General features: G+C 52.6%; 39 protein-coding genes and 2 pseudogenes (1 of these 41 running past the window's edge). 11 read left to right on the forward strand and 30 right to left on the reverse strand.

The window, feature by feature from the left end:
• Window positions 1-343 (forward strand): annotated as a pseudogene (locus BLO51_RS01740) (hypothetical protein); the annotation flags it as partial.
• Between the two features lie 575 nt (window positions 344-918).
• On the opposite strand, the gene BLO51_RS01745 reads toward BLO51_RS01740, so the two are convergent.
• From BLO51_RS01745 to BLO51_RS01835, 19 genes are all read right to left on the reverse strand, one after another.
• On the reverse strand, window positions 919-1,929 hold the full coding sequence (locus BLO51_RS01745) for a hypothetical protein (protein ID WP_090666203.1): 1,011 nt from the start codon (window positions 1,927-1,929) through the stop codon (window positions 919-921).
• Window positions 1,930-1,985: 56 nt separating this feature from the next.
• Window positions 1,986-3,275 carry a phage tail tip lysozyme gene (locus tag BLO51_RS29645; protein WP_090666205.1) on the reverse strand — a complete coding sequence of 430 codons (1,290 nt, stop codon included), beginning with the start codon at window positions 3,273-3,275 and terminating at the stop codon, window positions 1,986-1,988.
• A 42-nt stretch (window positions 3,276-3,317) separates the two neighbouring features.
• Complete coding sequence (locus BLO51_RS01755) at window positions 3,318-4,415, reverse strand: hypothetical protein (RefSeq protein ID WP_143006802.1); 1,098 nt, start codon at window positions 4,413-4,415, stop codon at window positions 3,318-3,320.
• 22 nt (window positions 4,416-4,437) lie between these two features.
• Window positions 4,438-6,369, reverse strand: coding sequence for a PAAR-like protein (locus BLO51_RS01760; protein WP_143006803.1), 1,932 nt, complete (start codon window positions 6,367-6,369; stop codon window positions 4,438-4,440).
• Between the two features lie 15 nt (window positions 6,370-6,384).
• Window positions 6,385-7,923: a hypothetical protein gene (locus tag BLO51_RS01765; protein WP_090666209.1), complete on the reverse strand. Its 1,539-nt coding sequence runs from the start codon at window positions 7,921-7,923 to the stop codon at window positions 6,385-6,387.
• A 62-nt stretch (window positions 7,924-7,985) separates the two neighbouring features.
• On the reverse strand, window positions 7,986-10,841 hold the full coding sequence (locus BLO51_RS01770) for an NlpC/P60 family protein (protein ID WP_090666211.1): 2,856 nt from the start codon (window positions 10,839-10,841) through the stop codon (window positions 7,986-7,988).
• Between the two features lie 20 nt (window positions 10,842-10,861).
• Complete coding sequence (locus tag BLO51_RS01775) at window positions 10,862-11,386, reverse strand: hypothetical protein (protein WP_090666213.1); 525 nt, start codon at window positions 11,384-11,386, stop codon at window positions 10,862-10,864.
• Window positions 11,387-11,412: 26 nt separating this feature from the next.
• Entirely contained in the window at window positions 11,413-12,045 is a 633-nt protein-coding gene (locus tag BLO51_RS01780; protein WP_090666215.1) for a hypothetical protein, read from the reverse strand.
• A 31-nt stretch (window positions 12,046-12,076) separates the two neighbouring features.
• A complete protein-coding gene (locus BLO51_RS01785) occupies window positions 12,077-12,850 on the reverse strand; it encodes a DNA and RNA helicase (protein WP_090666217.1) in 774 nt (257 codons plus the stop codon).
• 10 nt (window positions 12,851-12,860) lie between these two features.
• Window positions 12,861-15,509 carry an acetate and sugar kinases/Hsc70/actin family protein gene (locus BLO51_RS01790; RefSeq protein WP_090666220.1) on the reverse strand — a complete coding sequence of 883 codons (2,649 nt, stop codon included), beginning with the start codon at window positions 15,507-15,509 and terminating at the stop codon, window positions 12,861-12,863.
• Between the two features lie 25 nt (window positions 15,510-15,534).
• Window positions 15,535-16,233: an iron-dependent peroxidase gene (locus BLO51_RS01795; protein WP_090666222.1), complete on the reverse strand. Its 699-nt coding sequence runs from the start codon at window positions 16,231-16,233 to the stop codon at window positions 15,535-15,537.
• Window positions 16,224-17,501 carry a normocyte-binding protein gene (locus BLO51_RS01800; protein WP_090666224.1) on the reverse strand — a complete coding sequence of 426 codons (1,278 nt, stop codon included), beginning with the start codon at window positions 17,499-17,501 and terminating at the stop codon, window positions 16,224-16,226. Before BLO51_RS01800 ends, BLO51_RS01795 begins: the two co-directional genes overlap by 10 nt.
• Before the next feature lie 6 nt (window positions 17,502-17,507).
• Window positions 17,508-19,223, reverse strand: a complete 1,716-nt coding sequence (locus BLO51_RS01805) for a serine/threonine protein phosphatase (RefSeq protein ID WP_090666226.1) — start codon at window positions 19,221-19,223, stop codon at window positions 17,508-17,510.
• Window positions 19,224-19,229: 6 nt separating this feature from the next.
• Window positions 19,230-20,081 (reverse strand): PP2C family protein-serine/threonine phosphatase, encoded by an 852-nt coding sequence (locus BLO51_RS01810; RefSeq protein WP_090666227.1) that lies wholly within the window; start codon window positions 20,079-20,081, stop codon window positions 19,230-19,232.
• Window positions 20,081-20,611 (reverse strand): FHA domain-containing protein, encoded by a 531-nt coding sequence (locus BLO51_RS01815; RefSeq protein ID WP_090666230.1) that lies wholly within the window; start codon window positions 20,609-20,611, stop codon window positions 20,081-20,083. Before BLO51_RS01815 ends, BLO51_RS01810 begins: the two co-directional genes overlap by 1 nt.
• A gap of 51 nt (window positions 20,612-20,662) precedes the next feature.
• On the reverse strand, window positions 20,663-21,214 hold the full coding sequence (locus BLO51_RS01820; RefSeq protein ID WP_090666232.1) for an FHA domain-containing protein: 552 nt from the start codon (window positions 21,212-21,214) through the stop codon (window positions 20,663-20,665).
• A 27-nt stretch (window positions 21,215-21,241) separates the two neighbouring features.
• Window positions 21,242-21,685, reverse strand: a complete 444-nt coding sequence (locus tag BLO51_RS01825) for a DnaJ domain-containing protein (RefSeq protein ID WP_090666234.1) — start codon at window positions 21,683-21,685, stop codon at window positions 21,242-21,244.
• A gap of 89 nt (window positions 21,686-21,774) precedes the next feature.
• Window positions 21,775-22,200 (reverse strand): membrane-associated protease 1, encoded by a 426-nt coding sequence (locus BLO51_RS01830; protein ID WP_090666236.1) that lies wholly within the window; start codon window positions 22,198-22,200, stop codon window positions 21,775-21,777.
• Between the two features lie 122 nt (window positions 22,201-22,322).
• On the reverse strand, window positions 22,323-24,494 hold the full coding sequence (locus tag BLO51_RS01835) for a zinc-binding metallopeptidase family protein (RefSeq protein ID WP_090666238.1): 2,172 nt from the start codon (window positions 24,492-24,494) through the stop codon (window positions 22,323-22,325).
• 415 nt (window positions 24,495-24,909) lie between these two features.
• On the opposite strand from BLO51_RS01835, the gene BLO51_RS01840 reads away from it, so the two are divergent.
• Window positions 24,910-26,931: a VWA domain-containing protein gene (locus BLO51_RS01840; RefSeq protein WP_090666240.1), complete on the forward strand. Its 2,022-nt coding sequence runs from the start codon at window positions 24,910-24,912 to the stop codon at window positions 26,929-26,931.
• Between the two features lie 93 nt (window positions 26,932-27,024).
• Here BLO51_RS01840 and BLO51_RS01845 read toward each other — a convergent pair whose 3' ends face one another.
• Window positions 27,025-27,969 (reverse strand): serine/threonine protein kinase, encoded by a 945-nt coding sequence (locus BLO51_RS01845; RefSeq protein WP_167670077.1) that lies wholly within the window; start codon window positions 27,967-27,969, stop codon window positions 27,025-27,027.
• A gap of 162 nt (window positions 27,970-28,131) precedes the next feature.
• Entirely contained in the window at window positions 28,132-28,317 is a 186-nt protein-coding gene (locus BLO51_RS01850) for a hypothetical protein (RefSeq protein WP_090666244.1), read from the reverse strand.
• Between the two features lie 184 nt (window positions 28,318-28,501).
• Here BLO51_RS01850 and BLO51_RS01855 point away from each other — a divergent pair, with 184 nt between their 5' ends.
• Both BLO51_RS01855 and pdxK read left to right on the forward strand, forming a co-directional pair.
• Window positions 28,502-29,638 (forward strand): glycerate kinase, encoded by a 1,137-nt coding sequence (locus BLO51_RS01855; RefSeq protein ID WP_090666246.1) that lies wholly within the window; start codon window positions 28,502-28,504, stop codon window positions 29,636-29,638.
• A gap of 111 nt (window positions 29,639-29,749) precedes the next feature.
• Window positions 29,750-30,559, forward strand: coding sequence for a pyridoxine/pyridoxal/pyridoxamine kinase (gene pdxK / locus BLO51_RS01860; RefSeq protein ID WP_090666248.1), 810 nt, complete (start codon window positions 29,750-29,752; stop codon window positions 30,557-30,559).
• A 77-nt stretch (window positions 30,560-30,636) separates the two neighbouring features.
• On the opposite strand, the gene BLO51_RS01865 is transcribed toward pdxK, so the two are convergent.
• Window positions 30,637-31,230: a TetR/AcrR family transcriptional regulator gene (locus tag BLO51_RS01865; RefSeq protein ID WP_090666250.1), complete on the reverse strand. Its 594-nt coding sequence runs from the start codon at window positions 31,228-31,230 to the stop codon at window positions 30,637-30,639.
• A gap of 100 nt (window positions 31,231-31,330) precedes the next feature.
• Here BLO51_RS01865 and BLO51_RS01870 point away from each other — a divergent pair, with 100 nt between their 5' ends.
• The 3 genes from BLO51_RS01870 to BLO51_RS01880 all read left to right on the forward strand — a co-directional run bounded on the left by BLO51_RS01870 (window position 31,331) and on the right by BLO51_RS01880 (window position 33,401).
• Window positions 31,331-31,864 (forward strand): hypothetical protein, encoded by a 534-nt coding sequence (locus tag BLO51_RS01870; RefSeq protein ID WP_090666252.1) that lies wholly within the window; start codon window positions 31,331-31,333, stop codon window positions 31,862-31,864.
• Between the two features lie 184 nt (window positions 31,865-32,048).
• A complete protein-coding gene (locus tag BLO51_RS01875) occupies window positions 32,049-32,813 on the forward strand; it encodes an ANT(4')-I family aminoglycoside nucleotidyltransferase (RefSeq protein WP_090666255.1) in 765 nt (254 codons plus the stop codon).
• Between the two features lie 126 nt (window positions 32,814-32,939).
• Window positions 32,940-33,401, forward strand: a complete 462-nt coding sequence (locus BLO51_RS01880) for a GNAT family N-acetyltransferase (RefSeq protein WP_217266672.1) — start codon at window positions 32,940-32,942, stop codon at window positions 33,399-33,401.
• A gap of 147 nt (window positions 33,402-33,548) precedes the next feature.
• Here the strand turns inward: BLO51_RS01880 and BLO51_RS01885 are convergent, their stop codons facing one another.
• The 7 genes from BLO51_RS01885 to fabI form a co-directional block, all read right to left on the reverse strand.
• Window positions 33,549-48,236, reverse strand: a complete 14,688-nt coding sequence (locus BLO51_RS01885) for a non-ribosomal peptide synthetase (protein WP_090666259.1) — start codon at window positions 48,234-48,236, stop codon at window positions 33,549-33,551.
• Between the two features lie 73 nt (window positions 48,237-48,309).
• Window positions 48,310-48,720 (reverse strand): 3-hydroxyacyl-ACP dehydratase FabZ family protein, encoded by a 411-nt coding sequence (locus BLO51_RS01890; protein WP_090666261.1) that lies wholly within the window; start codon window positions 48,718-48,720, stop codon window positions 48,310-48,312.
• Window positions 48,717-49,970, reverse strand: coding sequence for a beta-ketoacyl-ACP synthase II (gene fabF / locus BLO51_RS01895; protein ID WP_090666262.1), 1,254 nt, complete (start codon window positions 49,968-49,970; stop codon window positions 48,717-48,719). Before fabF ends, BLO51_RS01890 begins: the two co-directional genes overlap by 4 nt.
• 17 nt (window positions 49,971-49,987) lie before the next feature.
• On the reverse strand, window positions 49,988-51,673 hold the full coding sequence (locus tag BLO51_RS01900; protein ID WP_090666264.1) for a thiamine pyrophosphate-binding protein: 1,686 nt from the start codon (window positions 51,671-51,673) through the stop codon (window positions 49,988-49,990).
• A complete protein-coding gene (locus BLO51_RS01905; RefSeq protein WP_245719499.1) occupies window positions 51,670-52,887 on the reverse strand; it encodes an aldehyde dehydrogenase family protein in 1,218 nt (405 codons plus the stop codon). Before BLO51_RS01905 ends, BLO51_RS01900 begins: the two co-directional genes overlap by 4 nt.
• A 76-nt stretch (window positions 52,888-52,963) precedes the next feature.
• Window positions 52,964-54,400 (reverse strand): class I adenylate-forming enzyme family protein, encoded by a 1,437-nt coding sequence (locus tag BLO51_RS01910; protein ID WP_090666268.1) that lies wholly within the window; start codon window positions 54,398-54,400, stop codon window positions 52,964-52,966.
• 15 nt (window positions 54,401-54,415) lie between these two features.
• Window positions 54,416-55,186: an enoyl-ACP reductase FabI gene (fabI, locus tag BLO51_RS01915; RefSeq protein WP_090666271.1), complete on the reverse strand. Its 771-nt coding sequence runs from the start codon at window positions 55,184-55,186 to the stop codon at window positions 54,416-54,418.
• Between the two features lie 356 nt (window positions 55,187-55,542).
• On the opposite strand from fabI, the gene BLO51_RS30950 reads away from it, so the two are divergent.
• From BLO51_RS30950 to BLO51_RS01925, 3 genes and pseudogenes are all read left to right on the forward strand, one after another.
• Entirely contained in the window at window positions 55,543-55,695 is a 153-nt protein-coding gene (locus tag BLO51_RS30950; protein ID WP_342672322.1) for an alpha/beta fold hydrolase, read from the forward strand.
• A 30-nt stretch (window positions 55,696-55,725) separates the two neighbouring features.
• Window positions 55,726-56,295 (forward strand): annotated as a pseudogene (locus tag BLO51_RS01920) (alpha/beta fold hydrolase); the annotation flags it as partial.
• Window positions 56,296-56,299: 4 nt separating this feature from the next.
• Window positions 56,300-56,911, forward strand: coding sequence for a TetR/AcrR family transcriptional regulator (locus tag BLO51_RS01925; RefSeq protein WP_090666273.1), 612 nt, complete (start codon window positions 56,300-56,302; stop codon window positions 56,909-56,911).
• A gap of 69 nt (window positions 56,912-56,980) precedes the next feature.
• Here the strand turns inward: BLO51_RS01925 and BLO51_RS01930 are convergent, their stop codons facing one another.
• Window positions 56,981-57,451, reverse strand: coding sequence for a DUF6884 domain-containing protein (locus BLO51_RS01930; protein WP_090666275.1), 471 nt, complete (start codon window positions 57,449-57,451; stop codon window positions 56,981-56,983).
• Window positions 57,452-57,633: 182 nt separating this feature from the next.
• Here BLO51_RS01930 and BLO51_RS01935 point away from each other — a divergent pair, with 182 nt between their 5' ends.
• On the forward strand, window positions 57,634-57,671 hold the 5' end (the start) of the coding sequence (locus BLO51_RS01935) for a GNAT family N-acetyltransferase (protein ID WP_090666277.1). 3,100 nt of this gene lie beyond the right edge of the window; 38 of the gene's 3,138 nt are visible here — the first part of the coding sequence; it begins with the start codon at window positions 57,634-57,636; its stop codon lies beyond the right edge, outside the window.

Genomic DNA, 57,671 nt, shown 5'->3' on the forward strand with positions numbered 1-57,671 from the left:
CCGAAAGGGGGAGCCTCATCCCTTGGAGCAAGTGACGGACGAAACAGATAGACAACGGATTCGATTGACTCTTCAGGCCATCGAAGGATTTGTGATGTGCAGTTGTATTGCGATGGGACTGGTGCAACTGATCGCCTTGCGTTTTTCCGAGCGGGTTCCCGGCCTCTTCTTTCGCTATTTGAGAACCCCGTCCAAGACCATCGTTTCGGAAGCGACCGTGACGGTATATTTACGCAAGTCGATTTTTCGCCTGTTTGCCCAAAATCCGCATTTATCCATAACGAAAATAATCCGTTCCAAGCAGGACACCTCTATTGTTGACGCCGATTTGTTGGCTTCTTAAGCGTGAGAACTTTTCACTGTCCAGTATGTAACCGGGCAAATTATATTTCATTGTATATATTGTATCTTGTCCGACATTGATGTAGCCTTTGTAAACAAATTCAGCACCACCAAAGATCGCTCTTTGGGGAGAATCCCACGGGGCCCAATCACCAATAATAAAAACAGGTCAATCATGGTGGTATCTGACCATAATCGACCTGATCAATGTAACTCTATAGCGTTATTTAAGGGATAAGATTCAAGCATTGATGTGCGTACAAATGAAATGGTGAAATCTTCATACGGGTATTACATGGGTTATATGTGTTATTAGTTGAATGATGGGTTCATTCGGCACTGGTAGCCCCACCACCAAAAAGAAACCTTGAAAGGCATGAAACCAATCAAGGTGAACTTTTCAAAAAGACACTTATTGCGGAAGGTATTTTCCATTTACAAACTTTCTTACAAATCCCTGTGCCGGAAATTCAGGATGATTAAACTCCCTTAATCACCCACAGCAATTGCATTCATACAACTTTGTCTCATGCTCACTCAAAATTGTGTATGCCTTCATTTCTTATACATAATCGTCTAGAATTTCTTTGAAAGATAGTCCAATACAGTTTTTATATCTTTATTGTTACCGGAATCATTTATTTCTTGGGTCATATCACCGTCGACATCGAACACCCCATCAGTATTTTGAGTGAAAATTTTTGCTGTTGATGAAGAAATATCATCGTCCACACCATAAATAATAATAATATCTTTAAGTCCGTCCTTGTTTACATCTTGAAGTGAAACAGCATAAAAATCCACATTGTTTGGTATGGCCCAAGTAAAATCATAAAGAATATCATCTTCTTTATTGGTTAAATATGCTACTGTAGGTATATGACTACCTCCCATTATCTTTCCTGATGCAAACTTGACATTTCCCCAAGAATTTAAATCTACTGAAAAACATTGATCTTTAAAAGGATTAAAACCGTCTATATCTTTAAGGTTATATGGTCTAAAAAGAAATGTTCCATCTAAAGATTTTTCTTTGCTATTTTGTGATTTTTCCGTATAATTAATGGTCGCTTCAATCTCATCGTTTGATTTAAAAACCAATTTAATATTTCCCTTATCCCCATTCTTATCATTAAACTTGCCTTCTGCAATGCCATTATTAATTGTTCCAGTTAAACTCCCTAAATAACCTAGATGATCTGGTAAGTAATAGTAATAATCTGGAACAGATATAACAAGTGTTGAGAACTTTCCTTCTATTTTTCCATTTTCAATTTTTGAAATGCTAAAGGAAGAATTATTAGCTTCATTAGTCCAATTTTTTATGACCCATACCTTTTTGATATATTGACTGTAATCAATTGCATCAATGCTATTCACTGATGGAGAACTACTTGTTTGTGTTGGCATCACAGTCGCAGGTGCAGTTGAAGAATTTGGAATACTAGTTCCATTAGTCTTGCTCATTGTAGTAGGATGATTTTCAGAAATATCAGATTTATCTTTAATACTTGCGCAGCCTGTTAAGCCAACATTAAAAGCTATAATACATATTATTGATATGGTGGTCAAGAGTGTTTTTTTCATGTATTATCTCACCTTTCTTACTAATTATATCACTAACCAATGAATGATTTGTTCTATCATTTTCTAAAGAAATCGTACCATTTATTAGCATATTCAACTCTTTTTGTCAACGCCTTAGAACCTGGAGCATCACCAGATCTTTCAAATGACCCATGGAACACCATTGCCAATTCACCTACGTCGTTATGAGAATTAGTAAACTCTGAAACAGTCATTTTATATGGTGAACTATATTTTGTAGTTGGTATCCATTCTCCACCATAATTTTTTCTCTCTTCTTTACTGCCTGTTAAATTTAAATTAATTAGCAAAAACTCCAGTTGTTTATCCATGAGTTGTTTAGGGTCATTTTGGGCCATTTTGTTAGCACCTTCTGCGTCAAGACCCGCCCAATTTAGGATTTTATTCCCAGCAGGTGTCCATTGGACTAGACCATACCCACAACCCTTTCCTGTTTGATTCCAATACTGCCATGCACCGGGATTAATACTTCCACTTTCCCATTGCATATTCCCAAGCAATGCACTAATAGCCTCTTTAGACCAACCTGAAAAATACTTATAAATATATCGCGCGTTCGCTTCCATTTGTTCTTGAGTCAAACCACCTCTGTGTTCACCCGAAGTAGTGGCGGCAACAGCATATACTTTTCCATCACTATTACCCGTCCCCTGAGCCGGTTCATTAGCGACTTTATTAGGTTCTTTATTAGCTTCTTTATTAGCTTCTTTCTTCTCCTCCTGTTTCGGCTTCTCCTGTTTCGGCTTCTCCAGCTTCGCTATAATCTCTTGAGCCTGCTTCGTATATTCAGCTTTTGCGGATTCCGGACTCGCATACTTTTCCCTATCCTCGTATGGGATGAATTCGTTATCATCCACATAATACCACTTTGCCGTCAAATCATTCAAAGCTTTCGCATCATCCGGCCACTTTTCCTTCATATTTTCAATCATTTTCAGCTTATCTATAATTCCTTGTTCCGTTTCACTGGCAAATCGCATGACTCTTACGTTGCCGACTTCGTTCGCTTCCATCCATCGCAGGGTCTGCTTTTGCATTTGTTGCTGCGCCCATTCAGGGAGTGTGGTCATTTGCCGCAGCTTATCTCTGAGGGCGTCCGCCAGTTTCTTTGCTTTTTGCATAGCGATTATATCACCGCTTGCTTCCGCAATGTACCAAGCTTCCTTATATTTTTTGACCCATTCCTTCGCCCAATCCGGATACGTTAGATTCTGTTCCTTCTGTTCTTCTTCATAATCGTATTCGTCGGCCTTTCTGCGGGCATTTGCCGCGGCCAACACTTTGATCACCGAAGTATCGCCAAATGTCGGTTCTTTCCACTGCATGTTTGTTCACCCCTATTTCTTTGAATATCCGCTTCATATAGTCTAGCGATTCACATACTTCACTTGTTCCCCGTTAATCGTCGCTTGTACGGTTGAAGGATATTCACTTATGAACGGAGGCAAATGGGTACGCATTCCGTAAAAAAACGCGTCCGCGAATACCTTTTCATCAAAATCGACTTTCTCCGATATGTACATGTGCCAATCGCTACCTAGCCACTTTTGCCAGTCGCTATTCTTTTCAGCCTCCGTAAATTTTAACTCGACATTATTTTGTACCATGACTACGTTCTCCACTTTGCATCCAGGGCAGTAAAAGAGAATAGGGATTCGTATTTTCTTTTCATCAACATAACGCTTAATGGACTGTTCCAAGCCTGCCCCTACCCCCTCAGCACCGGCGACAAAATCAATTTCTTTCGAAAACGGATAGACGTAATCGCTATAATTAAAAAATGGCGGGGCTGTTTTCGTAGGCGGCAAGATTAATGAATCCTTACATGGTTCCATATATTTGGCCAATTCGTTTTCCCAAGTCTTACGATTCACTTCAACAGCCCTATTTCTTGGACTTACTTCTGTAAAAGGTATTTGGATGTTACCGCGTTTTATGTCACCTACCATGGATTTGTAAAATTTCGTCACTTTATTATCAGGAAAATCAGTAACCCCATGCAAAACACCGGTCCGCTTTGAATGGATAATTGTGAATAATAAAGAATTCCCATATTTCTTATTACTTGTCACAAATATTGGATTATCTTTCATATAAACAGTCTGTTCTGGTTCATTAGCTTCAATCGATTTCTTCGTCATAATAAAATGAAGCAGAGGAAATATTCTGGGTCCCGATTTATAATCGACGTTACCCTCATACTCCGAAAATTGCCCCCGCTCTTCCAATTCCTTTTGACACGCTAGCATTTTATTATTTGTGGAGCTAACATTATCGGGTGAAATTGATTGGTTTGCTTTACTATCTTTTTCTTTAGCATCGGTTTTCAGGCCGGTCGTATTTGTAATAACCGTTTTTGTGCCGGCTTCATTACCTTGTGGGGGTTGTGGATCGATTTTCCCCTCACAAGCGGTAATAATTGAAAGAATGAATACAACAAGCATCCATTTCGCAGAATTCTTCAAAGTACTCTGCCGCCCCTTTCTTTTAAGGAAATTCATAGTATCGACTCACCGACTTATATTGAGGTTTCCCGCTTACTTCGCGGTTTTTATTTACTTCGTCAAAAGTGCCTACACTTCCATCCGCAGTATCATAAATAATGACTTCTCCTTCTTTCTTATATCCTATGACCACAATCCAGTGTGAAGCTCCATTAACACCAATAAGCACAGGATTCCCTCGATCAACTGCCCCTTTAGCCTCGGATTCAAAATCTGTATTGTTATATTTGTAACTACAATGCCCAGGTTGAGCCAAACCAATAGAGTCCCACTTTAGTAGCCCTCCTGATGTGAATTTTGCTTTATTTTTATAACGACCGGGGTGTGGTTCTACTCCATTCGGCCATTGCCCGTTGGTTTTCCAGGCATTAATGGCTGCAACTCCCGTTATCGTACATCCAGACTTTTTCATCGTATCACTTCCGATTTTCTCATCAGCGTACCTTTGGTCTGATTGACTATACAACGGGAAATTTTGCAGGTTCGGAATATAACAAGCTTCTTTGTTCAATAGCGGGTCCCGATTAATAGCATCATGGGCAGATATGATACCATTCTCAAACTTACCGCCCTGAGTATTTGCCTGTGAATTACTGGATTTTTTTGCTCCACTACTACTACTACTACTACTACTAACCTGCTTCTCCGTATTTACATTATTTATCTTGTTATAGGCTGCGTTCGCTTCGGAACGAGTACCGTATAAAATGCTCTCTGCAAGAAGCAGTCGTTCACTTGCCCACTGATTACCTCCCGGCTTCAGGGTTAGATTGTACAAATATTGCGCCTCATTCTCCCATGCCTCGCGATCGTAAAACCCGTTCCATGCCCTGCCCTGATGATTATTGTATGTCGAAGAAACCCGGTTCCGTTCATCGGTCAAGATTCTCCCGGCTTCTTCAAGACTGTGATCGTCCGTAATCGTTCCGCCAAGCTTGCGGGCAGCTTGTCCCAATTGCACGGCCTGAATTTTCTTATCCCTATCCCCTGCCTGATGGGCCTCCTGCCACTTTCGTTTGGCCATATAGATATACTCGTTCGCAACCATGCGCTGCGCGGTTTCCACATCATCGTCCAGCAAAATCGTTCCGCCCATTTCACGGCCAATTCGGGCCAGCTCCTTAGCGTCCTCTGCCTTGCCTTCCGCATACAGCTTCTTCGCGGCCAAAATTTTATCGTTGCCGACCAAACGGCTTACCTCTTTCGAATCGTCCTCGCGCGTAACGGTTCCGCCGATTTGTCTGCGAATAAAGTCCGCCGTACCCGCTTCTGTCCCACCGGGCTTCCAGTCCTTCTTGAGCTTTAACAACATTTCGTTAGCCGCCATATTCAGCAGCAAGACTGCTTCCGCTTCCTTCCGATCCTGCCCGGCCCCCGCGTCAACCGTCTGCCCTTGTCCGTCATCGGTAATACGGATCTGTCCATTGTACATGCAGCTTACCATACAGTAGCTTAATAAGGCTTGATCCTGCCCGACAATGACATTGGGTTTGCCCAGCGCCATCCACGGCGTTCCGATCATGGGCGAACACGGCATCGGTCTCAGTTGCCCATTGATGGCTTTGGTTGCCTCGGCTACGGCGGGATTATTCAGACTCGAACAGTATCCAAAAGCATCCACGTTCACATACGGCTTCGAATCGGTCACATTCAACTGGACTTTATCATTGATATAGACTTGGCGATTCGCAGGAGCCTTCAGCCGGCTTTCCTTGCTTCCGCACGAGCAGGCTACTGTGGCTCCCTCCACTACAAAACTTCGTTCGACTCCACCGCTCCCTGCCTTTCCCAGCTCCTCCATTGCCATAAGCAGCGGTGCTTTTCCGGCGCTTAAATCCCGTTTGATATCGGCGATACGTTCGGCTATGGTCTGCTTGCGTTCCTTGACTTGAGCGCCCGTCGTAGCCTTGGTCATGGTGCTCCCTCCCGCCTAATTCATTTTCACCTTGGTTCCACGTATCTTGGTTTCCCCGTCCATCTCGATCAAGCTCGTTTTGGCCTTCATCCCGATCGCTTCTTGCGCTGTGATTTGCACCGAATTTCCCGCCTTCAGAATCAGATCGCCGGCAGCCTTGACCCGGATATCCTTGCTGCTGCGAATTTCAATGCCCTTCTCATCGATCAGACGAATCAGCATTTCATTGTCGTTACCGGTAATGATAATTTCGTTTTTCTCGAAAATAATCGCCTTCCGGTGCTTAGTCATGAAAATTTTGACTGCCGGGTCGGCTATCATGTCCCCGCCGCTAGTTCTCATTCGAACGGAGTGCGTAACGATACCGTCTCCTTCCTCTTCCGTAGGAAAATAAATATGGACGTAGTCCTTGATTTCCGGCATACAGTACCACCCCGTATTACCTTCCGAGGTATACATCGAGGCATGAGGAAATAATATCGCTTGTTTCGGTGAAAGTTCGTTGGTGCTTTCAATCTCTTCAAAATCCACCTTCACCTTGTCTTCTATCACTTCAATCACGCGCCCTTTTAGAGACGCCCCTTGAATCTGCTTGTTAGTCACAGGCTTCCGAAGCAAGCCGGCTTTAGACGTGAGAACGCAGTCGTGATTCCAAGCGGTATCAAAAGTCGTGACCGCGCGATACACGTATAAATCCAACTCCTTCTCCGTATTGCTCGCGATGTCGGCCGAACGGCCAAACTTGCTATCATACCCATTCAACTGAGAGATAGTCGGTTTCTCATCGGAGGGCGGGAAAAGCAGCCTTAGCTTTATCTTTTTTCCCGGTGTATAAAACGTCTCTATATCGGTCGTACGAACGGTGTAATAAAGTAAATTTTGTTCGCCGTCTTTCCCGAAGGAACCCAGCTTCCGGGTGACGGTGTAGCGATACGTTTCCAGCTTCCCGTCAATCACATCCTCCTCCGGCAAACCGAAATGCACATAAGGCTGATCCCTGGTGATTCCAGCAATAAGTCCCCATTCCAGCCGGGAAGCCATTCGTTTCAAAAAGGCCCAGTCCGTCTCGTGATATTGCAAGACGAACTTCTCCAGCTTTTGGCCTTGCAAATTGCTGCTCCATTGAACATCGGGATAGTTGATATGCTCCGTATATTTTTTGTAATGATCCAGCACGTCCTGAATCAACTCGTCGTAAGTCATCTGTACATTCTGGAATGACCGGCTGCGCGGCTTAATATCCAATTGATAAGTCAAAGACACGGCGGATATGGTCAAGAGATTTTGCTCCGATTGTACGCTCATCTTGCTAATCGTTCCTGTAAACAGGGGCGTGAAGATTGTCTTATGGTTCACAACACTATCATAGCCGATTTCCAGCAGACTTCCCGAATACGCGCGATCCATCAGTTGAAAAAATGCTTCCTTCTCGTAGCCTTTTAGAGATCCTGTAATCTGCGCTCGAGCATGTCTATTCATGTGATTTACGATTTTGAGCTTTACTCCGGTTAATGCAATCGTTTTTCCATTGTATTTAATGACAGGAAGATTCATGTAGGAGGACTCCTTTTTTAGCAAAATCACAGTCGCCTGTTCTCTTGGGAGGCAAAGTTCAATTAATCCGAATCCAGCACGATACGTTTTATTCGAATAATACCGTTGTTATAGTAATCCGTATTGCATGATTTTTCATTGACGTACCCTTCGCGCGGCAAATATCTCTTGTCGCCATTTTCATGGATGAGCATGCAATCCCCTTGGTACATCGCAACATGGCCGCTGAGCAATAACAAATCTCCAACTTTGACAGTCGACCAGTCAGGCTTGGAATTCCTGACTTTGTTATAAATGTCGCTTCCGATTTGCTGTTTGTACTGCGCCCCGGAAGAAGCATCCAGGTCAATCCGAAGCACGTTTTTGTAGACGAATTTTGTAAATTGATCGCAAGATAATTTAAGAGGAACCGCCCCTTCCGTTAAGCGTAGATCGTAAACGTCATTGGGCCAGCCTTTTATCTCCCAATGATAGGGTATCTTATATTCTACATTCCCATTGGCATCTGTGGTTGGAAGAAACTGTCTTGCGAAGCTTTTGAGAGCTTCGCGTTTTTGTTCGGGACTTGCCTGATCGCCTGCATAGGGGTCCGGGCCAACCCATTTGTATTTCGTTTCGGTTGTAGGAACGCCTTCTCCGTCGCGATAGTTGAACGTCCCGTCTTTAACAAGGTAGCCGGTATTCGTTCCCGGAGTTGGCGGAGAACCGGTATTCGCCCCCTGATTCGGGGAGTGGCTGGTATTCGTTCCCTGATCGGACGATTGGACCGATGCCTTAACCTCTTTCTTTCCTTCCGAAGTTTTCGGCCAAGGCGCAATGCCATTAGCTACTTGATGCACGTGCATTTTAAGCAGTTCCAGCGAAGTGTACGTTCCGACCAAGCCGTACTGTTTGGAAAAATCGTACAAGCTCTCGTTCAATTCAGCGTCATAACTATTGTTAACCGCAAGCTTGTACTTAAAATCGTTGGGATACATAGCCGCTATCTTATTGAGATTCTCCCTTGCGCCGCGGTCGCTCATTCCGTAACGATCCCTGATCTTGTTGGCCTCTTCTTCGATGCTCTTAAGCTTCTTTCCTGTTTGTTCGCTGTCTGCCGCGGGGCCGTTTTTTAACTCCCTGTATTGATCAGACAGCTCCTCCATCCGGTTAGCATCTACGTAAGAATCCGTTGTGCATTCACGCATCATAGCGATATATTTCACTTTATCCCGCAAAGAATCGGCCAGTCCCCGGTAATACTGTTTATCCGCTTCTGTTCCGGCTGCATCGGCTTCATACCACCGGCTTGTATAATCGTTCAATTGCTTGCGCGCCCAGTCAGGCATACTGCCAAGTTCGCTTAGCTTGTCACGTACCTCTCTCGCCCTTTCTTCCGCCGCCTTCATGCCTTCGGTATCGCCTTCCGCTTGAGCCTGATAATAGGCGATCTTGAACTTCTGCAGAAGAGGCCTGGACCACGAAGGGTAATAAGCTCCTTGCCGCAGTTCATCTGCCATGTCTTCAAAAGCTTTACGCTCCGCCTCCTGTGCCGGCAGCAATCGGATGGCCGATGCTTTATGATGGCTTTCCGTCTGTTCTCCGTCCATGCGAAAGCGGCTCATCCTGCTGTCTCCGTTGATTTCGTTCTCTGCCGACAGCTGCACCTTATGGCCATACAGGACCAAATCCACATCCGCAGCGAACGTAATATCTCCTTGACTGGATAAATCAATGCCCGTTTCTTGATCGATTCGAATATGCATCGCGTCATCGTTGGTCGAGATCACCATCCCTTGCTTCCCGAAGCGGATTTGTTTCTTCGTTCGCGTACTGAAATATTTCGTATTCGGGTCGGCTGTCATATCGCCTCGGGCGCTCTGCGGGCGTTTTCGGAACGAGTGCTTAACGACCGCTTGCTCCTCTCTGCAGCTCGGAAAATACAGGTGGACCGTGTCTCCCGGCTCAGGCGTACAATGCCAGCCTATCGTCCCGCCTCCCGTATAAACAGTAGGATACGGAAACCAAACCGCTTCTTCCTTCTGCACTTCATCGTCTCGATCCAGTTGAAGCTTGACATGCTCTCCCTTGACATCTATAACTTGCCCTTCCAAGGAAGCCCCGACCAACCGGTAATTATCTATAGTTTTGCAGGTGAGTCCCACTTCGGGAGTAAGGGTGTAGTGATACTCCAACATCCCTTTTCTCATTACAGCAGACGATTGCGTGACAACGAAGGGCCGATTCTGGAATTTGACCACGTCGCCTATATCGAGATAGAGGTCTTCTTCCACTTCATAGACCGTCAACTCGCGCTGCATAGGATGTCGATACGCCGTAAATTTAATCCCTTTCAACTTGTGGGTCGTTGCTCTTCTCGGAATGCCGAAACAAAACTTGGGCACATCGACGGTCGCATCCGCAACCAATCCCGTACCGAGCCGCGAAGCCGCCCTTACAAGAAACTCCCAGTCGGTTTCCTGATACTGCAGCAGAAATTGGGCGATCTTCTCGCCTTCCGTCTGATCGTTGCAATCGGAGCCGTGGTATCCTCGAATCACCTTGTCCACAACATTGGAGTAAGTCATACTACTGTTTTGAAAAGATCGAACCTCTGGCGTTTTATCCAGGAGGCATGTATACGACAACCCTTCAACATTCATCCAATACACTTTGCTATGGCGTTCAATCGTGATCCGGGTTACCACTCCTTTAAAAAGACAGCGTACGCCCTCTTCTTCATCCAGTTCATACACTTCAATCGATTCTTTGGCCCCAGCCACATGTACATAATTGTCCTGCTGATCCTCCGGAATTTGCGCCGTCAGGCGGATGCTTCCGTGACCGTTGATTTTTTTCGTGATTTGCAATTCGAACCATTCTTGAATCTCGTAGGGTCCCACGATCTTCAGGTTGCCGTAAGTTGCTTTTCTTGCCACCGTCGTCACTCCACTTCTGCTTATCGGATGAACTCAAGTCGAGTCAGTTGTATCCCCTGCGGATTTAGACTTAACGCAGATTCGGCGGTATCCACATCGACAACCAGATAAGGCTCGATGGTGCCAGCAATTTGAAACACCTTATAGCTGCCGATTTTGGACGAATCGAGAACGAGTTTGTTTATCGCGCCATTCTTATGCCATTCCGTTTCGGAACTGAGGCAGGAGACGGTTTCGGGCGCCAAGAACCAATAGACGGTTTGCTTGGATTGCTGCAGATCGGTCAAAATGACCAGTTTATATAAAATGTCTTTCTGACAGCGCTCCAACGCCTCTTTGAGACGCTCCGATACTAACGGGTAAGGACGTTCTATGTAATCGAGGTATTCATCCGACCCGCGTGTATAAAATTGCAAGCTCTCGTCCTTCAAAGCATAGAACCGTTCTTGGTAGCTTGCGCTTTTTGGCGAAAAAAACTGGGGGCCACCTACGGGCCGGGCATAGTCCGCTATTCTTGTATCCTGAGTCAGAAGATAGTATTCCACCGGCTAGTTCTCTCCTGCAATTGAAATTATAAAATTTCTTGGGAACGTACAGGCTTCATCGTGGGTTGCACGCTCAATTTCTTTTGATAAACCAAGTCCATTCGACCTTTATATTCGCCTGCATACACTTCCAAATCATCCTCGCATGCCAAGTCTTGAAACTCCGGCAGTTCTGCGGCTAACGGCATGACCTCTTGCGCCAAATAAACCACATAGCGGTTCAATTCGGCAGCTTTCTGCAATTTGATTCGTTCCACATCGGGCGCAAAGATCTTGTTCATATACAGACGACTTTTCGCCTTCCATTCGGCTTCCAATCGTTCCAAACGCCCGAAAATCCAACTTGAATCATAAGCTATACAGCATGGGTCTTGGTCAAAAAACCAGTTCCGGTCATAAGCATGAACCATATGTTCGAATTTATTTTCCATAATAAACGTCCGGCGCATGGAGTACGTAATGTATCCGATTGCGCCTTTTTCCCCGGCTGACTGCTTCTCGCGTATATTCATGCAGAGTTGGCGGAACGACTGAATAAACTGTTCCGATAAATCATCCTTACAAGAATGATAGTTGCGTTCGAGCTCATCCAATTGCTCCTCGTAGGCCAGTTCGACGTAAGTATCGTAAAAATGCCGCAATGCTTCCTGTCTATTCATTTGGCCGCTCCCTTTCGAGTAACCTTCATGGCTACTCCACAATCATCCGCCGCGGACCGCCCGGCCTTATTTCCGGCCCCCGGCGGTTTCCGCCTTGAACGTCGTCCAAGATGCGTCCCAAATATTTGTGAATCTGCCCGTTGTCGTACGCCTTAAAGCCCATGCCAAGCCGGGTCCCGATATAATGCAGGATCAGCTCGCGGTCGACGGCTTCCTGACTCATGCACTGCATCGCAAAGGCGATGTCGTACGGGTTCGTGCTGCCCCGGCTGAGCAGCTGGCTGGCAAAATACCGCAGCAACGCAGGGTGAACGCTGCGCTGCCCGACGCCCGCATAAGCCGCATGGATAACGTTCCACGTATTGAACTCGGTGGCAAAGTCCGCGAAACTCTGGTACTCCGACCGCAGCTTCGCGCCCTCCTTCAGCTTGAACCGCCCAAGCTCCAGCTCGCTGCCGCCGGCGGCCTCCTCGTCCAGAACGAGCTCCGCGCCGTACACCGTATAATCGCTTTGCTCCTCCGCTGCGTGAAAGCGGACTTTGAGCACGGTCTCCTTGCCCGTCGCAGCGTAAGGCACCTGCTGCTGCTCCTCCAGCGTGTACAGCCGGCCGCCGTGCTTGACGATCCCGCAGCCGACCACAAGCTGTTCCGCTTCCACTCTTACATCGACTCCCGCTACAATGCCGTCCGAGTACGACTGAAAATACAGGTCCGCGAGCTGCCTCGGGTAATCCCTCAGGCTCTCCAGCATCTCCCGCTTCAGAATCCGGCCTTTATGAAAATTCGGATATATATTGGAGAACATGCGCTACCTCCTATTTCCAGCCGTCAAAGAAATCAAGCTCCGACAGATCGTTTTCAAATGCAAAAAAGCGCTTGCTTCCCAAGTACAACTGCTCGTCCTCCCGCGCGACCGGCACCACATGGAAGCCCCACTCGTTGTCCTCCGCGAACACGAAAAATTTGACCTCGCCGTTCTGGATGGAGTCCGTGTCGTCCTGCGGAATCTTGGCCCCGTACCGTCCGGCGATGTCCTCGTAGCGGATCGGCTCGAAGCTGCCCGGCTCGTTGGCATACGCGTACTTGTGACGCACGGCGCCGTCGCTTCCTTTCAAGAAAAACTCCACCTCCTTGACCTCGAACGGCCGGGAGATGGACCCTTGCACCTGATTCAGCCTTTCCTGGCTGCTGATCAAGAGCTTCTCCTGCCGGCTGTGGGTGAAGGCGCTGACGGTATAAGGGACAACCGGCGCATGATTCGTAATATAGGCCTCGATCGTGCCCGCCTTCCTCGCGCTGAGATAGCGGATCGCGCCCCGCAGGCAGGCCAGCTTCAATTCCGGAACGCTGTCGCTCTCCTCCGTTTTTTGCCGGAATTCGATGCTGCGGCCCGGGACGAATTCCTTCAGCGCTTCGCGGAAGCTGTCGATGCGGCACGATTGGCCGGTCAGCTTGATGATGGAATATTCCTGCAGCCGCCCGTCCTGGTAGAAATCTTCCAGGAACTTGCGCACGATGTCGTAAATATCCGCTTTGATCAACTGGTTGATCTCGTTAATATTGAACACGACGCGGGGGAATTCGTAGATATCCTTCATGCGGCCATTCTCGTAGGCGGACAGGCACCAGCGGTCCACCGCCGTAATTTTCAGATCCTGCTCCTGCCGGTCCCCGGTCTGCGAATCGAACCGGTTGCGCAGAATGCCCGTCTTGCGGAAAAACTCTTTCTTCATGCTGTCGGCGATTTCCCATAAAAAGTAATAATTACTTTTTACCCGCAGGTATTCTTCGCGCGTCCGGTTTTCGTAATCCTTGAACCGGGTCGGAATGATGCGTTCCGCCTCCCGGTAGCGCGCTTCGAATTGCTCGTAAACCGATTCGACGCCGAATTCGTCCACATGCCGGAACAAATCGGGGCCAGGAATGCCGATCAGGCTGTCGATATCCGGCACGCTGCCGCCCTTGGTGTAATAATCGGCAAAGACGATTTTCATGAACTGCAAAATCCGGTATGTAATGTTGTTGCCGCCAAAATTGGTGTCGCCGTTCTCGTAGGCCGTATGAATATCCAGCTTGTAGGAGATGTGGCCGTCCTCGATCCGAAATCGGCACGAAGACAAATCCGTCGTTCCTCCGCCGCAGTCGATGACGAGCGCATTGTACGTTTCGCCGTCCATAAACGTATTTTTCTCGATCTGATCGGCGATCGTATTGAACAGCACGGCCATCCCTTCGTCGAGCGCATCCTCCGATTCGATACGGTAATCCGGCAGCAGCTCCGCGAACATTTCGGCGAACTGCGTCTTCAGCTTCACGGGGCTGGAAATGTGCAGCTTGCGGAAGCGGCACTTGAATTGATGCTCCGCCGTTTCGATCACGTGAAGCAGATAGGCGCGCAAAATGTCGTTTCTGCGGACGACCGTCGTATTCCCTTGTCCGTCCACAATTTCCTCGGGAAGCTTATACCGGTTGACCCATCGCTTGATACCGTGAAAGACGGTAGCATGGCCGGTATACCCGTTCTTCTTCATAAATTTCATGGCTTCATGGCCAAAATAATAGTTCACCTGCTGGGTATCCGAGCAGTCCGCTACGGCGACAATCGTCGGCAGCAGCTCGATCCATTCCTCCCGTTTACCGCTGACCGCCGGGAATTTCACCAGATTGATGCTGTTCAACCGAAGCGTTCCGTTCAACAAATCGTGGCGGGAGGGGTTCGAAATGTAGCTGCTGTCCAGATAAGCGCCCGCCGTTGTGTTGGACGTACCGAAATCGATGGCCAGCACCGCATCGGTATCTTCCAGGTCCCTGATTTCCAGCTCCGGAATCGGAATCCGCCAGTAGTGCAGATTCGTAGGCGGCAGTGGCTTGCTGCGGGCGTAGGTCTGGTATACATATTCCGAATCCTGCTTGCGAAACAGCAGGAAGCTGTAATTTTTGTTCGAGGTGCGGCGAAATGTCATTTCCTTGGAAGCCGTCAGGCAGTACATACCCGGGTCCGGCCCGTCCTTGACCAGATTCATAATGCCGCACAGCTCCATATGATCGTTGATGAGCAGTACATTCGATTCGGTGGCGGTACCCGGAGCTTTGACCCGGTATTGGTCCTGTTTATCTACCCTAAGTCCGTCGTACAGCGTCACTTTAGCCGGAATTTGAATGCTGCCGTCATCCGGCAGCGGCGTATTCAAATACCGGGCGATCGCTACCTCCACGCGCTCCCATCCGTGCTCATCGAAGCTTTGGATCAGCAGGCTTTGCTCCGCGCTGCGGTATTTCAGAATCGTGCGGATGAGCGCCTCGCGGTCGAGCGGTCCCGAGAGCCCTTCGACCAGCTTCTCCTTATGGCAGATGCTCCGCAATTGCAGCGTCGTCATCTCCGACAGCTCGTCCCGCGTGTACTTGACCTTGCTCGTCTCTTCCGTGCCGCCGTTCTTCGGCGAGTTTAGCTTATACGTTCTCATGTCTCCGCTCCTTTCGTAGAAACCTCTAATAGATCGCGATATGATCCACCCGCATCGTGTCCTCAACGTCCACCATGCCGAAATGATTATCCCAATACGTCTCCGTATGAAAACGCACGGGCAGAAACAGGTCCTTGATCAGTTCCAGCTTCGCCCGTGTGATCTCATTCTCCCGCTGCCCCACATAGAACAACAGTTCGTCTTTTTCCTCGCAATTCGCGTAAATCGTCGAATGCTTGAACAATTTCCGCATCGTATCCTTCAGCAGATACACCGCTTCCCCCGTCTCGTACAGCCGCAGCAGATTGCAGGCCACAACTTCCTGCTCCTCCCGGTTCAGCAGCCTCAGCCGGTCCCGGACGCCGTCGCCGAACAGCCCCGCTTCCATATCCCGGAGCACGAACCGGATATAAAATTCCCGCTTGTTCATACCCTGCATGAGGTCGATATCGGTCAAGAAATGCATCGCAAGATCGAACAGCGTGCGCCGGAATTCCGTATCCTCTTGATTGTTAATATCGAACAAATCGCGGAAAATATCGTAAAACCGGTAATACGGATTCACTTCGACCGTACGCTCTTCGACGGTGCGGGCATTCAGCGTTTCGGTGCTCAGCTCCATATAAGGCGAGTACACTTTGGCGGGGGCAAAATAAAGGTCGTCCTTCGGCGTGCCCGCGTCCGCAGCCCGAATGACCAGATCCCATACGTAATTCAAGCCCATTCCCCTTCGCAGACGTATTCTGGAAAATACATTTGGATCTCGGACACGACAAAGCTCATCAAATCCTGCAAAATAAAGCTCTCGCTCCGGCGGGCTCTAAAACGGAGCCGCATCCGTTTTTTGTCGTTCTCCACCCTCACGTTGTCGCTGATGAACGGGTTCATCCCGTAGGTGACTTCCTCTCCGTCCGCCTCGTCCCTAATCTCGACCTGCACCAACTCGAGATCGTCCGAAGCTTCGAAGGAGCCTGCAATCCGCGCAATCTCGCCCTTCGCCCGAACGACGACCGGGTGCTTGCGGGAGAAGCGGCCGGTGAAGCTGCTTTTCCGCTTGTTCGAAACGAGCTCGTAAGCCAGACGGCCGAGCTTCGTAGGTGTCGGCTGCGTAATTTTCAGCACGTTCCAGTTCCCAGATTTGTCCTGCGGGGACACGATGTTCAATTCCTCCGGCATCCGCTTAATATACCGGATCAGCGCCTCGTCCCCGTCGACCAAATAGCCGTGCTGCGTCCCCGTCTTGCGCAAGGAGAGCACATGCTCGAAATTAATCCGGTCGGCGGCCGGCACCGGGAAGCCTACGTTTTTGAGCTCCAAGCGCTCAATGTTCCACATCGGCACCATGTCCAGCTTTTTGTACGCTTCGAATTCCTCCAGAAAAATCCGGACTTCAAGCAGCTCCTCCTCCGCACTTGTCGGCTGTTCCCCGCCGGTCCACAGCACGTCGAAAAACTTGCCCGCATATGGATGATTCACCGTCTTCCACGGCACGTTATTTTTTTGGAAAATAAAATAGAGCTTTTCCAGCTCGCGGATATACGTGAGGTTTTGCCGCAGACGTACCTGAATGGACCGGGTGCCTCCGGTAGTCACGATTTCTCCCCGGAACGTGCGTTTTCCGCGAAGCAGCTCCTTCAGCTTGGAGTAATCGCACTGCAAAAACAGCGTCATCAGCAGCGCCTCTTCCCCGCGCTGCATTTGCTCCGTCACGCTCCGCAGGTCGCACGTTTTCGGCTCGGTGTCGGCCGCAAGCATCGGGTACAGAAACTCGTGAATCGGATCGATCTCTTCCCGGGCACACAAGGTCACATAGATGTCGTGCCGGTCCTCCTGGTCCTCCACCTCGTTAAACACGCGCTCCTCCAGCTTGCGGTTCAAGTCCTCCTGATACTCCACTAGGTTCAAAAAGACGCCCGTCACAATTTGCTTCAAGAGCTTGCGCTGTTCGAGATCCTCTATTCGGTTCAGCCTGTCCAGCAAGATGTCTTTCATGGGAACTCACTTGCCTCCTCCCTCGGTCTTCTCGGCCTGACCGCCGCTTGCAGACGCTTTGGCTCCGCCTTGACCGGCAGCCCCTTGGTTTGCCGCGCCCGCTTCGCCTGCGCCTTGAGCTGCCGGAGCACGTCCGCCGCCTCCCGCAGCTCCGTCGGCTCCGGCCGGCTGGGGCGGCTGCGGAGGCGGATTCAGCTTCTCCTGGGCCTTCGTTATTTTCCGCTCGACGCCGAGCACCTTCTCCAGCATGTTGATTTCCTGATAAATCTCCTGCGCCATCGCGTAGGAGGTCACGGCCTGCTCATAAGCCTGCGCCGTATAGCTCTGGTCGCCCTTTTTCTCCAGCTTGTCGGCGTCCAGCTGCTTCTTTTCTTTAAACACGCCGGCAATCTTCGCATCTGCCGCTTCCAGCTTCGCCGCCAGCTCCTTTTCCCCGCTTGCAAAATCGGCCTGCTGCGCTTCCTTTTTCGCTTTCGCGTAAGTTTCCTTCGCACCTTCGTAATCCTGCGCTTGCAGCTTCTGATCCCCCTGCTTCATCAGCTCCGTAATTTGCTGGTAGGTGCGGGCTTTGGCGATTTTGGCCTCCAGATCCTTCTCATCGTATAGGCTTTGCTGCTTGGCTTCCTTCTGCGCTTTCTCGTAGCTCTCCAGCGCCTTGGCATAATTCCCGTCTTTGAAGGAGCCGTCGCCGTCCACGATGAGCTGCGCCGTCTTTTGCTTTTTGCCGATGAGCCGCATATGCACGACGTCGTTCACTTTGATCGCCGCATTGCGCGCCTCGCTGTACTCCTTAACCGCGTTCGGATAATCCTTCTCCTGCACCGCCTCGTCGCCGCTTTTTTCACGCTCGAAGATGGCGGCCGCCGCCTCCGCTTTGGCCATGGCGGTCCGGTATGTATAATAATAGGCTCCTCCTCCCAGCAGTAGGAGAGGAATCAGCACCAGTGCGATCCTTTTTATAATTTTCCATTTCTTCTTCGGGTCTTCCTTGAACACTTTGTTGACATAAACGGCCGCAGCCGTGTAATTCGGCACTTGCTTGTTCTGCCGGCTGAGCAGCACATCCTCCAGCGTATCGACAAGCTCCGCCGGCTCCTTGACCTCTTCCAGCGCATCCAGCATCTCCGCGCCGTCTACGTTCTCCCACATCCCCGGCGTACAGAGCAGCAGGACGTCACCTTCGGACAGCAGCGTCTTCTTGGAAACGAACGGCTCGAAAGCGCCCGGCTTCCCCAAATACCACAGCAGATTGTGCCGTTCCTCGTGCCTGTCCAGCCGATCCTCCGACAACTCTCCCGCCTCGGCCATCGACCGCGACAAGCTCTGATCCTTGCTTTTCGTATGCAGTCTTCCATTGCGAAATTGATACAGCCGGGTGTTCCCGGCCACCGCCCACACCATCCGGGTATAGTCCGTAGCGACCAGTGTCAGACTGACCTTACGCCGGACCCGGCGGCTTTCGATCTGCAGCAATTCGTGCGCTTCCCACAAATACCGTTTCAGCTTGCGCCGGGATAGCGTCGGGCGGTCGAGAAAGCTGCCAAGCACGCTCTTGACCGCCAGCTCGGCACTTTCTTTCTCCATATCGGAATCAAGCCCCCGGGCAATCACATAGCAAGCTTTATCGTCCTGCTCCGTAAACGCAAAATAATCCTTGTTGCGGATAAACGTTCCCGCCTCGGATAGAAAGCTCGTTTTGAAATCGCTGTTTTCCTTACGCATCGGGTTCTACCAGCCTTTTTCCAAAATCACGACCGTCGCATTGTCTTGGTGCGCGAGCTGCTTCCGCTCGACCGCTTCGATGATTTCCTGGGCGGCATCGTAGGCGGAAATCGGCTTGGACAAAATGTCCTCCAGCTCCACTTCCGTGAGCGTATTGTACACGCCGTCGCTGCACAGCATGACTTTGTCCCTCTTTTTCAGCCGGACGGGCTCCGTGCCGATCTCGATATTTTTGAAGCCTTCATAGCCCAAATAATTGACCAACTGGTTCTTCATCGGACTGTCCAGCGCTTCGTCCCTCGTAATTTCCCCGGATACGAAGCGTTCCTCGAGCACCAATTCCAGAATGTGCTTCTGATTGACGTCAATGAAGTCCCCGTTCCGGAAAATTTTGATGAGGCTGTCCCCCACCGCTCCCCAGTGAAGGTTGCCGCCTTCCACCACAACGGCGACCAGCGTCGTTCCGCCCTGCGCCCCTTTCAGGGTGTGCATGATTTCCGCATTGCTCGCTGCAGCCGCATTCGCAAAAAACTCGGGAAGCTCCCGAATATGCTCCAGCTTAAGAAACTGCTTGATGAACGTCGTCACGGCAGCCGTACTCGCCGCCCTGCCTCCCGACAGTCCGCTGATACCGTCGGCCAGAACGGCGATCGTCCCGTGCGGGCTGACGAAGGTGGAGAAATAGTCGTCCTGCTCCTCGCGCGTCCCGATCGTCTGTCCGTTGCCGATCTCGATCTTCGGAACAGCGCCGTCCTGATGAAGCAGACCTCTCCGGATGCGGAACAAAACCACAAGGACGCAGACGCAGGCCCAAACGATGACATAAGGCAACCATTCGTGTTGTTCCGGCATGCTCATCATTCCTTATCCGATTGATCTTGGTCCCACTCGAAATGCACTCCGCATAACGGAATGAACAGAAACTTGCTGTGGCCGAGCTGCACGACGTCGTACGCGGTTAATTCCACCGGCGTGTAGACCGCTTCGTTGTTATGGTAAGCGAGCCCCGAAGCATCGCCCGGCAGCAGGAAAAAGTTCCGTTTCTTCGGGTCGTACACGACGACCGCGTGATTCCGGCGGGAAATGGTATTGTCCCCAATGATCCGGATGTGCATATCCTCGGCCCGGCCGATGAAATTTTTCTCCGCCATGATCCGGTAATCTTGTCCTTGCTGCGGCCCTTCGATGCAGACAAGCCACCCGGTGACCGGCTCGATGCCTTCGGACTCCCCCAGATAAGGCATCGTCTTTTCGTCTTCCTGGACTCTTGCCGCTTTCTTGCCCTCGGATTTGGAAGCCGGCTCCACGACCATGCTGCAATAGGGGCATATGGTGCCGTGCTTTCTCGTACTGAACATGTGTCCGTTGGCGCATCTTGTCAAACTCATGGATATCTATTCCCCCGTCTGCTTCTTCTCAACGCTCAAACCCGAAATGCCTTACTTGACCAACAGCCTCGTATTGGCAATGTAAAGCGTATCGCCCGAATGCACTTGCTCGGGCGCGTCGCCGTTCAGCAGCCGCTTGCCGCTTTCGCCGCGTTTCTTGATGCCGACGCCGTTGCTGGATTCGAGGTCTTCGATATACCAGTTGCCGGAAGTGAAATTCAGCACCGCGTGCTGCTTGCTGACCAGGGCGGCATACTCGGTGCCCGACAAATCGATCTGCACCTCGAGATCGGAAGAGCTTCTCCCGACCAGGAGCGACGTCTCCCCGTGAATGTACCATTCCTTGATCCGTTCGCCGTCGTCGCCGAGCAGCGCCAGCTTCGTAATCGCCGCTTCCTTCTTGGCTTCGGGTGCCGACGCAGCCGTCCGCCCGTACTTTCGCCAGGCCATCCCCGCCAAGCCGATGATGAAAAAGGCGGCGACGAACAGCCTCAGGGCGACGTTGGTGTTCCATATATACGTATAAACCAGGGTAAAAGCCGCGACCAACGCGATCAACACGTTGACTACGGTTACCCATACGGATTTTTTTTCGCTCAACATTGGTTCCCCCGTTGGAACAGGATGTGCTTATTTTTTTCGGATGCCAAAATATTTCTCGAACATAGCCGTCGTATCGACCGGATTTTTCGTCTCGCTCTTGTTCTTGATCCCGGCTTCCCCGCTTTTGGGATGATAGCCGAAAAAACGCTCGAATTGCTTTTCCATATCTTTCAGATCAAACTGGGGCTGGCCGCTCTCGGCGCGCCGCTCCTTCGTCTTGGCACCCGCGCCGGATGACGAACCGGCTTTGCCTTCCTTCTTGCGGTCCAGACGTTCGTCGTAGGCTTGCCTCGCCGACGCGTCGGACAAGGTCTGATACGCTTCGGTCACTTGCTTGAACTTCAGCTCCGCCTGCTTGCTGCCGCCGTTGGCGTCGGGATGATGAAGCTTGGCGAGCCGCTTGTAGGCTTTCTTGATTTCTTCGGGGGAGGCGCTGCGTTCGACCTCCAGAATCTCGTAGTAATTGTTCATCGGATTCATCCTTACCGCCGGAAATGGAGAAAGTTAAGGGGCGAAACGGCCCCTTAACTCCTGTTGCTTGCACTAACTGGTCAAGCCGATTATACGGTGTATCCGCCTTCGATTGTTGCGAATTCCGTTTTGTCTTTCTTTTGCTTGATGAAGAGCGTGAACGTGCCTACGCCTTCCGTGTCGCCGAAGCGCTCTTGGTAATCCACGACGAACGCGTTCGGGAAGTAAATTTTGCGCACCACTTGGCTGGCAGCGATCACTTCCAGCGTCACTTTGCGGTAGCAGTCGGATTTCTCAGCCGGTACGAGCGACCACAAAGCAAGCTTCATCGTGTCGTCGGCGCTGTCGCCGTCCGTTGCGGTGATGATTTTGCCGGAGATTTTCAGGAACGCGCCTACATCCGTCGATCTTGCGTTCGAGTCGTTCGGCGTGTCCGTGTCGTAAATCACCGATTGAATGTTGTCCATGCCCAATTCGATTGTTTCTGCGCCTTCTACTTTCAGCTTGAAGCCCATTGATAAATCCTCCCTAAAGGTAAGTATGGTCCCCGACAGCGTCTGGCGCTGACGGGATTTATGTTGAAAGGGGAGCTTGCGAAAGCTCTCCTTTAACAACCGCATAAGTTTGTTCAGCATCGTTACGCTTTAACCGGGGTGGTCCCTTTCGTGATCATCACCTCAAGGTTCTTCACGTTGCCGTTGAACACCAGGTCGATATGACACATGTTGCTCTTATCGTCGATAATGTAGCTCATGTCGTCCCCGTCCTGAATGATCGAGTTGACGAACCCCCGCGTACCGAGCCATTTGCTCTTTTGGCTGCTCGGATTGTTGCTGAAAAATTTAACGATGTTGTCGTGTTTGAAATCGCCGGTCTGGAAGCGCAGGATGCGTTCGATGTACGTGCTGACCAGCGTCTTGTAGATCGAATCGAAGCCGTCGTCGGTCGACGCAAGGCTCCGCGCCTTGTAAACGGTAATGCGCTTGATGTCTTTGCCCTGCAGCTGCGCGTTCTCGGAAGAAAACACGAAGCCGAAGTTTTTCCGGTTGATCGAATCCTTGATGTTGTTCGTGAAGCCGGAAATTTCCTTCGCCATCGTCGTGACGGCACGCAGACCGTTCTCCCCGGCCTCGATATCGAAGCGCACGCCCGGGAACTCCCGGCTTATCGTCTTGAACGATTCGCGCAAATATTCCGGGCACTGGTAAGCCGCCACGACCCCCGCCGCCACATAGGCTGCGCCGACATAAACGCCCTCGATCCAGAGCTTCAGAATGTCTTCCTTCTCCTGCGACAACTTGACGCCGCCGTCCTCGGTTTGCAGCATTTTGCTGTCGATGACGACCCCGGACTTGTCCTTCGGAATAATCGTGAAGTTCGGCACGCACGGCACCGCGAACTCGCTGTATTCCTTGCGGACCAGCACGCCGCACTTGTCGATGTACTTGTCGATGCCGGCGGTCGCCATGCTGTTGAACGTCGTCTCCTCGCCGGTCTCGAAGTTGAAGAACACCTGCACCTTGAAGTCCTTGATCACCTGCAGCAGCATCGAAAGCGATTCCATCGTGTTGCCATCCTGCTTGGCCACCTTTTCGTTGCCTCGGAACCGCTCCCGGCTCACCTTCGAAGCGCCGGAAGAATCGAGCTGCACCGAAGGGACAATACCGAACCAGATCGTATCGGTGAAATCGTTCTTCGAGTTGACCGTGTTCAGGTACGTTTCCAGCCTCGGAATGTTGCTGCTTTTCACGATCATGTCCAGTTTGGTGTTCGTGATCAGCATCGAAGGCTGCATCCCTTTGTTTTTGGTGGAGTATTGCTCGAAAAACATTTTGATGCCCAACAATTTTTCCACCAAAGGCTTGACGGTCTTCACAAACTCGTCCTTGGCGTTCTTGTAGAACTCCAGATACGTGTTGTAGTTCTGCACTTCCTTCTCGGTATCGATCTCGCTCTGTACTGCAGGCAGCGGGCAGAACGTCCGTACGACCAGGTCTTTGACATAAGCGGATGGTGTATCCGACACGGACTCGTAATCGTCCTCGAATACGCCGATCAGGCCGTTCGTGCTGTTGTCGTCCGCGATCATGAGCTGCATCGTATCCGATTTCGGCGATTCGATAATTTTCAGTTCGCCGGAATCGCCGATCATCAGCATCCCGATCTGGATCGCTTCGGATTCGCTTTCTTCCTGCGCCCCTCCGAGCAGAAGACGGGTCTTGATGTCTTCGATCGCCAGCGGAAGCATGGCCATGACGTTGTTATAGTTTTTGCTGGCGTCCTCGAACATGATGTTGAGCTTGTCCCCGAGGTCCAGCTTTTTCGGATCACCGTCGTCCAATTTGTCATATTGACCATACAAATAATGGATTTCCTTACGCACTTGGCGGATGTCGTCCATTACTTTTTTCGGGGAGATCATGTCGAGCAGGTTCTCGAACTTGAAGTCCACGTTAGGAATGCCTTGGCTGCGCTTCGTGTCGATCAGCGTGAACAGCATTTTCAGAAAATCGTTGCTTTGGTCGATCTTGATTTCCGAAATGCTGTCCTCGGAAATCCCTTCCGGCTTCTTGAGCGTGTACATGACCTTCTGGTTGGCCGCATTGAAAAACGAGTACACGGTCGGCGAAAACTTGTCCAAAAACTCGTCGAAGCTGCGAACGAGCAGATGCTGGTTAATCTCCTTAATCGTATCGTCGCTTAAGCTGTCGATGCCTCTGACGTCCCCGACGATCGTGACGAGATCAAGCTTTTCCGGGTTGATCTCTTCGAAGAGCATGGTGCGGTTCGTTTGATTGATGATGTCCATTGAGTTGTCGGCTATAAAAACTTGCCGGAACCGGCGTATAATTCTTATAGCCTACTCCTTTCCGAGCATTTTGGGATGAAGGCCGAAAACACAGGTCTAATCATAGAGTTTCGTGTTTTATTTTGTCAACTATGGATTTTATAGTTATTTAATCCTAGACAATAAGGTACTATTTTCCTATTTTTGAGCAAACACATTTATTTTTTGGCCCTTCTGTTATATGCTGAATTAACCATATAAACCTACCCTTTTATTCCCTTTTTCATCATCTCCCCATCAAAACTGTGTCGAACTTAACAAAACTGTATTTTTTTACTACTTCCCATTGTACTACTTTTTTCGGTAAAGCAATACCGATAGTTTAGAGTATTTTTGGTGAACTTTCACACATTTTACAGATGAAGGGTGAGTTTTGATGGTTGGGGAAATGCATACAAGAAGGCGCGTCCCGGTCGGACTGCGAATTTTGGTGATCGCTGTCATGTTGGCGTTGCTGTTCGTCCCTCACGGATCGGCGTTTGCCGAAGGCGATTCGAATCCGGGATTCGACGCGGTGTTCGTGATGGACGTCAGTTATTCGATGAACGCCACGGACCGGGACCGGATCGCTGCGGAAGTCATCAAAATGTTTATGGACATGAGCGAGGCCGCCCGCACCCAAGTCGGGTTTGTCGCCTACAACCATAAAATCGTCGAGGCTCAGCCGCTCGCCCCGCTAACCCAGGAGGAGCAGAAAAATCTGCTCAAAAGGAAAATCGCGGAGCTGCGTTTTTCCGGCTATACGGATCTCGGCCTCGGGCTGAGCAAAGGGGCGGAGCTTGTCGGGAGCGGCAAAGGCGGCGGACGTCCGTTTATGATTCTGCTGTCGGATGGCGGGACGGACTTTGGACCTATTTTTACAGGAAGATCGGTCCAAGATTCGAACAAAGACGTGGAGCGAGTGATCGCGGAAGCGCAGTCGAAGGGCTACCCCATCTACACAGTCGGGCTTAATCATGACGGCTCGGTCAACGCGCCGCAGCTTGAAACGATCGCCGCCAAGACGGGGGGCACGTCGTTCATCACGGAAAGCGCGGGCGATCTGCCGGAAATTTTCAACAACATTTTCGCCAAGCAAATCCGCTCCGTGCTCGTCCCTGTCGCAGCCGTCACAGCCACCGGGGAACTGCAGGAAGTGACGGTCAACATTCCGAACGGCAGCATGAACGAAGCCAACATCGTGCTGTTGTCAGAGCATCCGATCGCCGAAACGCATCTGTACTACAATTCGAAAAACATCCGGTTCGTAAAATCGGACAAATACTCGCTGCTCAAAATTCCCCAGCCGCAAAAAGGCGCTTTTCTGCTGAAATTCAAAGCAAAGCCCGGGGATTTCGTGAAAATCAGCCTGCTCGGCAACTACGGCCTCAAGGCGGGAATGGAGCTTACCCAGCCGGTCAAGGGTGTGCCGTCGACCGTTTCCGCTTTCCTGCTGCATCAAGCGGACGGTAACAAGCTGGCCGACGCCGACGTGTACCAATCGATGAAGGCCGAGCTGATCGTGAAGGATTTGCAGACGAATAAGGAAGAACGGACGCCGATGAAGCTGAACGGAAACGGCTTCGAAACGCAGACCGTCTTCCGGCATTCCGGCAAGTATCAAGCCCGCGTGTTTCTGAGCAGCCCGGATTTTTACCGGGAGACGGCGGTCAGCGAGCTGGATATCGCGAACACGGCGCCCGAACCGATCAGCAGCGGAGCCATCGAGCTGACGAAGGAAGACGGAGACGCCAAAATAGATCTTAAGAACTATTTTCGCGATATAAATCAGGACAAGCTAAGCTATACGATCGCCTCCAACAGCAACGCCAAGCTGGCCGACTTCGCGGTGAACGGCGGTATGTTAACCGTCTCTTCCATGCACGCCGGCAAAGCGGTCCTGACGATGACGGTAACGGACGACGAAGGAGCTTCCGTCACCTCGGACCTCGTCATCAACGTGCACTCCGTCGTGCAGCGTTATTTGATTATCGCGGGCATCGCGCTCGCCGTGCTGCTGGCCGCTTGGGCCGTCTATTGGCTGCTTAGTCCGAAGCCCCGCTTCGCCGGAAGGCTGGAAGGATACTTCCTCAATACGGCGAGCGGCAGCGATATTCCGGTGAAGTACTGGCCTCTCGCTTCGTTCGAGAAGCGGCAGATCAGCCTGCGCGAGCTGTTCGCCAGCCTCGACGTGAACGAGCCGCTGCCGGAGGCGGAGCGCATCATCATCGAAGCCGGGAAGAACGGCACGTTCCTGCTCCGGCACAACACGCGCTGCACGATTGAAAAGGGCCGGACGCCGATCCCCCGCAACAAAAAGGAATCGATCAGCTACAACGAGAAAATTTATATCACGTTCGAGGACCGGCTGACGGAAATCGAGCTGCGGTATAAAGAAGTAAAACCCAACGCCCTGTAACGGGGGTTGGGTTTTTGCCGTTCCATCGCACCACAGTTCCTCTAAGCGGAGGCCGACTAGGCAAATGAACCGAATAGCACCCCCGCAGTTTCGCTATTTTTCCGACACGGTCGAAGGCGTGTCCAAGCGCTTCCGCCGCATCCCGAATTTCAGGCGCATATACTCCAACCGCAGAGCGGCCTTAAGCAGCTTCAGCGACGGGCATCTTCTGCGCGGCTGAACGGCAAGCCCCCATCGGATCATCCCCGACAGCAGCAGTCCGATCTCCGGGTTCGCGGTTCTGGCGCTTTCCATGCGGTCTTCGATCAGCCGCTCGGAAACGGCGGACGGCACGCGTCCGGTGAAGCTGTAATAAAGAACAGCGGCGGCGCTGAACAGATCGGCCTTTTTCCCTTGCTGGGCCTTTTCCGAATACAGCTCCAGCGGGGAGAAGCCGGCCGTTGTAAAAATCGGACAGACGTCCGGCTCCGCGAGCGATACGGCCGAACCGAAGTCCAGCAGCACCGGCCGGCCTTCTTCCGAAATCATCACATTCCCCGGCTTCAAATCCCGGTGAATGATGCCTTGCCGGTGTAAGAAGTCCACCGTATCTAGAAACGGCAGCAGAACGTTCCGGATCAACTCCGCCGCCGAAGGCTTCTCCTCCCGGATAAAGTCCATGAGCGGCTTGCCCGGGCAATAACGGGTCACCAGATAGCTCGTCCCGTTTTCTTCGAAATGGTCGATATATTCGACGATATGCCTATGCCGGAGCCAGCCTAGAATCGAGGCTTCCCTCCGGAAGGCATCGTTCAGTTCTTCAAACTTCCGGCGGCTCGAAGGACGGCGGCATAAGACCGCCTTCCCGTCCATATCTCTTAAAGTCAGGCTTCCGGGATAAAATTCCTTGATCGCAAGCCTCTCTTCTCCCTCGGCCGGGCATCCGGTATAAACGATGGACAGCTCGCTGGAAGCCAGCCGTTCTTCGATCCGGTAGGCGCCGCCTTTTAACAGCGTATACCGCCCAAGGCACACATCATCAAGATCATCTCGGGTCATCCAAAATGGCTCCTTCATTCCGAACATTCGCCTTGCTTCGATTGAGGCGCGGGCCCGCAAGCCCCTTTACCATCTTATCATAAGGAGCGAAATTGGGAACCGTTGGATTTCCCACGTAGGATCGAACGGCCGCGAGGTTCCGTAGGCGACAGCACCGGCTGCTTATTTCGCGAAGCCCCGAAACAAGACCTTGATTTTCTCGGCAAAGTGACGACCGCTACCCCTCGCCTCCACCTTCTCCACCATCAAAGCAACGAGCAGCTTCGGCTTGCAGGCCGCAAGCGTCAGCAGCAGCGCGACAAAGAGGACGCCCCATCCGACGCCCCTCGCAACTGTTCGATGGGTCAATCTCAGCACTCCCTCTCTCTATCCACTCGTTTCCATTGTAGCCAAGCGCCGGCGGAAGGAGAATGGATAGCTTCCTGATATTTCCCTTACGAAACGCTGACCGGGACCGGCCGGAAACGTTGGATACGGCTTTTGGCGCAGTGGTATAATCGTCTTATTCTATGGATTTGCGGGGGAATGACACATGAAAATCGTGATTGCGCCGGATTCGTTCAAAGGCTCGCTGTCTGCTCTGCAGCTGTGCGGTGCCGTGAGCTCCGGCATTCGGAGCGTCGTCCCGGACGCCGACATCGTCGAGCTTCCGGTCGCGGACGGCGGGGAAGGCACGGTAGACAGCCTTGTGCATGCCTGCGATGGCATCCGGGTGGAAGCGCAGGTTCGCGGCCCGCTCGGAGAGCCGGTCACGGCCGTCTACGGCATCCTGAAGGACGGCACCGCCGTCGTCGAAATGGCCCAAGCGTCCGGGCTGCCGCTCGTTCCCGAAGCGCGGCGCAACCCTCTTGCCGCCTCCTCCTACGGGACGGGCGAGCTGATTCGGGCCGCATTGGACCGCGGATGCCGGCAGTTCCTCATCGGGCTCGGCGGCAGCGCGACGAACGACGGCGGGGCAGGCATGCTGGAGGCGCTCGGCGTCCGGTGGTACGGGGCGGACGGCGTCCCGCTGCCCTCCGGGGGCGGAGCGCTCGCCGGGCTCACCGGTTTCGACGCCTCCGGCATGGACCCGCGTCTCGCAGAATGCCGCTTCGTGGCGGCGACGGACGTCCGCAACCCGCTCTGCGGACCGGAGGGCGCTTCCGCCGTCTTCGGCCCGCAGAAGGGCGCGACGCCGGACATGACGCAAGCGCTGGACCAGGCGCTGCGGCAGTGGGCCGACGTCATTCGCCGGCAAACAGGCATCGACGTGCTGACGCTGCCCAGCGGCGGCGCGGCCGGCGGCATGGGGGCCGGATTGCATGCGTTCCTCGGCGCGCAGCTTTGCTCCGGCATCGACATTGTGCTGGAGAAAGCGAGGTTCGAAAAGCATCTTCGGGACGCCGACTGGGTGATCACCGGCGAAGGCCGGCTGGACGGACAAACGCTGTCTGGCAAAGCGATTGCCGGCATCTGCCGCAAGGCTCGGGACGCGGGAGTGCCGGTGGTCGCCTTGTGCGGCAGTCTGGAGCTGCCCGCAGAGCAGCTGGACGAGCTCGGACTGACGGCGGCTTTTTCCATTGTGCGCAAGCCTTGCGACTTGCAGGAAGCGGTCGGGCGCGCCGCGGAGTGGGCGAGCGAGGCGGCAGCCCAAATGATGCGCCTGCTGCAGGGAGTCAAGCGGCGATAGTAATTTTGTGGAATTTTTCGTCTAAATCCGCGAAATTTCGATTGAAATTTTGAGCCAACGTGATAGGATAGGTCATAAATGCAACTTCATTCATCCGGGGAGAGAAGTATAATGAGCATACCAAAAGCTTTAACCATTGCCGGCTCCGATACAAGCGGCGGCGCCGGAATTCAAGCCGATTTGAAAACGTTCCAGGAACGCGACGTCTACGGAATGACGGTTCTCACGACAGTCGTCACGATGGACCCGAACAACCAATGGCACCATGGCGTTCATCCGGTCGCTTTGCCTACCGTCGAAGCCCAACTGCAAACCGTGCTTGACGGCATAGGCGTCGATGCGCTCAAGACGGGCATGCTCGGCTCGGTCGAGCTGATCGAGCTCATTACGCATACGCTCAAAGGCAAGGGGCTGCAGCGTATCGTTGTGGACCCTGTGATGGTCTGCAAAGGCAACGACGAGGCGCTCCATCCCGAATCCACCGTTGCGCTGCGGGAGCTGCTCGTCCCGATCGCGGACGTCGTCACTCCGAATTTGTTCGAAGCGGCGCAGCTTGCGAACCATCCGCCGATTCAAACGCTGGAGGACATGAAAGAAGCGGCACAGATCATCCATGCGACAGGCGTCAAGTACGTTCTGATCAAAGGCGGCGCGAAGCTGAATCATCCGCAGGCGGTCGACTTACTTTATGACGGAAAGGCATTCGAGCTGTACGAATCCGACAAAATTTCTACCACCTATACACATGGAGCCGGATGCACGTACTCCGCGGCCATTACGGCCGAGCTTGCCAAAGGCGCCGACGTCAAAGAAGCGGTCGGCACCGCAAAACGGTTCATCAGCGCAGCCATCGCGCACGGGTTTCCGCTGAACGGCTTTGTCGGCCCGACCCGCCATTCGGCGCTGCGCCAGTTCGGGTAAGCCGTGAATTCATGTTTTTCCATATCAAAGAGCCTGTCTCCGAGACAGGCTCTTTATCCTTTCTGCCAGCGACAGCGTTACGGCACAAGCAAGCTGTCCAAATGCCGCGCAACGATCCCTGCAATTTCTTCCGCAAGCACGACCTCGGATGCGATGACGCCGTGTACGAGCAAACCGTCCACCAACGCGTGGAACCGCTTCGCCTCCAGCTCCGTGTCAAGCCCCGGCTTCAGCAGCTGCGACTGGGCGAGGGTTTCGAAGATGTTACGGAACACGTCCCGCAGCGAATCGTGAATTTCCCGGCTCAGCGGCCTCAATTCCGGCTCGGTCAAAGCAAAAGTCGAAAAGGCAATCCAGATTTGACTTTCCGCCAAACGGTCTTCGTCCAATGGCACGATTTGACCGATAAGCGCTTCGATATTTTCACGGGGATCGCCGTCTTGCGGAAGCGACTGTATACGTTTTTTTATCCGTTCGGCGACCAGCTGCATGGAGAAAGCCAATAAAGCCGATTGCGAATCGAAGTAATGACGCAGCGAGCCAAGAGACATCCCGGCTTCCTCGGCGACACTACGAACGCTGACCCCTTCCAGCCCTTCCCGGCGAATAATCCGCCACACCGCTTCCGCCAACTGCTCTCGTCGCTCTTCATGGTTTACGATTTTAGGCATGTCTCGATTATAGCACGGTTGTTTTTTTTAATACAACAATGCTAAAATAAACCCTGCTTAGCAATACAAATGTATCAAAAAAAATGAAAGGACTGATTGTATGACGATAGCCGCATTTATTGTCGGTTGTGAAATTGGCTTTTGGGTATTTGTCGTCGCCGGACTTGTCTTCCGTTATATTTTGGGTTTGAAACGAATCGGAGCTCTTTTGCTGGTCGCCACGCCGGTGGTCGATCTGGTCCTGATTATCGCGACCGTCATTGATTTGCGCAGCGGGGCGACCGCGAGCTTCGTACACAGCCTCGCCGCCGTTTATATCGGTGTATCCGTCGCCTTTGGCCACCGGATGATCCGGTGGGCCGACGTACGTTTCGCACACCGGTTCGCAGGGGCTCCGGCGCCCGAGCCGAAGCCGAAGCACGGCGCCGCCCATGCCGGTCGCGAGCGGCAGACGTGGTTTCTTCACCTGCTGGCCTGGATCATCGGCAGCGTGATTCTGCTCGGCATGATCTGGTTCGTCGACGACGAAAGCCGGACGACGGAGTTGTGGAGCATGATCTCGCGTTGGGCGGTCATACTGGGGATCGACTTTATATGGAGCTTCAGCTATACCTTCTGGCCGAAAAAAGCATAGCCGGATTTTGTTGAAACCTTATTCCCCTCTCGCGCGTAAGAATAAGACAATCGTACATTTTTGCCAAAAGGAGATCGATGCTCATGCCTCGCCTAAAAGTCCCCCGTTAACCCCGGGGACCGCCGCCTCCGTTCGAAGCAGTGCGCGAAACAAACATTATTTTTATCAAGGAGCGTGCAAACGAATGAACGGACCACAGGCGATAACCAAAGAAGAAAGACGGGCCATTGCCCGCGAAATTGCCGACCGGCTTAAGCAGGTTTACGGCGACAAAATAAAAGCGATCGGCCTCTACGGCTCTATGGCGCGAGGCACCGACGGACCTTACTCCGACACCGAGATGCTTTGCGTTCTCAACACGGAAGACGAACCGGTCGACTTCAGCCACGAATGGGCGGCCGGCGCCTGGAAAGCGGAGGTAAACGTGTACAGCGAGGAGGAGCTGCTGCAGTACGCGCGGACCGTCGAAGATACATGGCCTCTGTCCCACGGCGCCTTCCTTACGGCTCTGCCGCTGTACGACCCGGACGGCTTTTTCGATGACCTGATAGCGGCGGTCCAGTCGCCGGACGAAGCCGATTTCCGCGAAAGCATCCGCGGCATTCTGGTCGGCGAAATGTTCGAATTCGCCGGCAAATGGCGCAATGCCAACGCCCAAGGCCCGCGGACGTACCTGCCTTATCTGGCCATGGAGACCGCGCAATATGCCGCGATGCTCATCGGGCTGCATCATCGGACGACCTACTCTACGGGAGCCAAGGTCATTCCCGAAGCAATGACCCTGCCCGACCGGCCGGAAGGCTTTGATGCGCTGGCACAGCTCGTGCTGTCCGGCGAGCTATCCGACCCGGACCGCGTCTTCCTGACGTGCGAAGCTTTCTGGAACGGCCTGCAAGCGTGGGCGGAAGAGCGTGATTATGGGTTTACCACGGAACAAATTCCATTTTAAATGCCATCCGCAAGAAACCTTTCCAATGCCCGACGCTGGCGCAATTGGCACGCCACGCTCGGCGTTTAGCGCGATCATATTTTATATTTTTCGCGCGCCAAACGCAGCCGTTCCAAAAATTGCACGATGCAAAAGGAGATTTATCATAAAATGAATATAACCCTAACAGATGTGGATAAGAACAATTATGAAGAGGTTTGTGACTTAAGCGTAGCTGAGGACCAATACGATTATGTATCAGAAAATATGTGGTCGCTCGTGGAGTCAAAATTCAATCCATCCTATCAAACACGCGCAATTTGTCTAGACGGCAAGCCTGTTGGATTTTTTATGTGGGTTCCGAAGACAAAAGGGAAAATATCGATTTGGCGTTTTATGGTGGATGAGAACTATCAGAACAAAGGTATTGGGCGCAAAGCTTTACTGCTGGCCCTTGATGAAATTAGACAGACAGATGGATTGGAAGAAATCGAGATCTGCTACAATCCCAATAATCCTGTAGCGAAAGACTTCTACGCCAGCTTTGGTTTCGTTGACGTCGGTATGGACGAAGACGGAGATGATATGATAGCCATCATTAAAATATAACAAATCCATTATGTTTTATAATTAAAACTAAAAAGAACAAAACCACCCTAACGGGTGATTTATCGTTCTAGCCGACGGTTTACTTGTCCGTCGGCTCTTTCTTTCTCTGCTCCACGGAAACGCCGACACGTTTTTCAAATCCGTTTGCTACAAAAGCGTCGGATTTAACTGGCGGGTCTCCTGAATCACTTTTTTTACGATAGTACGGAGAACCTTGGCGTTTTCCTCGATAAATCCGGCATCAAGCACCACATCGTGACTTCCGACGACTTCATATTCGGCATAGTGGTTCAGCGTAGCCTGCCGCCATAATAAAGCATCATCCGGAGCAGCGATTCCCGCAGCCGAACCGCCGGCAACCAAAGCGTGAATGTTCGCTTGAACGGCTCCGGTATTGAGGAGCCCATCCCGGTACAAAGCATAGGCGTACATTTTGTTTTTCACTTTTTCCCGAACGGACGGTTCCGTCAGGTAGGATTTGTACGTGTCGGAAAGCCCAGCCAGTATTTGCTCGATCTGATCGGACGTTCCCTCTGGCGAGGATTCGATCGTTTCCGTACGTCTTAACGTATCGATCATAATAATATCCGACACTTGGTATCCCCGATTCTCCATAGCCTTGGTCACCTCGAATGCCAGACTGCCCCCGATCGAATAACCCAGGAAGATATAAGGCCCTTGCTGTTGAATACTCCGAATGGAATCGATATATTGCTCCAGCATGTCCTCATGAGAAGAACGATCCCCGATAAACTCTAAACCGTAGACGACACAATGATTTTCAAGCTGCCTTGCCATTTCGTAATACCCGATGCCGTATCCCGCCAACGGAGGGAAGCAGAAAACATTGACCGGTCCTTTCTCGTTCAAGCGTACAATGTCGTTCTCCTCGCTGCCAAATGCCTTTTCCGCCTCGCGCTTGCCGATTTCATAAGCCATATCTTCGACGGTCGGCATTTTAAACACCGTATGCAGAGGAACTTGAACGTCCAATTCCACCGAAACCTTCTGGAGCATTTGCAGAACTTTTAAAGAATGTCCGCCAAGATCGAAAAAGTTATCCTGAACCCCAATGTTCGGAAGGCCGAGCACCTCCTGCCAAATTTCCGTCAACCGGGCTTCCAGCGACGTGCGCGGAGCTACGTATTCCATTCCCGTCGGGACGCTTCCTTCGGGCGCAGGCAGCGCTTTGCGGTCGATCTTTCCATTCGGCGTCAGCGGCATCCGCTCCACCTGCACAAAGTACGACGGGATCATATAGGCCGGTATTTCCCGCGACAGTGCCGCTCTGAGTTCGTTTACCGTCAGGGATCGGGCTGCCAGGAAATATGCGCATAACTGCTTCGCGCCGCTTTCGTCCTCCCGTGCCAGAACGATCGCCTCTTGTACAGGCTCCACCTTCAAGAGCTGCGCTTCCACCTCGCCCAGCTCGATCCGGTACCCGCGGATTTTCACCTGATGGTCGATCCGGCCCAAATATTCGATCGTGCCGTCTGGCAGCCAGCGAGCCAAATCGCCCGTCTTGTACATTCGTCCACCAGTCTCGTACGGATTCGGCACGAACTTCTCTTCCGTCAGCTCCGGCCTCCGATTATAGCCGCGCGCTACGCCCGCTCCGCTGATGTGCAGCTCGCCTGCTACGCCGATCGGCACAAGCCGCTGCCCCGCGTCGAGTATCCAGATCTTCTGGTTCGGCAGCGGCCGCCCGATCGGTACCGTGTCCGCCAGTTTCGCCAAGCGCTGCGGCTCCACCTCGTAGATCGTCGAGTCGACCGTGCACTCCGTCGGTCCATACACGTTCGTGAGCTTCACCTGCTCGCCGAACGTCGACCAGAACGACTTCACGAGCTTCGTCGTCAACGCCTCGCCGCCGATTACATAGTGCTTCGCGCCCGCTGCGCTGCTGCCGGCTTCAGCCGCCTGCACCAGAATCGCCAGGTACGTCGGCGTCGCATCCGTGATGTCGATATCGTGCTCACGGAAAAACTTTAGCAGCTTTTCCCCGTCCATCCGCGTCTCTTCCGGCACAATGTGCAGCGTCAACCCCAGCAGCAGCGCCCCGTAGATCGGCTTCACCGACATGTCGAACACGTACGGCGCCAGCTGCGCCATGTTCCGGTACTCCGGATGCGCCGCATAGATCGGCTCAAACAGGCTCAGCGTAAAATTCACTACGCTCCGCTGCTCGATCATGACTCCTTTCGGCTGCCCCGTCGTTCCCGATGTGTAGATCAGGTATGCCAGATTGTTCGCCGTGGACACCGGCTCCAGGTTCGCGCCGTGCTCCGCCGGGCCTTCGTACAGCCCCGCTTCGTCCAGGCACAATACTTCGCCGCGGAAATCCACCGCTTTGGTCTGCTGCCAGCTTTGCGTCAGCAGCAGTTTCGCCCCACTATCCTCCAGCACGAAGCGAATCCGGTCCTCCGGATGCTGCGGATCGATCGGCACATACGCACCGTCCGCTTTCAGCACCGCCAGCATTCCGACGATCATCTCCAGTGACCGCTCCACCAGCATCGCCACCGGCTGATCCGCCGCGACCCCACGCGCCCGCAGCACGCGAGCCACGCGGTTCGCCCGCTCGTTCAGCTCGCCGTAGGTCAGTTGATCATCCTCGAACACCACGGCTATCCGATCACGCGAGCGCTCGACCTGCTCCTCGAAGACCGCATACAGCGTCTTGTTTTGCGGATATCGGTCATCCGCCGTATCGTTAAACTCCGACTGAAGCTGAGCCGCTTCCTCCGGCGTGATCATCTCCAGCTCCGCCAGCTTCGCCTGCGGGTTGTCCGCAATGGCTCCAAGCAGTCGGACGAAGTGGCCCGCCATCCGTTCGACCGTTTCTCGCTTGTACAGCGCCCCGGCATACCGGAGGCCAAACTCCAGCTCGTCCCCCGCCTCGACGGCACTAAGCGTCAAATCGAACTTCACCGCGTCGTGCCCGCTCGGGTAAGGCTTGAACGACAAGCCTTCGATGCCCAGCACGCCTTCCTCCATGTTTTCCAGTACGAACATTGTGTCAAACAGCACGCTGCGGCTCATGTCCCGCTTCACATTCAGCTTCTCGACCAGCTCCTCGAACGGATAATCCTGGTGCTCGTACGCCTTGAGCGCATGCTCCCTGATTTCCTGCAGGTACCCGAGGAACGTCTTCTCGCCGGCCGGATAGCTGCGCAGCGCCAGCGTATTGACGAACATCCCGATCACCGGCTCCAGGTCTGCATGCGGACGGCCCGCAACCGGCGTGCCCACGATGACGTCTTCCTGCCCCGTATATTTGTGCAGCAGCGTCATGTAAGCCGCAAGCAGCACCATATATAGCGTGGAGCCGGTTTGCGCCGCAAGCTGCCGGAGCCGTTCGCTTCCGGCTTGGCCAACAGCAAACGTCACCGTGTCGCCCTCGAAGTTGCGCACCGCCGGTCTCGGGTAATCGGTCGGCAGATCCAGCACCGGGATTTCCCCGTGGAACACGTCCAGCCAGTACGCTTCCTGTCGGTTCATTCGTTCGCTCCGGACTTCCGCCTGCTGCCATGCCGCATAATCCTTATACTGAATCCGCAGCGGCGGCAGTTCCGCCCCCTCGTACAACCGGACAAACTCTTCGATCAAAATGTTCACGGACACACCGTCGGAGATGATATGGTGCATGTCGAGCATCAGCAGATGACGTTCTGCTCCCAACTCGATCAAACCTACGCGTAGCAGCGGCGGCTGCTGCAAATCGAACGCCCGCACAAAGCTGCGGACGTGCTTTGTCGCGTCCTCTTCTCGCGCCTCGACATACGCTGCCGCAAACGTCACTTCCGGGTGCACCCGCTGTACCGGCTCGCCGTTCACCGTTTCAAAGCCGGTCCGCAGCGTTTCATGACGCCGGATCAGCTGCCGGAAAGCTTTCTCCAGCCGATGCCGGTCCAATAAGCCTTCAACCATCATGACGCCCGGCATATTATAGCTTTGCTCCGCCCCTTCCAACTGATGCAGAATGAACAGCCGCTTCTGCGCGGAAGATAACGCATAGTACTTCTTTTCCTCGATCTTCGGGATAGATACGTACAGGCGTTCTTCCATACGGGCAATCGCTTGAGCCATCTCTTCAACCGTCACGCAGCGAAACACGTCACGCAGCGGGAACTCGACATTCATCTCCTTGTGCACCTTGCTAACCAGCGTCGTGGCGCGCAAGGAATGTCCGCCAAGTTCGAAGAAGTTGTCCTTCACCCCAACCTTTTCCAGTCCGAGCAATTCCTTCCAAATGCGGACCAGCTTCGCTTCCAGCGGGGTTCGTGGCGCCGTATATTCGGATCCGCCGCTCGCGCTTCCTTCAGGTGCGGGCAACGCCTTGCGGTCGATTTTGCCGTTCGGCGTCAGCGGCATCCGTTCCAACTGCACGAAGTAGGAAGGGATCATATACTCCGGCAGCTCTTGCGCCAAGGCGGCACGCAATTCGCCCGCCGTCAGTATTTTGTCAGCCACGAAGTACGCGCCCATCCGCTTATGTCCGCCCTCGTCTTCCAGTGCGATGACGACCGCTTCTTGGACCGCCTCCGCTTTCAGAAGCTGCTTCTCCACCTCGCCGAGCTCGATTCGATAGCCGCGAATCTTCACCTGGGCGTCGATCCGGCTGATATATTCGAGATTTCCATCCTCCAGCCATTTCACCAGATCCCCGGTCCGGTACAGCCTGCCGCCCGGCGAGAACGGGGAAGGAATGAACTTCTCGTCCGTCAGCTCCGGACGATTCAGATAGCCTCTGGCCAAGCCGTCCCCCGCGATGTACAATTCTCCCGGTATCCCTGCCGGCAGCAGACGTTGATCGCGATCCAACACATAAACCGACGTATGGCTGACAGGCTTGCCGATAGGCACGGTTCCCGCCTTCTCGTCCAAATGGTCGATTCGGTAGTACGTGGCATATACAGTGCTTTCCGTCGGTCCGTAGACATGGATCAAACGGCCTGGCCCCAGACGCGCCAACGCTCTCCGCACATGGCCTGCCGATACCTTCTCACCGCCCAACAGCACCGCTTCCAGCGTTGCCAAGCAATCGACGTCGATGTCCACCAGCGTATTGAAAAGCGCCGTCGTCATGAAGCATTTCGTGATCCGCTGCGCAAGCAGCACACGCGACAGCTCGCGTGCATCCATCACCTCATCGCGGGCGATCAGCACTAGAGCGGCTCCGTTCAGCAGCGCCCCGTAAATGTCGAACGTCGAACCGTCGAACGAGAAGCTGGATAGCTGCAGCACCCGGTCCTTTGGCGTAAACCGGATATAGTTCGTCTCCTTGACCACGCGGCTGATGTTAAAGTGCATCGTCAGATTGCCTTTCGGATTGCCCGTAGAACCGGAAGTATACATAATGCACGCAAGCGTCTCGGAGCCGTGAAGCGGCGGGAGGTTGTCTTTTCCTGCTTGATAATGCCGCAGATCCGTTAAATCCAGGACAATCCCGGCGAAGTTTACCTTTCTCTGCACTTGCGGATGGGTCAGCAGCAGCTTCGCGCCCGAATCTTCCAGCATGTAGCGGATACGCTCCTCCGGATATTCCGGATCGATCGGCACATAAGCTCCTCCGGCTTTTAAGATGCCGAAAATCCCGACGATCATCTCCAAGGAACGCTCAACCATGAACCCTACGGGCTGATCCGGCCCTACGCCTTCGGTCCGCAGCGTGCGCGCCAATCCGTTTGCCCGTTCGTTCAGCTCGCCATACGTCAGTTGCTTGTCCCCGAAAATCACCGCCACGGCATCCGGCGTACGTTCCGCCTGCTCCTCGAACAATTGCTGGAGCGTCTTGTTCTTCGGATAATCGCTCGTCGCAGTCTCTCCAATGCTGCGCATCAGCGCCTTTTCTTCCGGCGTGACCAGCTCAAGCTCGCTCAATTTGATATGCGGGTCGTTCGCGATTTGATTCAGCATATGAACCAGATGCCTTTGAATCCGTTCGATGCTTGCCGGCTCATAAACGGAAGCATTGTAACGGAAAACAATCCTGAAAGCTTCGCCGGGCAGGACAATCAGGTTAAAATCATAGCTCGTTTGTTCGAACATCTCAGCGTCCGTAATCTCAAAGTCTGCCGGACTGCCGCTTCCCAATTGCAGCATCTGCTGTTCAACGGGATAGTTTTCGAACACCATAATATGCGTGATCAAAGGTTGTTTTTGTCCGGCTTGCGCCTGAATCTCGTAGAGCGGATACGTATCATACGCATGCGACGCCAAATACTGCTCCTGCAGCTTTTTGACCGCTTCCGCAAAAGTCGCATGTTCCTCCGTCCGGACACGTACCGGGATCGTATTGATAAATAACCCGATCATGCTTTCGATGCCCGGTATTTCCGTCGGTCTTCCCGAAACGACACTTCCGAAAACAACGTCCCTCTGGCCATTGTATTTCTGAAGCATCAGTCCCCATACCGCTTGCATCAGCGTGCTGACCGTCACTTGATGCTGCTTCGCAGCTTCTTCGATACGCCGGGTCAGTTCCATGCCCAGGTCACATTCGAACTGCTCCGAAACATAGCCTTTCTCCTTACCCGTGAGGCTGGCAAACGGCAGCGTTGTGTGCTGCTCATAGTCTTCCAGATACCCGAGCCAATACCGGGAGGCTTCTTCGTCATTTTGCCGGTCGAGCCATTCGATATACCGGCTGTACGGCAGCGTCGGAGCAAGCGAGGGCTGCCGCCGTTCCCGGATGGCGAAATAATGCTCGAACACTTCCTGCGTAATGAGAGGGAGGCACCAGCCATCCATAATAATATGGTGAAAGCTCCATAGCATCCGATAAGCTTCTTCACCCGTACGCAGGATCGACACGCGCAGCAGCCCGTCTTGCGTTAAGTCGAAGCCTCTGGCCTTATCCTCTGCGGCATACGCCTCGATATACGCATTCCGCTCCGCCTCGTCCATCCCGCGCAAATCCTCATAAGCAAAGCTCCTCTTTTTGTTACGGTAGACGATCTGCAGCGGCAGGTCCTTCCAACCGTTGTAAAAGTTTGTCCGCAAAACGTCATGCCGCTGTACCAGAGCGTCCAAGCTTTTGGCGAAGGCTTCCACATCAAAGGTCCCCCGCAGGTCAAACGCCGCTTGTTCAAAATACGCTCCCGAATCCGGCTCCAGGAGGCTGTGAAACAGCATGCCCTTCTGCATTGGCGTCAGCTTGTACACGTTCTCGATGTCGCCAAGGTGTCCCGTCTGTTCGACTAAAGCATCCAGTTCCTCAATGGCCAGTCCCTTCAGCAGAACGTCGCTGGGCGTCAATTCCGTCCGCTCTTTCGCGACGCAATGCCCAATGATCTCTTGAAGACTTGCCCGCAGCAGGCCGGAGAACCGTTCCATCGTCTCTCTACGGTACTGCTTGCCGCTGTAACCGATCGTCAGCGTCAAGGCACCTCCGGCAATCATCCCGTTAATATCGAGCGCGCAATGCCGTTCCGCGTTTCCGCTCATCGCCGTACCGGTCGAATAAGGCGAAACCTGCAGCCCGTTCGTTGACAAATCCTGGTCAAATTGGCCCAAATAGTTAAATCTGATGTCCGGTTTTACCTCCAGGGAGCTGTCCTCTTCCAGCGCAGTCAAATAGCTCAGGATGCCAAAGCCGATTCCTTTATGCGGAATTTGGCGCAGCTCTTCCTTGACCCGTTTGATCCGGCGCGATACGTCCCGGTCCGCTCCCATGTCCAGGACCACCGGATATTGGCTTGTAAACCATCCCACAGTACGGGTAATGTCGATGTCCGGAATGATCGGTTCCCGGCCGTGCCCTTCCAGATTGACAAGCACCTGCCCGATGCCGGACCATTCGTGAACCGCCATTCCCAACGCAGCCAGCAGCAGATCGTTCGTCTCCGTGTTGTACGCCCGGTGCGCTTGTTTGAGCAATTGCTCCGTTTCCTTCTCCGTCCACCGGATCGTAATCGTTTCGCTGTCTCGCTCCAATGCCCTCTCTTGCGCGTCATCCTTCGGCAGCGGCTCTGTCTTCGTCTGCCGGAGCTGCCGCCAGTACGCCCGCTCGCTTTCCATCGCCGGACTGTTCGCATACAGCGACAGCCGCTCTGCCCAGAGCTTGAAGGAGTCCGTTTTGTGCGGTAGTCGGATGGCTTGTCCGTCGGCCGTCTGCCCGCTCGCCGCTTGTTCATAACCGGCGGTCAGATCTTCGAACAAAATCCGCCATGATACCCCGTCGACCGCCAGATGATGAATGGCAATCAGCAGATGATCCCCATCGGCGCAGCGGAACAAACCGAGCTTCATCAGCGGTCCTTCGCTCAGGCTGATGCCGCTTTGAATTTCAGACGCTTTGGCTTCAACGATAGCAGCGCAATCCGCCTCTCCTGTGAAATCGAAGACATCAAGGCTGTAAAGCTCGCCTTCGTCCGCCCTACGGTTCCACGCTTCGATACCACGTTCCGTCTGACGGAACACCAAGCGTAGCGCGTCATGATGCTCCGCCATCGCACGGATCGCCAAACGAAGTACGGCTTCGTCGAAGCCCCCCTCACGGTGCAGCATCACCGCTTGGTTGAAATGATGGAGATCCGCCGTCTGCCTCTTAAAGAACCAATGCTGGATCGGCGTCAGCTTCGTGGCTCCGCTCACTTCCCTTTGCTCCGCGATTCGGGAAGCCGCTTGAAGATGCGGGCTGAGTTCCGCAACGATCGGATATTTGAACAAATCTTTCATTTCCAGCTTATAGCCCGCTTGGAGCAGCCTTGAACTAACCTGGATCGCTTTGATCGAGTCGCCGCCAAGCTCGAAGAAGTTATCGCGAATGCCGATCATCCGGACTCCCAGCACCCCTTGCCAAACGGAGGCCAGCGCCTGCTCTGCGGGCGTCCTCGGCGCGACATATTCCGCCCCCGTCCGCACGCTTCCTTCCGGAGCCGGCAGCGCCTTGCGGTCCACCTTGCCGTTCGGTGTCAGCGGCATCCGCTCCAGCTGTACGAAATAGGACGGGATCATGTAGCCCGGCAGCTCCACCGCCAACGCAGCCCGCAATTCGCCTACGGTTAACGTTCTGCCGGCCACAAAATACGCGCACAGGTCCTTCTGTCCGCCTTCGCCTTCGTGCGCGAGCACGATCGCCTCCTGCACGGAATCAGCATTCAAGAGCTTTGCTTCCACCTCGGCAAGCTCGATCCGGTAACCGCGGATTTTGACCTGATGGTCGATCCGCCCCAAATATTCAATGCTGCCGTCGGGCAGCCAGCGGGCCAAATCCCCGGTACGATACATCCGCTTTCCGGGCTCGAACGGATTGTCCACGAACTTCTCTGCGGTCAAATCGGCACGGTTTAAGTAGCCCCGCGCCAATCCAACGCCCGCGATACACAGCTCTCCCGGCACGCCGACAGGCAGCAAGTGATGATGAGCATCCACAATGTAGATACGATGATTGAAGATCGGGTGGCCGATCGAAACAGACCTGTCGTCCATCGTCCCGGCGGAATCTGCCCAGATCGTCGTACAGATGGAATCTTCCGTCGGACCGTACGCATTAAAGTACTCGACCTTGTCCCTCCACTTTCGGACTAGCTCGGTGGAGGAAGCGGACCCGCCCGTGATCAGCCTCTTCAGTGCCGGCAGACTGTCCGGCTCCAGGTAAGTGGCGTAAGCCGGGGGCAACACCGCCGTTGTAATCCCGTTGTCGTTCATGAAGCCGACAAATAGCGGATAATCCAAAATTGTAGCCGCCGAAGGAATGCATAAGGTGGCCCCGTTGAACAACGCCATCAAGGTTTCCCAGCAAGAGGCATCGAACGACAAGCTGGCAAATTGGACGACCTTGTCCCGCTCGTTAACGCGCAAAGTTCGCTCGAAGAACGGCTTCAAATTACACAATCCTCGGTGCTCCACCAGCACACCCTTAGGTTTACCCGTCGTCCCCGACGTATAGATGACATACGCCAGATCGTGCGGGCCGGCGATCGACTCCAAATTCGAGCTGTCGTCATCGTAGATCTCTTCGTCATCCAGCAGCGCAAGCTTACCAGCAAAGGAAGCGCACTCCCGCAAACGTTGTTGCGTCAGCAGCAGCTTCGCGCCCGAATCCTTCAGCATATACCGGATTCGTTCTTCCGGGTATTCGGGATCGATCGGCACGTAGGCTCCCCCGGCCTTTAATATACCGAAAAGCCCTACGATCGTCTCTATGGAACGTTCGGTCATAAGGCCCACCAACTGCCCGGCCTGCACCCCTTCGGCTCTTAACATTCGTGCCAGACGGTTCGCCTGCTGGTTCAGCTCGCGATAGGTGAGACGGCTTTCCTCAAATACGACTGCAATCCGCTCCGGAGTGCGCTCCGCCTGCTCCTCGAACAACTGATGGACGGTCTTCTCCTGCGGATAGTCCGCTTTCGTATCGCCCCAAGCATCCAGAATCCGGCTTTTCTCTTCCGCCGTAATGATTTCGATGGAAGACAGCTTCGTCTGCGGAGCCCCGATTACGGCATCGATCACCTGCAGCAGATGCTTTGTCAGCTGCTCCACCGTTTCCGGCTTGTACAGCGTACGGGCGTATTCGAAGAAGCATACGAGCTCTTCTTCGTCTTCCTCCACATTCAGGGTCAGGTCAAACTTGGCCACGTGGGAACGATGCGGATACGCTTTAAACTGCAAACCTTCGATCTCTTGTTTCCCTGGCACCGTATTTTGCAAAACGAGCATCGTGTCGAACAAGGCGTTACGACTCAAATCCAGCTTCACGTCCAGCTTCTCGACCAGCGCTTCAAACGGATAGTCCTGGTTTTCGTACGCTTTTAACGAGGTTTCTTTGACTTCCCGCACATAGTCCCCAAATGTCTTCTCTCCGGCCGGGTAAGTCCGGATGGCCAGCGTGTTGACAAACATGCCGACCATGCTTTCCAGTTCCGCATGCGGTCGGCCTGCAATCGGGCTGCCGACAATGATATCTTCTTGTCCGCTGTATTTGGAAAGCAGCGTCGTATAAACAGCCAATAAAACCATATACATCGTAGCCTCGGTCTGCGCCACAATCGTTCTCAGGCCCTCGCTGCGCCGCTTGCCGATGACAAATTCGAATGTATCTCCGGCGAAGCTTTTTACAGCCGGTCGCCTGTAATCCGTGGGCAGATCGAGAACCGAAATCTCCCCGCTAAATACGTCTAACCAATAGGTTTCCTGCTTGCTCATCGTTTCGCTGGACAGTTCCGCCTGCTGCCATGCGGCATAGTCCTTGTATTGAATTCGCAACGGCGGCAGTTCTTCCCCTCCATACAACCGGACAAGCTCCTCCGTCAGAATGCCTATGGACACGCCGTCGGAGATGATGTGATGCATATCGAACAGCAGCAGATGGCGCTCCTGCTCCAACTGGACCAGCTCCACGCGCAGCAGCGGCGCCTGATCAAGATCAAACGCGCGAACAAACCCACGAAGACGTTCTTCCGCTTCTTCTTGGCCCGCTTGGGCATAACCCACCGCAAATGCCACGCTGGAATGCACCCGCTGCACCGGTTCGCCGTCTACGACTTCAAAAGAAGTGCGCAGCGCTTCATGACGCAGGATCAGCTGCCGGAACGCATCTTCGAACCGCTCCCGGTCCAGCGCACCTTCAACCGTCATCACGCCCGGCATATTGTAGACGATGTCTCCGCCTTCGAGCTGCCTCAAGACGTACAGTCGTTTCTGGGCGGATGAAACGGGATAATACGCGCTCTCCCCGACGGCCGGAATGGAAGCGTAAGCGAGCCGCTCCCTGCTTACGAGCAATTGCGCCATTTGTTCGATGGTCGGCGCTTGAAACACATCCCGCAAGGAAAGGCTGCCGTTCATTTCTTTATGAATCCGTGCCGTCAAAAGCGTCGCCCGTAAAGAGTGCCCTCCAATATCAAAAAAATGATCCTTCACCCCGATGCGCTGCAGTCCCAACAGTTCTTGCCAGATTTGTGCGAGCTTCGCTTCCGTCGAAGTGCGCGGGGCAACGTATTCCGTTCCCGTTTGCAGCGTTCCCTCCGGCGCAGGCAGCGCCCGGCGGTCCAGCTTTCCGTTCGGCGTCAACGGCATCCGTTCCAGTTGGACAAAATAGGACGGAATCATGTAGCCCGGCAGCTCTTGAGACAATGCCCCTCTGAGCTCGCTCACGGTCAGCTCGCAATCCGCTACAAAGTACGCGCACAAGTACTTCTGGCCAGCTTCGTCTTCCCGTGCGATTACAACGACCTCTTGTACGGAGTCCGTCTTTAACAACTGGGCCTCGACCTCGCCGAGCTCAATCCGGTAACCGCGGATTTTAACCTGATGGTCAATCCGCCCCAAATATTCGATGCTGCCGTCCGGGAGCCAGCGGACCAAATCCCCGGTTCGATACATCCGCTCTCCGGGCTCGAACGGATTGTCCACGAACTTCTCTGCGGTCAAATCGGCACGGTTTAAATAGCCCCGCGCCAGCCCGTCTCCGGCGACATACAGCTCTCCCGGAATGCCGATAGCTTGGGGACGTCGCCACTCATCGAGAACGTAAGCGCGCAAGGTCGGTATAGGTTGGCCAATATTGCTTTTGCCTTGCGCGATCTCCACTTCGGTAATTTCTTTATAGGTTACATGCACGGTCGTTTCGGTAATTCCATACATATTGATGAGCCGGGTATCCGGGTATTTCGTCTTCCAGTCTTTCAATAAAGACGGGCTCAGCGCCTCTCCGCCAAAAATCACCTTCCGCAGCTTCAATTCGTTCCCCGGGCTCATTAACTCCTCTTGAAGGAGCTGGTAAAAATAGGTCGGCGTTTGATTCAAAACCGTGACCTTCCGGGTTTTCAGCAGTTGAAGGAATTGCGCGGGACTTTTTGCCGTCAGTTGAGGCACGACGATCAATGTCCCGCCATAGAGCAGCGCCCCGTACATTTCCCACACCGAGAAGTCGAAGCAGAACGAATGAAATAACGTCCATGTATCGGAAGCGTTAAAATCGAACAAATTTTTGCTGTTAAACAAGAGGCGAACGACGTTTTTGTGCTCGATCAACGTGCCTTTAGGCTTGCCAGTCGTTCCGGAGGTATAGATTACATAAGCCAGATGATTCGGCCCGGAAGCCGGTTCCAGATTCGTGTCGTCCTCGCGGTACGCTGCCGGATCGTCCAAGTCCACCAGCTTACCTCCGAACGGAATGCGCCCCTTGAGATGATGCTGAAGCAAGAGCAGTCGTACACCGGAATCCTCAAGCATATACTGAATGCGTTCTTCCGGATATTCCGGGTCGACCGGCACATACGCGCCTCCGGCTTTCAAGATGGCGAGCAGCCCAACGATCATCTCGACGGAACGGTCGGCCACGATCCCGACCAGCGAATCCGCCCCGACCCCTTCGGCCCTCAACGTTCGCGCCAGCCGGTTCGCCCGTTCATTGAGCTCTCCATACGTCATTTGCCGATCTTCGAATCGAACGGCCACGTGCTCCGGCGTACGCGCAGCTTGTTCTTCAAACAGGCCATGAATCGTTTTTTCCCGGGGATAGTCAGCAGCCGAATCGTTGAACAGCGTCAATACCTTTTGCTTTTCGTCGTCACCTATCAGCGATATGCCGGATATTTTTTGATAGGGATCGCGAATCATATTTTCAATAACGGCAAGAAGATGTTGAACGATGCTTACGATTTCGTTTTCTTCAAATAAATGAATTCGATAATCCATATGCAGGGCAAGCTGCTGCTCATCAAGCATTTCTACGATATGAAGGATAAAATCGTTCACTTCATCCCCGCAAAAATCATAGTCCGTTTGGATACGAACACCGTCCAAATCGACCCAGCTCACCGGCCGGTAGTTAATCGAAATGCCGAACAGCCGCTGCAGGTCTTGATTCCGGTGAATTTCCCGCAAATCCTGAATCAACTGATTATACGGATACCTTTGATGGCGCAAGACGGAAAGCTGCTCCTTGACTACCCTTTGCAAAAATGACATCAAGTCGGCTTCCGGGTCTACAAAGGCCCGGGCGGTAACGGTGCTTACCAGCATCCCCATCATGTTTTTTTCTTTCTTGGTCGTCCGGTTCCCGTAGGCGGTGCCGATGGTTATGTCCTGCTGGGTCGTAGCTTTATACATGTAAATATACATGGCCGCCATAAATAAATGAAACAAGCTGATTTGATGCTCCTGGCAAAAGACTTTTACATCGTTATAAAGCGTCTGATCGACAATAAACTCTTTCCGGTTTGCCGCCGTGCTAAGCGATAAGGGATTGTAAGGCTTAAATCCAGTCATCTCGGGCAAGTAGGAAAACTTCTCAAGCCAGTACGCTTTATCCTTTTGATAGCGATCCGACCGTTCGTAGGTTTGTTCCGTCTGAATATATTCGATAAACGATTGCTCTTCTCCCACCCGAGGTTCCAGTCCGTTCATCAGATCGATATAATACTCGCACAGTTGGTTTCCGAACAGAACGATCGAAATGCCATCGGAGATAATATGATGAATTTTCATGTTCAGCCAATATTCTTCATCATGGATTTTAATAAATACAAATTGAAAGAGCTCGGAATGAAACAGCTTCAGAGGTGTCCGTATATGGCGTTCCAACCATGTTTCCGCTTCAGCGAGGCTCTTGAAATCCGACAAATCCAAGCATTCGAATTCCTTCTCCTCATAGGGGACGACATATTGCTGCGGCAGGCCGTTCTCGGACGTGATCCGGGTCCGAAACGAATCATATTGGCGAATCACCAGGTTCATGGCCTGCTTAAAGGCATCGAGGTTTATTTTCCCTTTCATTTTCACAGTTCCCGATAGCAGCGCCGCTGCTGTATCCGGGTACATCAATTCGGTATACCATATCCGCTGTTGAGCGTTCGTTAAGGGATATAAAGGGGTAGCATTCATGCGATTCGTTCCTCCTGTTCTAGCAGATATCCGGTGTAAGCTGGCAGTCGGCTTAAGCGTCGCCTCCCGACGGCTATTTTTGTACGAAAACCACGATTTCCTCCGCTCTGACAATGACCCGGTCTCCTACGGTGGCCAGCCCTTTGCCAAGAAGGTATCCTCTTCTTTGTTTGCTTACCTCGAAGTAAAGATCCAAACGATCGCCAGGCTGTGCCAGCGATTCCATTTCAACATGATTTAGCGAGGATAAGAAGGCTATTCCTTTTTCTTCCGTCGCGGAAAAAGCACTTAACTGCGCCAAGGCTTCGACCACCAGCATATGGGGCATATACGGATTCGCCTCGGTAATAAACCATTCGTTCCAACTGATATTCTTGTACCCTCTAACCCATTTGGACGACTCGGCCTCAACAATTCTATCAATTAATAAAAACGGATAGCGGTGGGGCAGCGCGTCAGGAATATGGATCGTGTCGTCTTTCAACTTACGTCAGCCTCTCCCTGCCACTTCCGGACAGCCAAACATACATTATGACCGCCAAACCCGAAGGAATTGCTTATGGCTGCGTGCACTTCGCGTTCCTGAGCCACGTGGGGCACAAAATTCAATTCGGGATCTTCCGGATCGTCGCAATTTAACGTGGGCGGCACTTTATTGTGAAGCAGGCTTTGCACGGTCGCAATCAGCTCGACACCGCCGGCTCCTCCCATCAAATGTCCGGTAACCGATTTGATCGAGCTGATGGCGATGTTGGGAGCGTGCTCGCCGAACACGGTTTTGATCGCGTTGATTTCCATCCGATCGTTGAACGGCGTGCTTGTCCCGTGGGCGTTGATATAGCTAATGTCCTCGGGCGCTAATCCCCCGTCCCGCAGAGCAATCCGGATCGCTTCCGCAGGCCCGGACCCCGACGGATCGGGAGCCGTGATATGATACGCATCCGTGGTACAACCATAACCGACCAATTCGGCCAAGATATTGGCCCCCCGATTCAGCGCGTGCTCCAGCTCTTCTAGTACGACCAAGCCCGCGCCTCCGCCGATCACGAATCCGTCGCGGTTGCGGTCAAAGGGGCGGCTCGCTTGCTGAGGCTGATCGTTGCGCCTTGATAAGGCATGAATGTTGGAAAACGATGCCAGATCAAGCAGGCTGAAATTGGCCTCCGAGCCTCCGGCGATGACAACATCCGCCGTGCCGTACTGGATCGTTCGCAGAGCCTCGCCGATCGCATTGCTGCCCGTGGCGCATGCCGTCACGACGGCAAAGGACGGGCCTTTGGCTCCCAAAGCAATCGAGATTTCCCCCGGCGCGGAATTGATCATCATCGACGATACATAGTACGGACTGACCCGCTTGGGACCGCTTTGGTTGAGCTTATCGTAGTTCTCTTCAATCACATCCAGTCCCCCGGCCCCCGATCCGACGATGACACCGATGCGTGGCGCATTTTTCTCGTCAATGTGCAGCTGCGCTTGCTCCACGGCTTGCTTGGCTGCTGCCAAGGCGAACTGGGTGAACTGCGCCACCTTATTTGCGTTCTTTTTGCTCATATACTGCAAAGGATCGAAATTTTTCACCTGCGCCCCAATCTTTGTCGGCATATCTTTGGTATCAAAGGTTGTAACAGGACCGATTCCGCTTTTTCCCTCAAGAAGCGATGTCCAGAAATCATTCACATTGAGCCCAACCGGCGTTATTACGCCTTGCCCTGTTACCACGACACGTCTCTTCAATACAATCCCGCCTTTTGTTATTTTTCATAAAGCGGAAAATCGCCGTAAATATGGCGGATCTTCTCATGCACGTCCTCAAGCCCAACCGGGATCATGACGACCACCAGTTTGTTCCTTTGAAATTTGGAGTAGGCAAGCTGCAGCTTCGCGCTCAGCTCTTCCTTTTCATGAATCACGATTTGCTCGACATGTTCGTGCTCCACGACGTTCATGTGCTCCAACGGCGTATCCGACACGAATTGAAACGGCTTGTCTTCGAAATTCAGCTGATTCAGCTGATATTGCAGCCATCCGTACCCGCCGTTACTCATGACAAGGTAAATCAGCGGAATGCGGTACTGTACCGCCGTAATGAAATCGGATTTGAACAGATTAAACGCTCCGTCTCCTACCAGCGCCACGACCGGACGACGGTCCGCCACACTGGCTCCTACGGCTGCGGCTGCGCCGAAGCCCAGACTGGTCTGATCGCTCGGAACGATGGATAGGCTGTTTCCGGTAAACCGGCAATACGGATAAAAGTAAGACCACATATCCTGCAGTCCGTTTTCCTGCACAAGGATGCAGTCTTCCGGAAACGCCGTTTGCAGGACGTCCAGCACTTCGGATACATGAATCGCAGCCCGTTTCTTGACCAGGTCCATATATTCTTCTTTCTTCCGAAACGCTTCCTGCTTGCAGCCTGCAATCCGGTTCAGCCATGCTTGATCCGGCTGCCGGTGAATATGGGACAGCCAATGCCCCACCGCCGAATAACCGTCCCCCAGCACTTTGTCCCCACGATACTGATGGGAGAAGTCATTGACATTCACATTGACTTGAATGACCGGAGTATGTTCGAGTAAAACGTCCCATTCGAACGTTGCCGTTTCTTCCAGACGGCTGCCCAGCGTCAGGACGACATCCGCTTCTTCCCAGATGCGCCTTATGCTGTTATCCGTATATAGCCCGGCGACGCCGCAAAATAAAGGATCTTCTTCATCTACCGCCCCCCGGCCCGATGCCGTCGTAAACAACGCCGCCCCTAATTTGGCAGCTAACGGTTCGATGGAACCGCGCAGCCTCGGCTTCATGCCTCCGCCGACCAAAATCACCGGCCTGCGCGATTGTTGAAGGGCGGCCCAAGCCGCATCAAGCTCGTACGGCGAAGGGGAGCAAGTCAATCTTTTCAACTTCGAAAACGGGAGCTTCACCGGCACCGTTTGCTCCGCAACATGCTCCGGCAGCTCGAGATAGACGGGACCTTTCCCGCCGTTGACGGCCACAAAGGCCGCTCTCTCCAACGCCCATACGAGTCGATCGGGATGCTCAACCCGATACGCCCATTTCACCAAGGGCTTAACCACCGAGAGCTGGTCCGCTTCTTGGAAAGCCTTCGTCCCCAGTTTTTCACTGCCGGTTCCCGAGGCGATCAACAACAAAGGCACGCCCAGGTTCTGCGCTTCCAACAATCCCGTAACCGTATTCGTCAGCGCAGGCCCTTTCCCCACGATGCATACCGCCAATTGGTCGGACGTTAACGCGTAGCCCGAAGCCATGAACAAGCTGTTTCGTTGATCCCTGCAAAGGATGAAGCGAATGTCCGACGAAGAAAGCGAAGATAAGATTTTCAAATCATCGCTCGGCAGTCCAAAAATATACTCTACTCTCCATGACTGAAAGCAGCCGATAATTGCATCCCATGCCGCCATGCTCGTTCTCATGCGTTGACCTTCTTCTCCGAAAGGCATTCGGCGACAATTTCCGAAATCAGAATCGGTTTGGAGACCAGTTGCATATTGTAGAAAATGTAATTGGACATCGTTCCATAGCCGCCGAACGCTTTATTCCCCTGTTCGACATCCTCCAAGGTTTGATTGATGGTGAGCGTATGTTTTTTTTGCAACATATCGCTTAAATGCTCGGAACCGTACAGACTGCATCCCATAGCGCGTTCGCAAAAGTAGCTCGAATCGATCAGTTTGATTAACTGCTCGTCATCCCGGTAGCTCACGACGTTGAATACCGGGGAGAAGTACTCCGTAATTTCGAGCTCGTCCTCCAACGTACTGTACAAAATGGTCGGCTCCATCTTTTTGGTGCGGAAATCGATGCCCCCGCCGTAAATGATGTACTTGTCGTTGTTATTAAAATATTCCGATATGGCCGTCAGCGTATCTTTGTAAAAAATAGGCGAATAATTGGCGTTCGGGTCGTCATTGGCGCCGAAGCTCAACGCCTGTACCTTGTCCAGCAATAAGCTTTTGAAGCTTTCCGCAATGCTGTGGTGAACTAAAATAATGTCCGGCCCTAAGCAATCTTGACCCGAATTGAATAATCTCATTCGGATGACATCTTCGGCCGCCAGCGGCAAATCCGCATCAGGACCGATGATGAACGGATTAATGCCTTGTCCAAAAAAGACATACAACTGTTCCTTCTTGATTTGCTTCTTGATTTGTTCCGCATTCTGATAAGTGCCGGTGAACACCACGATGTTGGCCCGGTTCACGGAATTTGTAAGAAAAGCTTTCTGGCTGACTTGCAGATGGCTGATCGGCAGTTGATGAATATCCTTCAGCTTGTCGTGCAGCATACTGACATATTCGGCCACGTGGGAAGAGGCTCTGAATTCGATTCGGGATACATATAAGGATGGGATGAGCAAATATAACGCATACGAGTATAGAATCACATTGGAGGGCATAAACACGGACATCAATTCCTGGCAGGCAGGGCCGGACGTTTCTACTTCCCGCATAGCGCCCTGTAGCGTGCGGATGGTAGAGTCAATTTCGGCATTAGCTGCCCGATACGACGAGATATTCGACAAAATGCTCAAAATCTCTTCCCGGTTTGTCGTCAAATAATCCGCACACCGGTCAATACTCTCATATCTTTCGGAAAAAACGGCATTTTGCTTCATTTCCAGATTCATGCTCAAAATATCGCTTCCTTTCCTCTATAAAATCATGTTTTGGGGGCATCGGGTGGCATATGCTGTGTTATGTTAGCTAAACCTTCCTTCTCTTAGCTGTGCGTTCGAGTTCTAGCCGATCGACTTTACCGTTTCGATTTAAAGGAAATTGGGGTATTAATAACAGCATATCGGGATACATGTAAGTGGGAAGCATTCGATTAATATTTTTACGGACCAAAGATAATTCTTGCGAGGATTCACTTTCGACGAATATGACTATCATCGTTCCTTTGACATCGTCGTCCAACGTAATGACACAAGAACGATAACCCAGCCGGCTGATCTGGTTTTCGATATAGACAGGAGAAAACGTATACCCCATGCGGTTGACCGATCTTCCTTCTCTGCCGATGACATGCAGATTGCCTTCTTGCAAAAAACCGAGGTCGCCGGTCTTAAACCATTGATCCTGAAGGACCGATTTCGTGAGCTCTTCCTGGTTTAAGTACCCTTCCATACAGCCCGGAGTGCGTATCCAAATTTGCCCGAATTCCCCCCCGGCTTGCTCCTCCCCGTTTTGACCACGAATACGGACTTCGACCCCGGGAAGAGGCTTGCCGCAGCCCTCAGGGTGATCCAGCGTCCCCATGGTGACATTCCCCAGCTCCGACAAACCGTAGCCATTCAACAGAGGCTGTCCGAACACTTCAGCAAACTTCTCCTCCAAATCGTTCGTTAACGGGGACCCGCCGACACACCACATGCGGACTTGGGAGTTTCTTACTTGTTCCAATTGCTCCGGCTTTCTTGATAACATGCGGATGATCGTATAATAGGCAGAGGGATTGGCGTCAACGACAGTGGCTTTTTCTTTCGTAATATGCGTAATGACACTCCATAGATTTTTACGGTTGCAGATAATCAAAGAACATGACGTCAGCCACCAGGAGAAAATAAGAGAAATTCCATAAAAGTGGGAAAAAGGTACGATCGGGAGCAGGCAATCGCCCGGAACATAGCCCATCGCTTGGACGGATAGCTTTATATTGTCCATAAATGAAGAGCCTGACTTCACGATTCCTTTCGGTTTGCCTGTCGTGCCGGAAGTATAAAGAATGAGCGCGTCTTGTTTCCGAATCCACTTGTCCATGCTCATCGAGGGTAAAGCAGTTCCCCCCAATAGCGCAGCGTCCCTTAATATATCTCCGATCAGTAAACTCTGGGCGTCCGGAAGATGGAGAGCCGTATCCGTAAGCAAGCAGCACGCTTCGACTTCCGCATAAATTTGGCTTAATTCGTCGGTGTTTATTTGTTCATCCACAACAGTGATCGAGACGGCAAGCCGGCACAAAGAGAACAAGGCGACAACAAATCCATATGAATTTTCCGCTTTTAAGACAACCCGGTCGCCTTCGGCAATTCCATTGAGAATCAGCATGTGGCAGAACACATGAACATTGTTCTCAAAGCGGTCTCTCGTAAACAAGCTTTGGGGGGTAATAATCCGGCTGCCCGTTTGAGTTACAAGCAAAGGTCAATCACTCCTTTACATCCCTACGATATGGTAACCGGCGTCCACATGGATCACTTCCCCGGTGATTCCTCTCGAAAGCTTGGAAAGCAGGAACAAAGCCGTATCTCCTACTTCGGAGGCATCAATCGTCTTGCCGAGTGGCGTAATCTCTTCAATCTTTTTTAACATCGTATTAAAATCTTTTATTCCGTAGGCGGCTAAGGTGCGGATAGGACCGGCCGAAATGGCATTGACCCGTATATTGTGCTTTCCCAAGTCGCTGGAGAGATACCGGACGGATGCTTCCAAGGATGCTTTGGCCACTCCCATGACATTGTAATTTTTTATCGCGCGTTCGGCGCCGATATAGGTCATGGTAACGATACTCCCGCCTTCCGACATGAGCGGATAAATTTTGCTGCTAACTGCGGTTAGGGAGTATGCGCTAATTTCTTGAGCGATGCGAAATCCCTCGCGCGAGGTTTCGACAAACATTCCCTCCAAATCCTCGCCTTTGGCATACGCTATGCTGTGGACATACCCATGAAGGATACCAACGTTTTCCTTTAAAAAACGAGCCAATGCCTCGATCTCTTCATCGCTTCCTACATTGCAGGGAAAGGTAAGCGACTCGGGCAAGGTTTCAGCCAATTGCTTGACCCGCTCTTCCACCCGCTCGTTTTCGTACGTAAAGATTAGACGAGCCCCTTCGCCAGCCAAGGATTGGGCTGTTGCCCATGCAATGCTGCGGTTATTAGCCACCCCCATGATCAGAATCGTTTTGCCGGTTAACAAAGCCACCAAAATCACACCTCCAAAAAAAGTATTTTATCACTTTTATATAAACAAAAAGGATAATTTCCATTGTAATCCTAATAGTATAATATTTTACATAATAGCAGATGCTCCAAATTTTTTAAACATTCAATTTCGCGTATAATATATAATTTCTCACTTTTTTAACGAATTACCATCCGAAAATATGACGTTTTTTCCATAATAATACTCATATTTTGTTTTATATTGACTGTATGTTCAGTCATAAATTATACTAAAGCTGCAAGGACCATGGCACCCTTTCCCATCGCTTCGGTTACGCGTCACGGTCCGATTATCATTCTATCCGCTGTTGCGGAAAATACGTCGGAGGAGGAATCACGGTGGATCTTCACTACGAAATTCATGGGGCGGGCGACGAGACGATCGTTCTGCTGCATGGAGGCGGGGCAGATATGCGCACCTGGCAGTTCATCATTCCGAGGCTTGCGGCGAGCTACCGGGTTATCGCATTCGACGGCCGGGGAGCCGGATAATCGCCGGCACCTGTCGAGCCCGCCAATTACGTCGAGGATTTAAGAATGGTTCTTGACCACTTCGGCCTGGAAAAGGCTTTGCTTGTCGCCCACTCCATAGGCGGCCAGATTGCCATCGATTTCGCCCTCACGTACCCCGAGCGGGTATCCAAGCTTACGCTCATCGCTTGCTCTGTCACAGGCTTCCGGAGTGCCCCCGACATTGAGGAGCGGTTCCAGCGCGTCCTCTCCGCGGCGCCGGATGTGGAGAAAATGACCGAGTTTTCGCTCGATTTTCCGTCCTATGACGTCGTCAAAGCAAGTCCGCACCAAGCGTTTATGTACGAGATGATTAGACACAATATCATGCGATGGTTCGATTGGAAGAGCAGCGAATCGGTATGGCCCCAGCCTCCCGCCATCGAAAGGCTGGACCGGCTTGCGGCGCCGACGTTGTTTATGATCGGCACACTCGACCGCCCAGACCTGTTCCCGATGTCCGAGCAATTCGGTCAGCTTCCGAATGCCAACCTCGTGTGTATCGACGGCGCGGATCATATGCCTATGCTCACCCATCCCGATGAGGTCTCCCATACGATTTTGCAGTTTCTGGAGGAGTAACGACATGCCCCGATCGCCGGAAGAAAACGAACGAATTCGCCGCGCCGCCCGAGAAAAAATTTTACAAGCGGCCACGGAGCTTTTCATCGAGAAAGGGTTTCACTCCGCCTCCATCGACGATGTAGCCAAGAGAGCGGACATTTCAAAGGGCCTTCTCTACAATTATTTCAAAGGCAAGGAGGAGCTCTTGGCGGCCATGGTCGATCTTCGTATCGAAGAGTTGCTCAAAGTGATGCAGGCTGCCGCCGCCAAAGAAACCCCTGCCGAGCAGCTGCGCCACATCGTCGAAGGGGCGCTGCACAACGTCCGCGAGCGGCCGGAAGTATTCCGCTTCTATTTGAACTTATTTACCTGTCCGAGACAAGATGAAGTTGTGGCCAGGCATGGAAACCGGCTGCTCAACGCCTACGCGGAGCAGTTCGAGGCTCAATGCGAGATGTTCGAGAAGCTGGGGGCTCCCGATCCACGGAAACGGTCCCTTCACTTCTCCTCGACGCTCCAAGGCATCATGCTGATGTATACCAATTATCCTGCGGGATTCCCGCTGGACGACATGAGGTCGCAAACGATTGGGGAGTTTTGCGGCAATCGGAATATGCAGCCGGACAGCTTCTAACTCTTCCGCAGCTTCCGCTCCGTCGATACGACGGCGGCGGAAGCCCCTCCTATTCCAAGCCCCCCTGCTTTATTCCAACAACCCATCGAACGGTTCATTGCGCTCCAGAGCGCGGTTCAGCCTCTGCAGCATGTCCCCGATCCCTCTGCTCCCGACCAGCGGAAAATAGATCCGTGTCTCCCCGGAAAACACCTCGGGAACGATCTTGGTAAACTTTTTTCCGCCGAGCACGACGACTTCCTCAAAACGGTCAAACCGCTTTTCGCTTACTTGACGTTTCAACTCGTGCAACGAAATAATTTCCGGGTGACCACTGCCAAAGGCGACATTATAATTTTCATAGACCTTATCGTCCGGAAGCAAAAAACCGTGCTTGGCCGACAATATCGTCCAATGGTCAAAAAAGCGGTCCGCATACGCCTGACATTTTCGGTGAAGGGGCGAAGTATATGCCCGTTTGGCCGGACAAGGACCTGACGGCGCGGCGGCGGTATCCCATATCTTTTTGGCTCCGCAAGGAATGATGCACAGTCTGTTCACGTTCGTCCGCTCCTTCCGTCGTTGTGCGCCAACAACCTGCGCATCCTTAGCTGTCTGCTGCTTACTGCTTCGCCGCGGGAGCGGTCCTCCCCTTCTTTTTTCCCCGGACCTGTAACCTTCCTCCCTTCTCGGACGTATATCCATTATCTTCTCTATTTTTCAGTAGCCGAGGTGGAAACTAAATGACAACGCACGTGAACATCATACAATACCATCCCGA

The sequence above is a fragment of the Paenibacillus tianmuensis genome (assembly GCF_900100345.1).
In the GTDB taxonomy this organism is placed as follows: Bacteria; Bacillota; Bacilli; order Paenibacillales; family NBRC-103111; genus Paenibacillus_G; species Paenibacillus_G tianmuensis.

What these genes read in the sequence shown, in the direction of transcription:
- BLO51_RS01865 (WP_090666250.1), bottom strand. Translation starts at nt 31,230, where the DNA reads ATGCCTAAAATCGTAAACCATGAAGAGCGACGAGAGCAGTTGGCGGAA.
- BLO51_RS01795 (WP_090666222.1), bottom strand. Translation starts at nt 16,233, where the DNA reads ATGGGCTTGAATTACGTATGGGATCTGGTCATTCGGGCTGCGGACGCG.
- BLO51_RS01780 (WP_090666215.1), bottom strand. Translation starts at nt 12,045, where the DNA reads ATGAATAGACAGGAAGCATTGCGGCATTTTTACGATACTTACGTCGAA.
- BLO51_RS01815 (WP_090666230.1), bottom strand. Translation starts at nt 20,611, where the DNA reads ATGAGTTTGACAAGATGCGCCAACGGACACATGTTCAGTACGAGAAAG.
- BLO51_RS01765 (WP_090666209.1), bottom strand. Translation starts at nt 7,923, where the DNA reads ATGAATCTTCCTGTCATTAAATACAATGGAAAAACGATTGCATTAACC.
- BLO51_RS01900 (WP_090666264.1), bottom strand. Translation starts at nt 51,673, where the DNA reads ATGAGAACGAGCATGGCGGCATGGGATGCAATTATCGGCTGCTTTCAG.
- BLO51_RS01790 (WP_090666220.1), bottom strand. Translation starts at nt 15,509, where the DNA reads ATGAGAACGTATAAGCTAAACTCGCCGAAGAACGGCGGCACGGAAGAG.
- BLO51_RS01760 (WP_143006803.1), bottom strand. Translation starts at nt 6,369, where the DNA reads ATGACCAAGGCTACGACGGGCGCTCAAGTCAAGGAACGCAAGCAGACC.
- BLO51_RS01845 (WP_167670077.1), bottom strand. Translation starts at nt 27,969, where the DNA reads ATGACCCGAGATGATCTTGATGATGTGTGCCTTGGGCGGTATACGCTG.
- BLO51_RS01835 (WP_090666238.1), bottom strand. Translation starts at nt 24,494, where the DNA reads ATGGACATCATCAATCAAACGAACCGCACCATGCTCTTCGAAGAGATC.
- BLO51_RS01745 (WP_090666203.1), bottom strand. Translation starts at nt 1,929, where the DNA reads ATGAAAAAAACACTCTTGACCACCATATCAATAATATGTATTATAGCT.
- BLO51_RS01785 (WP_090666217.1), bottom strand. Translation starts at nt 12,850, where the DNA reads ATGTTCTCCAATATATATCCGAATTTTCATAAAGGCCGGATTCTGAAG.
- BLO51_RS01870 (WP_090666252.1), top strand. Translation starts at nt 31,331, where the DNA reads ATGACGATAGCCGCATTTATTGTCGGTTGTGAAATTGGCTTTTGGGTA.
- BLO51_RS01830 (WP_090666236.1), bottom strand. Translation starts at nt 22,200, where the DNA reads ATGGGCTTCAAGCTGAAAGTAGAAGGCGCAGAAACAATCGAATTGGGC.
- BLO51_RS01820 (WP_090666232.1), bottom strand. Translation starts at nt 21,214, where the DNA reads ATGTTGAGCGAAAAAAAATCCGTATGGGTAACCGTAGTCAACGTGTTG.
- BLO51_RS01885 (WP_090666259.1), bottom strand. Translation starts at nt 48,236, where the DNA reads ATGAATGCTACCCCTTTATATCCCTTAACGAACGCTCAACAGCGGATA.
- pdxK (WP_090666248.1), top strand. Translation starts at nt 29,750, where the DNA reads ATGAGCATACCAAAAGCTTTAACCATTGCCGGCTCCGATACAAGCGGC.
- BLO51_RS01825 (WP_090666234.1), bottom strand. Translation starts at nt 21,685, where the DNA reads ATGAACAATTACTACGAGATTCTGGAGGTCGAACGCAGCGCCTCCCCC.
- BLO51_RS29645 (WP_090666205.1), bottom strand. Translation starts at nt 3,275, where the DNA reads ATGCAGTGGAAAGAACCGACATTTGGCGATACTTCGGTGATCAAAGTG.
- BLO51_RS01905 (WP_245719499.1), bottom strand. Translation starts at nt 52,887, where the DNA reads ATGAATCTGGAAATGAAGCAAAATGCCGTTTTTTCCGAAAGATATGAG.
- BLO51_RS01925 (WP_090666273.1), top strand. Translation starts at nt 56,300, where the DNA reads ATGCCCCGATCGCCGGAAGAAAACGAACGAATTCGCCGCGCCGCCCGA.
- BLO51_RS01805 (WP_090666226.1), bottom strand. Translation starts at nt 19,223, where the DNA reads ATGCGTAAGGAAAACAGCGATTTCAAAACGAGCTTTCTATCCGAGGCG.
- BLO51_RS01810 (WP_090666227.1), bottom strand. Translation starts at nt 20,081, where the DNA reads ATGAGCATGCCGGAACAACACGAATGGTTGCCTTATGTCATCGTTTGG.
- BLO51_RS01800 (WP_090666224.1), bottom strand. Translation starts at nt 17,501, where the DNA reads ATGAAAGACATCTTGCTGGACAGGCTGAACCGAATAGAGGATCTCGAA.
- BLO51_RS01855 (WP_090666246.1), top strand. Translation starts at nt 28,502, where the DNA reads ATGAAAATCGTGATTGCGCCGGATTCGTTCAAAGGCTCGCTGTCTGCT.
- BLO51_RS01875 (WP_090666255.1), top strand. Translation starts at nt 32,049, where the DNA reads ATGAACGGACCACAGGCGATAACCAAAGAAGAAAGACGGGCCATTGCC.
- BLO51_RS01840 (WP_090666240.1), top strand. Translation starts at nt 24,910, where the DNA reads ATGGTTGGGGAAATGCATACAAGAAGGCGCGTCCCGGTCGGACTGCGA.
- BLO51_RS01880 (WP_217266672.1), top strand. Translation starts at nt 32,940, where the DNA reads ATGCAAAAGGAGATTTATCATAAAATGAATATAACCCTAACAGATGTG.